Below are 54,568 nucleotides of genomic sequence, written 5' to 3'. Positions count from 1 at the left end.
CCTCGACGGCGGCCGCGCCCTCCAGTACGTGCGCTCCCGGCATGTCGACGGGGCGAGCGACCTGGGCCGGATGAAGCGGCAGCAGCGGTTCCTGGCCTCGCTGATCGAGCGGGCCGCGTCGTCGGGGGTGCTGCTGAACCCGATCAGGTTCCGGGACGTGACCCGGGCGGTGCTCGGCTCGGTCCGCGCCGACACCGGCTTCGGCACGGACGAACTGCTGGACCTCGGGCGCGCGATGCGGAACTTCTCGCCCTCCTCCTCCGAGTTCACCACCGTCCCCATCGGGCAGCTGGCCTACCCCGTGAAGGGCATCGGCTCGACGCTGAAGTGGGACCAGGCCAAGTCGGACCAGTTGTTCCAGTCCCTGCGCGACGACCGGCAGCTGACCCCGCCGGCGGCGCCGAAGCGGCCGGCGGGACCGGCCCCGGTGGGCGTGGAGGTGGCACCGGAGCGGATCCGGGTGCAGGTGGAGAACGGCACCGGCACGGCGGGGCTGGCCCGGCGGATGGACGCGGCGCTGACGGCGACCGGGTTCGCGGCGAACCACCGGCCGGTGACCGCGGCACGGCACGACCTGAAGCGGACGGTGATCTCGTTCGACCCGCGCTGGGACCGGTCGGCCCGGTCGCTGGCGGCGGCGCTGCCGGGGAGCGAACTGCGGGCCGTGCCGGGTCAGGGGCCGACGATGCGGGTGTCGGTCGGGACGGACTTCAAGGGAGCCGTGCGCAAGGTCCGTTTCGACGACCCGGCACCGCAGGGGGCGGCGTCCGTGATGCGGGGGAACGACACCGTGTGCTGAGGCGGGGTGTGTTCCGGGTGCGGGCGGTTCAGTTCTTGCCGACCGCCCCGGCCCAGTCCCACTTCACGCCCATGTCGGAGTACATCTTCGAGTACCCGACGAAGCAGTTGAACTGCTCGACCTTGCCGTCGTGCAGGTACCAGAAGTCGGCGGTCGGCGCGGCGACCCTGTTGCCGTTGCCCTTGACGACGCCGGCCGGTGTCTGGAGCTGCCCGTCGAACGTGCCGTCGATCGACAGCTCGATGCTGACCACGTCACCGTTCACGGTGATGCGCTTGAGGTCACGGTGCACGTCGGAGAAGAGGCTCTTCATGTAGGGCAGCACGGTGCCGAGCGCGTCCCCCCGGTAGGCCTGGCCGGCGACCATGTCGTTGAAGACACCGTCCTTGGCGAAGCTGTTGACGAACGTCGGGACGTCGATGTGGTCGCCCTCCGCCACGTAGTAGTCGCGCAGGACGACCGCGAGGTTGCGCCGCTCGTGCCGGGTCAGGTGGCGGTCCGTCAGCGGGAGCTCCGCCAGCTGCCGCGGGGTGAGGTCCGGCACCGCCGTGCCGCCGCGGGTGGCCGAGGCGGTGTGGACGGGGCTCGCGGCCTGGGTCGGTGCGGCGGCGATGGCGAGGCTGCCCAGGCCGGCGACCGCGGCCGTCGCGATGATCGTCTTCCACTTGAGCGAGGTCATGACGTCTTCCTTCGGCTCGATGCGTTGGTCAAACGTTAAATCAAACGTTCGCTTGACCTTATGGACGAACCCGGAAGCATGTCAAGCGAACGTTTGAATTACTTGTCACCCCCGACGGCGACCGCTTGACGATGTACTCAAACGGCCGCTTAACTACATACTGTGACCAGGGTGGACAAGAGGGATCTGCGCCGAGAGGCCGGCCGGCGCACGCGGGACAACCTCCTGTCGGCCGCGCTGGAGATGCTCGCGCGGCGCGGCACGGAGGGGGTGACCCTCCGCGAGATCACGGAGTCCGCCGGAGCCAACGTCGCCGCCGTCAGTTACCACTTCGGGTCGCTCAAGGCGCTGTGCGACCTGGCGATAGAGCAGGCACTGGAGCAGTACCTGGACGCGCAGATCCTCGAACTCGACGCCTTGGACACCACCTCGACGCTCCAGGAGGTGGCGACGGCGTTCGCCCGGCCGATGGTGCGCGCCCTGGCGGCCGGCGGACAGGACCTGACCGTGATGCGGACCGTGGCCCGTGTCGGCATCGATCCGCCCGCGGGGTGGGAGCGGCTGGCCGGCAAGTTCGACCACTGCCGCCGGATCGCCGTGCGGGCGCTGACGGCCGGCCTCCCCGGCGTCGACGAGCAGGAACTGATCTTCCGTACGCGGTGCGCGGCCGGCCTGCTGAACTGGCTCGCGCTGGCCCCGATCGGCACCGAGCTGGCCGCCCTGTCCGTGGAACAGATCGAACGGCAGCTGATCCCCGTGGTGGCCGGGGCGTTCCGGGGGGACACCACCGCCGGCCACTGACCGCAGCGACCGAGCGGGCCGGGACCCGGCCCTCGCAGTCCTCCGCGGCTCAGTCCTCGAAACCCTCCGCGGCCCGGCGTTCGCGCAGTTCCCGGATCTCCCGTCGCCGGGCCAGCCGGTGCGTCCGCCTGATCTGGGCCTCCTGGTAGCGCCGCCGGTCCTTCTCGGTCTCCGGTACCACCTGCGGCACCCGGCGCGGCTTGCCGTCGGCGTCCACCGCCGCGAAGACCAGGTACGCGGAGCCGACCTGGGTGGCGGGCGCCGACTCGTTCCAGCGCTCGGCGAGGACCCGTACCCCCACCTCCATGGATGTCCGGCCGGTCCAGTTGACCTGCGCCTTGACATGAACCAGGTCACCGACACGGACCGGCTCCAGGAAGACCATCTCGTCCATGGACGCGGTGACGGCGGGACCGCCCGAGTGCCGGCCGGCGACCGCGCCCGCCGCGTCGTCGACGAGCTTCATGATCACACCGCCGTGCACCGTGCCCAGGAGGTTGGTGTCGTTGTGGGTCATGATGTGGCTCAGGGTGGTCCGGGAAGCGGATGTCGGCTTGCCGGGTATGTCGAGCTCCGCCTCGGGGGCCTGGTCTGTCATGGCCCCACCCTATGCCGAAGGGACATTCGCGGAATTTGTGTCGGGTTCGCAACAGCGATGACCTGATTTTCCGACGACCCTTGTCACCGGTACTGGCGCTGCCTGCACACTGGGGCCCATGAACGAATGGCCCGAGGGATGGTCGAACGACAGCCGCGGAAACCGGTACGGCCGCGGCAGCGCCGGCGCGCAGCCTGAGGGCGCCCGCGTGATGCGCCAGGTACGGCGCCAGGAGCCGTCGGCACCGCCGTACGGCAACCCGCAGCAGGGCGGCGGCTACGGCCAGGTCCCGCAGCAGCCCTCGTACGGCGGCGACGGGTACGACGACGGCGGCAGCGGGTACGACGGCTACAACACCGGCCAGGTGTACGGCGGCGGCCCCGGGGGCGGGGGACCCGGCGGCCAGTACGACCGTGCCTCGCGGCCGGCACCGAACTGGCGCAAGCGGATCAAGTGGACGGCGATCGTCGTCCTCAGCGTGGTGATCGTCACATCCGTCGCGACCTACTTCTGGGCCGACTCCAAGCTGCACCGCGACGTCGACCTGTCGAAGGTGATCGACCGTCCCGCGGCCGGCGACGGCACCAACTACCTGATCGTCGGCTCCGACAGCCGGCAGGGCCTGTCCGCCGCGCAGAAGAAGGAGCTCCACACCGGCTCCGCCGAGGGCAAGCGCACGGACTCGATGATGATCCTGCACGTCGGCGACAACGGCGACACCCTGATCTCGCTGCCCCGCGACTCGGACGTGGAGATCCCGTCGTACCAGGGGTCGACGTCCGGCAAGGTCTACAAGGGCACCGGCCGGCACACCAAGCTGAACGCGGCGTACGCCGAGGACGGCCCGACCCTGCTGGTCCGCACGGTCGAGTACAACACCGGCCTGCACATCGACCACTACGTGGAGATCGGCTTCGCCGGCTTCGCGAACATCGTGGACGCGGTCGGCGGGGTCACCATCGACATCGACAAGGGCTTCAAGGACAAGTACTCGGGCGCGGACTTCAAGGCCGGCAAGCAGACCCTGAACGGCGAGGAGGCCCTCGCCTTCGTCCGCACCCGGCACGCCTTCGCCGCGTCCGACCTCCAGCGCACCAAGAACCAGCAGAAGTTCCTGGCGGCGCTGGCCCACCAGGTCGCCACCCCGGGGACGATCCTGAACCCCTTCAAGCTCTACCCCACCCTCGGCGCGGGCCTGGACTCCCTCACCGTCGACAAGGACATGGGGCTGTGGGACCTGGGCTCGATGTTCTTCGCGATGAAGGACGTCAACGGCGGCAACGGCGTCTCGATGAACATGCCGATCTCCGGCTCCACGGGCGGCAACCTCGTCTGGGACAAGGCGAAGGTGAAGACGCTGGTCAACGAACTCAACAACGACCAGACGGTCACCGTCTCAGGCAACTAGGCACGGACCTGTACGGATCAGGGGCACCCCGCGGGGTGCCCCTGACGCCGTTCAGCCCTCAGCGCCGTGTCACATCGCGACACCGGACATCGAGCGGCACATCTCGGCGCAGCGGCGACACTGCTCCGCGCAGCGCTTCATCTGCGGGTCGTCCGGCATGGTCATACACGCCTCTGCGCACATGTCGCACGCCTTGGCGCACATCATGCACATCTCCGCGGACAGGGGTGAGCGCCGCATCATCATGTCGGCGCACATCCGGGTCATCTCGGAGCAGTCCATCAGCGCGCGCATGATCCGCATGTGGGCCTGGCCGCCCTCCATGGACATGCAGGAGCTCATGGCCTCCTCGCACATCGTGTGAGTGGCCATGCACATGTTGACGCACTCCTGCATCTGCTTGGACATGGCCGTCATGGGTCCGGTCTGGGTCATGGCTCCTCCAGGGAAGGGAGAGGGGTCCGGGGGGTCCCCGTGTAGTTCCCGTCCTAAGCCCGACCGGGCGGTAGTGCCATCCGACCGTGCCATTGGAGCCGGTCAGTCGATCCGGCAGAGGCAGAACGGATGTCCCGCCGGGTCGGCGTACACCCGGAAGTCCTCGGCGACGGGGTCCTCTTCACGCCTCAGCAGCCGGGCGCCCAGCGCCAGCACCTGCTTCTCGGCCGCGTCCACGTCCTCCCACGTCGGGCCCGCGTCGAAGTCGAGGTGGAACTGCTGGGAGTCGCGGTCGGCCCGCGGCCACTGGGGCGGTGTGTACCCCTCCGCCAGCTGGAAGCCGAGCCGCAGTCCGTCCGGCAGCCTCAGGACGACCCAGTCGTCCTCCTCGGCCACCAGGGTGCCGCCGGCCACGGCCGCGTAGAAGCCGGCCAGCGCGCTCGGGTCGGGACAGTCGATCACTACGTTGCGCAGACGGGCGACGGACGCCATGGGTCCTCCCTCTCTCGGCGGTCTTCCCTCAGCAGGCGCAGAGGCAGAACGGGTGCCCCGCCGGATCGGCGTACACCCGGAAGGTGCGGGTCCGGTCCGTGGCGTCCAGCGGCTTGGCGCCCAGCTCCAGGATCCCCTTCTCGGCCGTGTCCAGGTCGTCCACCAGCAGGTCCAGGTGGAACTGCTGGGAGTCGTCGGGGGTGGGCCACTTCGGCGGTACGAACCCGGGCGCCTTCTGGAACGCCAGCGCCTGCCCGCCGGGCACCTTCAGGTCCACCCAGTCGCCGTCCCCGTCCCCTTCGACGGTGCCGCCCAGCATCCCGGCGTAGAAACCGGCGAGCGCGGCCGGGTCGGGACAGTCCAGGACGACGACACCGAGCTTGGCGAGAGCCATGACTTCCTCCTCGTGGTCCGAGTTACCTGTACAGGCCGGGTAACCAGTAACGGTTACCGCATGCTCCCGCAGTGGAGGTAACGTCGCAAGCGGATTGCGGAGGTGGCGTGCAGCTATGAGCGGGAGATCGCCCGCGCCGGGCGGCCTGGCCCTGGTCGAGGCCCTGGTGAACACGCTCGACCTGGAGTCGGGCGCCGACGCGCTGGACACGCCGGAGGGCCGGGCGCGCCTCGGCATCACGGAGGCCGGCCTCCCGTCCGCCCGCACCCTGCGCGAGTCCCTGCGCGCCACCCTCCTCGCGCACGCCGGCCACCCGCCGCACCGCGAGGTCACCCCGCTGGGCGACCTGCTGGCCGACGCTCCCCTCCAGCTCGCCGTGGATCCCGCCGACGGCTCGGCGACCCTGGCCCCCGTGGACGCGGCCCCCCTTGTCTCCCGCGTGGCCGCGGCCGTCGCCACCGCCCTGGTCGAGGGCACCTGGACGCGCCTCAAGGCCTGCGAGGACGACACCTGCCACTGGGCGTACTACGACCGCAGCCCGGCCGGCCGCGGCCGCTGGTGCTCGATGCAGGTGTGCGGGGCCCGCGCGAAGATGCGCCGTTACCGTGCCAAGGACCGGTAACGCACAGGCCGTTCACCGCTCACGCCTGAGTCGCGTGGTGCAGAATGCAACAAGACACCGGTTCGGCCGACTGAGCCTCGGCCGAACCGGTGTCACCTGGTTCCGGGAAGCGCGTCCAGATCCGTGAAGCGCCCTCGGGTTCAGGCGGTCGGACGCCCCATGGCTCGATACGTCCACCCGACCCGCCGCCAGACCTCGGGATCCAGCGCGTTCCGCCCGTCGAGGATCACCTTCTCCGCGGCCACCTCACCCAGCACCGCCGGATCCAGCTCCCGGAACTCCCGCCACTCCGTCAGGTGCAGCACGACATGCGCCCCCCGCACGGCCTCCACCGCGGTCTCCGCGTAGCCGAGCGTCGGGAACAGCTTCCGCGCGTTCGCCATCCCCTTCGGGTCGTACACCGTGACCTGTCCGCCCTGGAGGTGGATCTGCCCGGCCACGTTCAGCGCGGGCGAGTCCCGTACGTCGTCCGAGTCCGGCTTGAACGTCGCGCCGAGCACCGCGACCCGCTTGCCGAGGAACGACCCGCCGCCCAGCGCCTCCCGGGCCATTTCGACCATCTGCCCGCGGCGCCGCATGTTGATGGAGTCGATCTCGCGCAGGAAGGTGAGCGCCTGGTCGGCGCCGAGCTCACCGGCCCGCGCCATGAACGCCCGGATGTCCTTCGGCAGACAGCCGCCGCCGAACCCGATCCCGGCCCGCAGGAACTTCTTCCCGATCCGGTCGTCGTACCCGATCGCCTCCGCCAGCTTCACCACGTCACCGCCCGCGGCCTCGCACACCTCCGCCATCGCGTTGATGAAGGAGATCTTCGTGGCGAGGAAGGAGTTCGCCGAGGTCTTCACCAGCTCGGCGGTCGGGAAGTCGGTCACGACGAACGGCGTGCCCTCGCCCACCGGCGTCGCGTACACCTCGCGCAGCAGCTTCTCGGCCCGCTCGCTCCGGATCCCGACCACGATCCGGTCCGGGTGCAGGGTGTCCTGGACGGCGAAGCCCTCACGCAGGAACTCCGGGTTCCAGGCCAGCTCGGCATCGGCGCCCGCGGGCGCGTTCTCGGCCAGGTACGCGGCCAGCCGGTCCGCCGAACCGACCGGCACCGTCGACTTGCCGACCACCAGCGCGGGCCCGGTGAGATGCGGGGCCAGCGACGCGATCGCGGAGTCGACGTACGACATGTCGCAGGCGTACTCGCCGTGCTTCTGCGGGGTGTTCACACAGACGAAGTGGACGTCTCCGAAGGCGCCGACCTCGGCCCAGTCGGTGGTGAAGCGCAGCCGCCCGCTGGAACCCTCGAAGCCGGCCACGTGCCGGCGCAGCAGCTCGTCGAGGCCCGGCTCGTACATCGGGGTCTCGCCGCGCTCCAGCATCGCGATCTTCTCGGGCACCACGTCCAGCCCGAGCACCTCGAAGCCCAGCTCGGCCATGGCCGCGGCGTGGGTGGCGCCGAGATAGCCGGTGCCGATCACAGTGATCTTGAGGCTCATGAATGCTCCAGCTCGGGGACGGGGGTGCGGGCTGCGGCCCGAGCATAACCGGGCCGTGTTCCGGGCAACTTTCCCGCTGTCGCCAAGCTCACGTGACCTATCCGTGGGCCGCGTTCTAAACTTTGAGTTACTTAACAGTAATTAGCGTCAGCACCACTGCGTCTGGAGTGAGACACCTTGGCCGGATCGGCTGACTTCGACCTGTACCGCCCGTCCGAGGAGCACGACATGCTCCGTGACGTCGTCCGTGCGCTGGTCGAGGCGAAGATCGCCCCGTACGCCGCCGCGGTGGACGAGGAGGCACGCTTCCCGCAGGAGGCGCTGGACGCCCTGGTCGCCAACGACCTGCACGCCGTGCACGTCCCCGAGGAGTACGGCGGCTCCGGCGCCGACGCGCTGGCCACGGTCATCGTGATCGAGGAGGTGGCCCGCGCCTGCGTGTCCTCCTCCCTCATCCCCGCCGTGAACAAGCTGGGCTCGCTCCCGGTGATCCTGTCCGGCGGCGAGGAGCTGAAGAAGAAGTACCTCACCCCGCTCGCCAAGGGCGACGGGATGTTCTCCTACTGCCTCTCCGAGCCGGACGCGGGCTCCGACGCGGCCGGCATGAAGACGAAGGCGGTCCGCGACGGCGACCACTACGTCCTCAACGGCGTGAAGCGCTGGATCACCAACGCGGGCGTCTCCGACTACTACACGGTGATGGCCGTGACGGACCCCTCGAAGCGCTCGAAGGGCATCTCCGCCTTCGTCGTGGAGAAGGCGGACGAGGGCGTCTCCTTCGGCGCCCCGGAGAAGAAGCTCGGCATCAAGGGCTCGCCGACCCGCGAGGTCTACTTCGACAACGTCCGCATCCCCGCCGACCGCATGATCGGCGACGAGGGCACCGGCTTCGCCACCGCGATGAAGACCCTGGACCACACCCGGATCACCATCGCCGCCCAGGCGCTCGGTGTCGCCCAGGGCGCCCTCGACTACGCCAAGGGCTACGTCCAGGAGCGCAAGCAGTTCGGCAAGCCGATCGCCGACTTCCAGGGCATCCAGTTCATGCTCGCCGACATGGCCATGAAGATCGCCGCGGCCCGCGCCCTCACCTACCAGGCCGCGGCGGCCTCCGAGCGCGGCGACGCCGACCTCACCTTCCAGGGCGCGGCGGCCAAGTGCTTCGCCTCGGACGTCGCCATGGAGGTCACCACGGACGCCGTCCAGCTCCTCGGCGGCTACGGCTACACCCGTGACTACCCGGTCGAGCGCATGATGCGCGATGCGAAGATCACCCAGATCTATGAAGGCACCAACCAGGTCCAGCGCATCGTCATGGCGCGCAACCTGCCGTAACGGCAAGGGTGTTCAGGACCTCTGGAAAGGCGCCCCGCGGGGCGCCTTTCCGTCGTTCCGCCCTGCCGCCGGCCGGTCACTCCGTTTCGGTCGGGCGGGGCTGGTTCGGTTCGCGGCGGTGCTGGGTGGCGCGGGCGGTGAAGTCGGCGCTGCGCAGGGCCCGCTGGACGTTCCCCCAGGTCAGCAGGGACAGCTCGGTCTCGGACCAGCCGCGTTGGAGGAGTTCGGCGATCAGGCGCGGGTAGCAGGAGGTGTCGGCGAGGTCGCGGGGGTGGGCGGCGCCCGAGTCGTAGGTGCCGGACAGGGCGACGCACTCGGGGCCGGCGACCACGCGGACGTGGTCGAGGTGGTCGGCGACGTCCGGGACGGTCGGCCCGGTCTGGTCGGCGGTCAGCGGCACCATGCACAGCCCCCGGTGCTCCCCCAGCAGCACGAGCGTCTCGTCGGAGAGGTTGGCGGGGTGCGGTCGTACCGCCGCGGCCGCGGAGCGGGTGCACAGGACCGGTGTCTTGGAGAGGGCGAGCACCCGGGCGAGGGTGGCCTCCGGGGCGCCGGTCAGGTCGGCGAGCACGCCGAGCCGGTTCATCTCCCGCACCACCTCCTCGCCGAACCTCGTCAGCCCGTCCGCGCCCGCCCAGGCGGCACCGGCGAGCGAGAGCACCCGCAGGCCGAGGGAGTGCAGGACGCGCAGGATGCCGAGGGAGTCGTCGACGGCTGCGGCGGAGGCCGGGCCCAGCACCACGGCGACCCGGCCGCAGTGCCGGGCGTCGATGATCTGGCCGGCGGTGCGCACCATCCGCAGCCCCTCCGGATGTGCCTCGACCACCCGGCGTGCCAGGTCCAGCTGCTCCAGCGTGGCACCCACGGCCCGGTCGCCCGCCGGTACCTGCAACGACCAGAACAGTGCGCCGACGTGCCCTTCGCGCAGCCGCGGGACGTCGGTGTCCACGGCGGTCTCGCCCAGTTCCAGGTCGTACCAGGGCAGCGGCCCGAGCGCCCGCGGCAGGCCGCTGTAGCCGTCCGCGACCGGGTGTTCGGCCAGCAGGGCGTGGGCCCGCTCCAGGAGCTCGCCGCCGGACTCCGCGGGGAAGCCGGACTCCGCGGGGAAGCCGGACTCCGCGGGGACGTCGCGCTCCGCGGGGAAGGGATCGTCCGGGAGCCAGTCGCCCTGACCGACCTCGGTCGTGGCGGGGACGTCGTTCTGGAGGTCGGCCATGGGGGCTCCGTACGTCGTCGTGAGCTACGTCGTGAAGGGGCTGTAGTCCACGGTCGCACGCCCGGCCGGGAGGGTTCCTGGTGGACGGGGCGTTCGGGGGTATCCCGGGTCAGCCCTCCCCGGCGGCCCGGATGACCTCGTCCAGGGTGTCCCGGGACCGCACCAGGTCGGCGATGAGACGGTCGATCCGGTCGCGTTCGGCGGTCAGGTCGTCGACCAGCCTGGGGGTGGCGACGGCCGACGGCCCGCCGTCCCGGTCCCGCATGCAGGGCAGCAGCTCCCTGATCCGGGCGCTGTGCAGCCCGGCCGCGTACAGCTCCTGGATGCGTACGACCCGGTCGACGGCCGTCTCCGGATAGTCCCGGTGCCCGCCGGGCGTCCGCTCGGCCGTCAGCAGCCCCTGCTCCTCGTAGTAGCGCAGCGACCGCTCGCTCACCGCGGTGCGTCCGGCCAGTTCCCCGATCCGCATGCCGGCCCCCCAGGAAGGACTTGATTCTGACACTGATGTCAGGTTCTACGTTACGGCCATGACGCGGACAACGGACCTCCTGGCACCGGCCCGGCTCGGCCGGCTCGAACTCCCCAACCGTCTCGTGATGGCCCCGCTCACCCGCAACCGCGCGGAGGCCGACGGCACCCCGACCGACCTCATGGTCACCTACTACGCCCAGCGTGCCGCGGCCGGTCTGATCGTCGCGGAGGCGGCCACGCCCAACGCCGTCGGGCAGACGTACCCGAACATCACCGCGATCCACAGCGACCGGCACGTGGCGGGCTGGCGGCGGGTCACGGACGCGGTCCGGGCGGCCGGCGGGCGGATGTTCCTCCAGCTCCAGCACGGCGGCCGGGTGAGCCATCCGGCGACCACCGGACTGACCCCGGTGGCACCCTCGCCGGTCCCGCTGCCGGAGACGGTCTTCACTCCTGGGGGACACCGCCCGGCCGTGGTGCCGCGGGAGCTGAGCCGGGCGGGGATCGAGTCGACGATCGCCGACTTCGCGGCCGCCGCCCGCCGGGCGCTCGACGCCGGCTTCGAGGGCGTCGAGGTGCACTCGGCCAACGGCCATCTGCTGCACCAGTTCCTCGCCGGCAACACCAACCGGCGCACGGACGGGTACGGCGGCTCGGTCGCCGGGCGCGTCCGCTTCACGGTGGAGGTGGTGGAGGCGGTGGCCGCCGAGGTCGGAGCGGACCGGGTGGGCGTGCGGATCTCGCCCGGCAACACGGTCAACGGCATCGCGGAGACCGACACCGAGGCCCTGTACCCGGCACTCGCCGAGCGGCTGGACGGCCTCGGGCCGGCGTACCTCCATCTCGTGCACGCCGACCCGGACGCCCCGCTGTTCCAGCGCCTGCGCGCCGGCTGGACCGGCACGCTGATCGCCAACCCGGTCCTGCACGACCTCACCACGGAGGAGGTCACCGAGGCCGCCGGCCGGCTCCGGGCCGCCGGAGCGGACCTGGTCGCCCTGGGCCGTCCGTTCCTCGCCAACCCGGACCTGGTCACCCGGCTACGGCTGGCCGCACCCCTCAACCCGGTGCGCGACCGCTACTTCATGTACGTGGGCGGCCCGCTCGGCTACACGGACTACCCGACCCTGCCGGCCCGGCGACCCCACCGGGCCGCTCCGGATCCCGCGGGCCTGCCCGGGGCCGTCTGAGCGGTCCGGCCGAGGCCGCGCCGGGGGCGGGGGGCAGGGGTCAGCCGTCCAGCGACTCGATCGTGGCGTTCGACGCCGCCCGGGTGGTCCGGAGGTCGCGGGACACGTCTTCCGCCGCGCCGAGCACTCGTACCGCGTTCTGCCAGGTCAGCTTGGCCAGGTCGGGCTTGGACCAGCCTCGGTCGAGGAGTTCCGCGAGGAGGTTGGGGTAGCCCGAGACGTCGTTCAGGCCGTCGGGGGTGAAGGCCGTGCCGTCGTAGTCGCCGCCGATGCCGAGGTGGTCGATGCCGGCGACCTCGCGCATGTGGTCGAGGTGGTCGGCGACCGTGGCGGTGGTGGCGACCGGGCGGGGGTGGCTCTCCTCGAAGGCGCGGTGGATCTTCATCGCCTCCTCGGTGGTGTCGAGGTGGTGGAAGCCGTGGGCGCGCATGTTGTCGTCGGCCGCCGCCGTCCAGTCGACCGCCGCCTGGAGCACGAACTTCGGCACGAACGTCACCATCGCCATGCCGCCGTTGGCGGGCAGGCGTTCGAGGACGTCGTCCGGGATGTTGCGGGGGTGGTCGCAGACGGCCCGGGAGGAGGAGTGGGAGAAGATCACCGGGGCGGTGGTGGTGTCCAGGGCCGCGCGCATGGTCGTGGCCGCGACGTGGGACAGGTCCACCAGCATGCCCAGGCGGTTCATCTCCCGGACGACCTCGCGGCCGAAGGCGGACAGACCGCCGACCTTCGGCTCGTCCGTCGCCGAGTCCGCCCAGTCGTTGTTGTCGTTGTGGGTGAGCGTCATGTAGCGCACACCCAGTTCGAACAGACCGCGCAGGGTGCCCAGCGAGTTGTCGATGGAGTGGCCGCCCTCCGCGCCCATGAGGGAGGCGATACGGCCTTCCGCGCGCGCCGCCTCCATGTCCGCGGCGGTCAGCGCGGCCCGCAGGTCGGACGGGTAGCGGGCGATCAACTGCCGTACGCAGTCGATCTGTTCGAGGGTCGCCGGGACCGCGCCCGGCAGGTCCGAGCGGACGTACACCGACCAGTACTGCGCGCCGACCCCGCCCTCGCGCAGCCGCGGGATGTCGGTGTGCAGATGCGCGTTCTGGTGCGTGGCGATGTCGCGGGCGTCGAGGTCGTAGCGGACCTGCTCGCGCAGTGCGTACGGCAGGTCGTTGTGGCCGTCGACGACCGGGAACTCGCGCAGCAGGGACCGGGCTTCGTCGATAGAGGTCATTGCGTATTGCTTCCCGGAGTCCTACTTGCCGAAGCCGAAGCCGGTCGGACCCTCGACCTTGGACCGCAGGCGCTTGCCCTTCTCGGTGGCCTGGTCGTTGAGGTCCTGCTGGAACTCGCGCATCCGCTGGAGGAGGTCCTCGTCGTGCGTGGCGAGGATCCGGGCGGCCAGCAGGCCCGCGTTGCGGGCGCCGGCGACGGAGACCGTGGCGACCGGGACGCCGGCCGGCATCTGCACGATGGAGAGCAGGGAGTCCATGCCGTCGAGGTACTTCAGCGGGACCGGGACGCCGATGACCGGGAGGGGCGTGACCGAGGCGAGCATGCCCGGCAGGTGGGCCGCTCCCCCGGCGCCGGCGATGATCGCCTTCAGCCCGCGGTCGGCGGCCTGCTCGCCGTAGGTGATCATCTCGCGCGGCATCCGGTGCGCGGAGACGACGTCGACCTCGTACTCGATCTCGAACTCGTCCAGGGCCTTGGCGGCCGCCTCCATGACGGGCCAGTCGGAGTCCGAACCCATCACGATGCCAACAACGGGGCTCATTCGGTGATCGTGCCTCTCAGGTAGCCGGCAGCGTGACGTGCGCGGTCGAGAACGTCGTCCAGGTCGTCGCCGTAGGTGTTGACGTGGCCGACCTTGCGGCCGGGCTTCACGTCCTTGCCGTACATGTGGATCTTCAGTTTGGGGTCGCGGGCCATGCAGTGCAGGTACGCGGAGTACATGTCGGGGTAGTCGCCGCCCAGGACGTTGACCATGACGGTCCACTTGGCGCGCGGGCGCGGGTCGCCCAGGGGCAGGTCCAGGACCGCGCGGACGTGGTTGGCGAACTGCGAGGTGATCGCGCCGTCCTGGGTCCAGTGGCCGGAGTTGTGGGGGCGCATCGCCAGTTCGTTGACGAGGATGCGGCCGTCGCGGGTCTGGAACAGCTCGACGGCCAGGTGACCGACGACGCCGAGTTCCTTGGCGATCCGCAGGGCCATCTCCTCGGCCCGCAGGGCGAGGTCCTCGTCCAGGCCGGGGGCGGGTGCGATCACGGTGTCGCAGACGCCGTTCACCTGCTGGGACTCGACGACCGGGTAGGCGACGGCCTGGCCGTGCGGGGAGCGTACGACGTTGGCGGCGAGCTCGCGGACGTAGTCGACCTTCTCCTCGGCGAGGACCGGCACGCCGGCCCGGAAGGGGTCGGTGGCCTCCTCGGCCGTCTCCACGACCCACACGCCCTTGCCGTCGTAGCCGCCGCGCACGGTCTTCAGGACGACGGGGAAGCCGTCGCCCTCGGCCGCGAACCGGACCACGTCCTCCGCGTCGGTCACGATGCGGTGCCGCGGGCACGGCACACCGATCTCGGTGAGCTTCGCCCGCATCACGCCCTTGTCCTGGGCGTGCACCAGCGCGTCGGGGCCGGGGCGCACGGGGATGCCGTCCGCCTCCAGGGCCCGCAGATGCTCGGTGGGGACGTGCTCGTGATCGAAGGTGATCACGTCGCAGCCGCGCGCGAACTCGCGCAGCGTGTCCAGGTCGCGGTAGTCGCCGATGACGACATCGCTCACCACCTGGGCTGCCGAGTCCTGAGGAGTGTCACTGAGGAGCTTGAACCTGATGCCCAGCGGGATGCCCGCCTCGTGCGTCATACGCGCGAGCTGACCCCCGCCGACCATGCCGACTACCGGGAACGTCACGCCCCCAGGGTATCGGCCGCGCCGAGGTGGCCGGATTCCACACCCTCGACCAGCGCTCTTACCTGTCGCTTCGTTGCCTCTTGCCCCGGTTTTCCGGTCTTCTTTCCAAGCCGTTCCCGACCTGTGTCGCCATCCACAGGCAGGGAACACCCGGGGTCGTTAGCATGGCTGGGTCGCCAATACCTACGGACGGGAGCCCGCACAACCATGGAACGTGGTTCCTCGGGGCTGCAACGGCTCGTACGAGAGGTCGCCAAGTTCGGCGCCGTCGGCGGTGCCGGGATTCTCGTCAACCTCGGTGTCTTCAACCTGGTCCGCCACGTCACCGACCTGCCCGTGGTGCGCGCGAGCGTGATAGCCACCGTCGTCGCCATCGTCTTCAACTACCTGGGGTTCCGCTACTGGACGTACCGGGACCGTGACAAGGGTGGCCGCACCCGGGAACTCAGCCTGTTCCTGCTGTTCAGCGCGGTCGGCCTGGTGATCGAGAACGGTCTGCTGTACCTGGCGACCTACGGCTTCGGCTGGGACAGCCCGCTGCAGAGCAACGTCTTCAAGTTCGTCGGCATCGGTGTGGCGACGCTGTTCCGTTTCTGGTCGTACCGCAGCTGGGTGTTCAAGACGCTGCCGGCCCGGGAGGCGGTCGCGGACGCGGAGGCCATCCTGGAGCGGGCCGCCGACTCGGAGAAGCCGAGGCAGCGGGTCCGCTGACGCGGTGCCCTAGCGGACCGTGGGGTGGTCCCCGCCCGCCGGCTTGTGCTGCGGCGGGGTCCGGGACAGGAACAGGCCGAAGACCGGGGGCTGGGCCTGGAGCAGCTCCAGCCGGCCGCCGTCGGCCTCGGCGAGGTCACGGGCGACGGCCAGCCCGATCCCGGTGGAGTTACGGCCGCTGATGGTCCGCTCGAAGATCCGGTTGCCGAGGTCGGCGGGCACCCCGCTGCCCTCGTCGGTCACCTCGACCACGGCCTGGTTGCCGGTGACCCGGGTGCGCAGCGCGACTGTGCCGCCGCCGTGCATCAGCGAGTTCTCGATCAGCGCGGCCAGCACCTGCGCCACCGCGCCCGGTGTGCCGACGGCCCGCAGGTGCCGTTTGCCGGAGCTGACGATGGCCCGGCCCACACCGCGGTAGGCGGGCCGCCACTCGGCGAGCTGCTGCTGGATGACCTCGTCCAGGTCGAAGGAGACGGCGGAGCCGGTGCGCGGGTCGCGGGAGTTCGTGAGCAGCCGCTCGACGACGTCCGTCAGCCGCTCCACCTGTGTGAGTGCCACGTTCGCCTCCTCCTTCACGATGTCCGGGTCGTCCGTGAGGGTGATCTCCTCCAGGCGCATGGACAGCGCGGTCAGCGGGGTGCGCAGCTGGTGGGAGGCGTCGGCGGCGAGCCGCCGCTCGGCGGTGAGCATCCGCCCGATCCGCTCGGCGGAGGAGTCCAGGACGTCGGCGACCCGGTCCAGCTCGGGGACGCCGTACCGCTTGTGCCGCGGGCGCGGATCACCGGACCCGAGCCGTTCGGCGGTCTCCGCGAGGTCGGTGAGCGGGGAGGCGAGCCGGTTGGCCTGCCGGATGGCGAGCAGCACGGCGGCGATCACGGCGAGCAGCGCCACCGCCCCGATGATCAGCAGCGTACGGCCGACCTCCCGGGTCACCGTGGAGCGCGGCTCCTGGACGGTGACCGTCTCGCCTTCCTCACCGTCGGCGGTGTAGTGGATGACGTCACCCTCGGGCTTCGTCCCGAGCTCGATCACCGGCTTCCCCGGGATCCGGATGACGGCGTACTGCTCCTTGGAGACCTGGCTGCGCAGTATGTCGGCGGTGACGTCCTCGTCCCCGAGGATCCGGCTGTCCACGATGCTGGCGAGCCGCAGCGCCTCGGAGTCGACGCGTTCCTGGGCGCTGTTGCTGATGGTCCGCGACTCGACGATCACGAGGGAGACCCCGAACACGGCGATGACGACGAGCACGACGGCGAGGGTGGACTGGATCAGACGACGACGCACGGCACTCTCCGGGAAACGGCCACATCAGCGCCCCGAAAAGAGCGCTGGACGTATGCGCACACCGCATCAGTCAGCCACGGCGCGACGCGCGTAGCCGACCTAGCTCTTCTCGAAACGGAACCCGACACCACGCACGGTGGCGATGTACCGCGGGTTCGCCGCGTCGTCGCCGAGCTTCTTCCGCAGCCAGGAGATGTGCATGTCGAGCGTCTTGGTCGACGACCACCAGGTCGTGTCCCAGACCTCCCGCATCAACTGGTCCCGCGTGACCACCCGTCCGGCGTCCCGCACCAGCACCCGCAGCAGGTCGAACTCCTTCGCCGTGAGCTGGAGTTCCTCGTCACCCATCCACGCCCGGTGCGACTCGACGTCGATCCGCACGCCGTGCGTGGCCGGCGGCTGCGCGGGCTCCGCGGCCCCGCGCCGGAGCAGCGCCCGTACCCGGGCGAGCAGTTCGGCGAGCCGGAACGGCTTGGTGACGTAGTCGTCGGCACCCGCGTCGAGGCCGACGACGGTGTCCACCTCGTCGGCCCGCGCGGTCAGGATGAGGATCGGCACGGCGTGGCCCTCGGCCCGCAGCCGGCGCGCGACCTCGAGGCCGTCCATGCCGGGCAGCCCGAGGTCCAGCACGACCAGGTCGATGCCGCCCTGCATTCCGGCGTCGAGTGCGGTCGGTCCGTCCTCGCGCACCTCGACCTCGTAACCTTCCCGGCGCAGGGCGCGGGCCAGCGGCTCCGAGATGGACGCGTCGTCCTCGGCGAGCAGTACACGGGTCATGAGGTGATGGTAGTCCGCTCACGCGCAGTACAGGAGTGTGATCGGCACGAGGGATTCTTACCTTGGGGCACAGTGGTACGAACCTGTGGGCGAGGGGTGCGATCGTAGAAGGGACCTTCGAAACCGGTCCTGAGGTTCCCTCGACACCTGTGATCCGTGTCTCAAGTCCTTCCATATCCGGCAGTGTCCTGACGTACAGTGACGTGAACGCCTGTAGTGCACCTGGGGACCTTTGGTGGGCATCTCACCCTGAAGGTCTCTTTTGTGTGCGGGCTGACCTCCGTCAGCCTTGAAAGGAATGACCTCTGGCCGGGCCCCGGACGCGACACGGCGTCGCGGGGCGTGGATCCCGGTGGTCGCCGTCCGCCGCTCCGCGACCCGGAGCGGACTCCCCCCGGGCGTGGGGTGGACGGGCGGACCCGCCGGTGCCGGCCGATCCCCCCACGGGTGCGCAGAGCCCCACCGCGTGCTCCGACCAGCAAGGAACGACCATGGCGTCCAGCCTGACGAAGGACTCGGTCCGACCGGGCACCCCCGGTTCCGAGAAGACCTTCTTCGGCCACCCCCGCGGACTGGCCACCCTCTTCATGACCGAGATGTGGGAGCGCTTCTCCTACTACGGCATGAAGGCTCTGCTCCCGCTGTACCTGGTCGCTCCCGGCGGCCTGCACATGAGCGCGGCCACGGCGACGGCGATCTACTCGGTGTACCTGTCGCTCGTGTACCTGCTCGCCCTGCCGGGCGGCTGGTTCGCCGACCGTGTCCTCGGTCCCCGCAAGACGGTCGCCGTCGCGGGCACGGTCATCATGCTCGGCCACCTGACGCTGGCGCTGCCCAGCTCCGGCACGTTCTTCGCGGGCCTCGGCCTGGTGGCGATCGGCTCCGGTCTGCTGAAGGCCAACATCTCCACGATGGTCGGCCACCTGTACGAGGGGCCGGACGACCCGCGCCGTGACGGTGGCTTCACGCTCTTCTACATCGGCATCAACCTGGGCGCGTTCGCCGCGCCGCTGGTCATCGGGACCGTCGGCGAGAACTACAACTGGCACCTCGGCTTCGCGCTGGCCGCGGTCGGCATGGCGCTGGGTCTCGCCCAGTTCCTGCTCGGCACCCGCCACCTGAGCTCGCGTTCGGACATCGTCCCGACCCCGCTGTCCGCCGCGGAGAAGAAGGCGACGCTGACGAAGGCCGGTTTCTGGGCCGCCGTCGCCGCGGTCTTCTACGTCGTCGTGGGTGTCTCCGGCGTCTACACGCTGAACTGGCTGCTGGTGCCGATCACGGTCGCCGGTCTGCTGATCCCGGTCGTCGTCATCGCCCGCATCAAGCGGGACAAGGACCTGGACCGCGCCGAGCAGGGCAAGATGAGCGCGTACATCTGGTTCTTCGTGGCCGCGGCCGTCTTCTGGATGATCTACGACCAGGGTGGCTCGACCGTCTCCCTGTTCGCCGACGCCTCCGCGAAGAACACGATCTTCGGCTGGAACTTCCCGGTCTCCTGGTACCAGTCCGTCAACCCGGTCATGATCATGGCGTTCGCGCCGGTCTTCGCCTGGGCGTGGCTGGCGATGGCGCGGCGCGGCAAGGAGCCGAGCACGGCCGTGAAGTTCGCCGGTGGTCTGGTGCTGATCGGTGCGTCGTTCTTCCTGTTCCTGGCGCCGCTGTCGATCGCCGACGGCGGTCACAAGGCCGCGGCGATGTGGCTGGTCGGGATCTACTTCGTGCAGACCGTGGGTGAGCTGATGCTGTCCCCGGTGGGTCTGTCCGTGACGACGAAGATGGCTCCGGCGAAGTACGCGTCCCAGATGATGGGTGTGTGGTTCCTCGCGGTGACCGCGGGTGACGCGACGACCGGGCTGCTGTCCATCGCCGGTGTCGACCTGAACAAGACGGGGATCGTGGCGCTTCAGGCGGTGCTCGCCGTGGTCGCCGGTGCGGCCGTGTGGATGTACCGGAAGAAGGTCCGCGAGCTCATGGGCGACGTTCACTGATCGTCTTCTGAGAGAGGGCCACCGGGATTTTGGATTCCGGTGGCCCTCTTGCGTTTTCGGCTAACGGTTTGTGGGGGCTGAGCGCGCAGTTCCCCGCGCCCCTGGGTTTCTCATCGCGTCCTTCGTTTTGGCATGAAGGTGAACACCGCGCCGCCCAGCAGGATCGCCGTTCCCGCCACCAGACCCAGCGCCTTCAGTGCGCCATTGGTGCTGTCGCCGGTCTCGGCCAGGCCGCCGCTGCCCGACGACGACGAGCCGCCGGAGGTCGTCGTGCTGCCCGACGCCCCGCTCGCCTGCTGCGTGGTGTCCAGGGTCAGCGAGACCTCGGTCTTCGTCGGGATGCACGTGGTCGTCGTACCGAGGGCCTTGACCGTCAGGACGCCCGGCGACAGCGTCGACGTCCCGCTCGCCCCCGGCTTGTACGTGCCCGTCAGGTCCGGGATGTCGATGGGGTCGCCGGACTTGATCGCGGAGGAGTTGGTGGGGCCCTCCACATGGACCGTGCCCTTGTCGGCGCCGCCCAGGACCACCTCCATCGACGGCTTCACCGAGTCCGCGGGGATGTCGGCCGGGCTGTCCATCACGGACCCGTTGAACCGCACGGTGAGGTCGAAACCGCCGCCGTCCTTCTTGGCGTTGATCTGCACCGGTGAGGTCGCGTTCTTGTCGCCGATGGGCGTCTTGCAGGCGTAGGGGATCTCGACCTCCTTGCCCGTGAAGTCGGTCTGGCCGCCCGTGCCGTCGGAGGGGGACGCGGAGGCCGACGACGACGCCGACGCGGACGCGGACGCCGAGTCGGAGGGGCTCGCCGAGCCTGAGGGCGAGGCGGAGGCGGACGTGGTGTCCGTGGGGCTCGCCGAACCCGTGGAACCGGTCCCGCTCACCTCGATCGTCGCGGCCTTCGCCACCGTCCCCGTCGGTGTGCACACGGTGTTCGTGCCGTACGCGTTGACCGTGTACGCGTCCGGGGTGAGCGTCACCTCGCCGGGTGACGTCAGTTTCAGGGTGCCCGTCATGTCGGACAGCACCATGTCGCCGCCCTTCGGGATCGCCGGGTTCTTGCGCGGCCCCTGCATCGCGATGTCGGCGCTCTGGGCACCGGCCGCCTTGAGGGTGCCGGACGGCTGGACCGAGTCGGCGGGCAGGTCGATGATGTCCGGGTTCTTGGACGCGGCCTGCACGAACTTCCAGGTGATGTCGACCGTGTCGCCGACCTTCGCGGTGGCGGGCGCGGTGATGTCGACCTTGGTGGTCCCGTCGATCGGGTCGGCGACCCCGGCGGGCGGTACGCAGTGGGTGGCGTACGACACCTCGGCGGCCTGGGCGGTGCCGGCGGCCGCGCCGAGCAGGACGCCCGCCCCGCCGAGGACCAGCGCGGCCGCCGCCGCACCCGCTCTGACCGGTGTCACTCTCCTTCGCATGATCACGTGGGTCCTTTCGTGGTGGGAGTCGTGGGACTCGTCGGGCTGTCGTCGTGCGGTGCGGAGAGCCGGCCGGCCGCGGTGCCCGGATCGTCGTCCGGGGTGAACCACGGCAGGGTCGAGGTCGTAGCGGGCGCGGGGGCGGGCGCGCGGAGGCGGGGGACGCGGAAGGCCGGGCGGCGCGTGCCCCGGTGGCCGCGGGCCGGCCGCACCCGGTCCACCACGGCCATGCCGACACGGAAGACAGCGGCCGGTACGACCACGCAGAGCAGCAGCCAGAACAGGGTCACGCCCCAGGGGCGGCCGACGCCCCAGGGCTGTTCGGCGAGGACCTTGCCGTCGTACTTCAGGGAGACGGTGTAGTCGCCGTGCGCCCCGGCGGAGAGTTCGACGGGCAGTTCGATCTTCGCCTTCCTGCCGGGCGCGAGGCTGCCGCGCCACTGCTGCTCGTCCCACTGGGGGGCGAACACGCCGTGTGCGGTGCCCACTTGGAAGACGGGGTCCTTGAGGGTGGTCGTGCCCGCGTTGCCGATGGTGAAGACGAGGGTGCGGGACGGGGGTGCGCCGAACCAGGTCAGCAGGCCGGAGGAGCCGTCGAGACGGGTGTCGGTGAGCATCGACAGGCGGCCGCCGGTGGTCGCGGCTGGGAGCGGCTGCACGGCGTGCCCGGCGACCTGGAAGACGGCGTCCGCGTCGGCGCCGGCGCCGGTCACGGTGGCCGCGTGGACGACGCAGGGGCAGGGCACCGGCGGTTCGGCGACCGGGAGCCGCTTGCTGAACCGGCCGTCCGCGTCGGTGGTGACGGCCCGTCCGTCGGCGTTGGCGCAGGAGTTGGTGCCGCCGATCACTCCTCGGGCGGGAGTGGCCCGGCCGCAGATCAGCAGCATCAGCAGGGTGCCCGGCCGCCAGCCGGTGCCGCTCACGGTGATCGAACCGCCGGTGCCCGCCTCGGACTTGGAGACCGTGACGGCAGGCCCGTCGGCCGCGGCCGCCGCCGACGGGGTCCCGAGCAGCACCATCACCGCCGCCAGTACCAGGAACGCTCGCGCCCTCACCTCGCCGCTCCCGTCAACTCGTCCGTCGTGGGCAGGGGTTGGGCCGCCGCGCCGACGCGGCGCCCGCGCCGTCGTACGACGGTCACGGCGGCCGCCGCCGTCAGCGCGCCCGCGGTGCCCGCCACCGCGCCCCGGGGCACGAAGCGGGCCCGGGTGCTCGCCGTGGCGTGCGCACCGCCCGCCGCGGTCGCCGTCAGCCGGACGTCGACGGCGTCCAGGGCGGGCCGGCCGGGCCAGGGCTCGCTCAGTCCGGTGCGGGTGCCGGGGGCGAGGCGGACCGGGAGGGTGCGCGGCGCACGGTTCACCAGGACCCGGCCGAGGATGCCGTCGGCGTGCACCGCGATCTTCGGTACGAGCACGGTCGTACCGCGGTTGACCAGCTCGTAGGTGATGCGGTCGCCGTGGACGGCGAGGTGTTCGACGGTCAGGGCGCTCAGGGCGGGGCCGCCGACGCGCAGCCGGATGCGGACGGTGCCGGTGCGGCCGTCGGCGTCCCTCGCGACGAGGGTCCCGGTGCGGTCGCCCGGGGCGGCGCCCACCGGGACGGTCACGGTGAAGGGGACGTCGGCGCGCGTGCGGGCGGGCACGCGGACGCTCGGCTCGGCGAGGGTGACGGGGAGCCCGGTGCCGGTCAGCCGTACCGTCAGGGGGCGCCCGCCGGGGTTGGTCACCGACACGGTGTCCTGGAGGACGGTCCCCGGGGCGCCCTCGGCGTAGAAGGCCGGCCGGCCACCGCCCGAGGGCACGACCGACCAGCCCTCGGCGGCCACCGCGTGCGGGGCGGCGGCGACCAGGACGAGGGCGGCGAACCCGAGCCCCTGGACGACGGACCGGACGGACGTCGCGAACCGGGGCGAACCGGTGGACCGGGCCGGTCCGGTGGCCCTGGGCGAACCGGCGGACCGGGGTGATCCGGTGGGCCGGGGCGGCCGGGCGGGGCCGGCTGACTTCGCGGGCAGCATGGGCGGCTCCAGCGGTCGGACCCGTCGGGTCAGCGGCGTGCGGTCTGGTTCCGCCGGGTCAGCCAGAGGGTGCCGGCCGCGCCCGCGAGCAGCACGGTGCCGCCGAGGGTGCCGAGCGCGACGAAGGAGTCCTCGGGTCCGGTCTTCGGGAGGGTCCCTCCGGAGTCGGTGCCGGTGCCGCCGGACGACGACGAGCCCGAACTCGACGAACCGGATGAACCCGATGAACCCGAACCGGTCGAACCGCCGCCCGACGCCGTCACGTCCAGGGTCAGGGCCGGCCCGGGGCTGTTGGTGGGGTTGCACGTCGTCGTCGTACCGAGCGCCTTGATGGTGAGCGTGCCCGGCGTGAAGGTCACCTTGCCGGACTTCTCCGGCGTGTAGGTGCCGCTCAGGTCATTGATCTTGATGGGCGTGTTGGCGGGGATCGCGGCCTGGTTGGGCGAGCCGGTCACGTTCATGGTCCCGCTGTCGGCGCCGCCCAGCTTGATGGTGGCGCTCGGGCTCATCGCGCCCTTGCCGAGTTCGACGGGGCTGGAGGAGACGCCCTTCTGCCAGGACATCGTGATCTTGTAGCCGCTGCCGCTCTTGACGCCCTTGATGTCGATGGGGGAGACGGCGCTCTTGTCGCCGATCGGCGTCTTGCACGCGTAGTCGACGTCGACGACGGTGGCGTGCGCCGCCGGGGCGGCGAGCAGTACCGCCGAGCCGGCCAGCGCGGCGGCGGACGCGAGCGCGGCGGTTCGCTTGGAGGACGGCACGACGGTCCACCTCATTCCTGACGGCGCATCAGATGGGCCGTCAAGGTACGCCGGGGCTCATGAGGAGGGAAGAGAAAGGGCGTGGCGGAAGTGTGAGCGCCCCGTGCGAGGCGGAAGTGCGAGCGCCCCGTGCCGTGTTACGCGGGCGCCCCGAGTCGTGTTACGCGGGCGCCCCGAGTTCGGCCCAGACGGTCTTGCCGGCCGCTCCCGGCGTCCGGACGACCCCCCAGTCCAGACAGAGCCGCTGCACGATGAACATGCCGTGCCCGCCCGGCCGTCCGGCCCGGTGCGGGGTCCGTGGCGCCGGCTGGCCGTTGCCCCGGTCCGACACCTCCACCCGGATCACCTTGTTGTCGCAGGACAGGAAGAGCTCGTCGGGCCCCTCGGCGTGCAGGCACGCGTTGGTGACCAGCTCGGACACCACGAGCAGCACGTCCTCCGCGGCGGCCCTGCGGTCGGCGGTGGCGGCCGGTAGCCAGCCCCACGCGTACAGCGCCTGACGGGTGAAGTCGCGGGCGAGCGGCACCACCCCGCTCTCCCCTTCCAGGCGCACTCTGCGGACCTGACGACCCCCCGGCGAGGCGGGCGGCATGTCGGACGCCGCCGCCTCGGACATCCCGGAAGCGCCGCTGGGCTCCGGGCCGCGGTCGCCCGGCGGGTAAGGCCGGGTGGTGCTCATCAGCGCTTCACCTCACCGTTTCACCGGTTCACGATTCAAAATTCGCGTTGTTGCAGTTTCGTACGTCTGCGCCTGCCCGATCCGCTCAGACCTGGCCGGGTCGGGCGTCGACAGATCCAGAATCACTCCTGCCCGACCGATCCGAGGGAACACCCCCCTGTTCCGGACGGCGGGTCGGAACTCAGCTTTCGTCGCCGGTCTCGCCGGCCAGAGCCGCCGCCACGGAGTCGTGGACGGTGAACACCGCCTCGGCCCCGGTGATCTCGAACACCCTGGCGACGACGGGCTGCATCGCGGCGAGGTGCACCCCGCCACCGGCGGCCTCGGCGCGCAGCCTCGTGCCGAGCAGCACGTTGAGCCCGGTGGAGTCGCAGAACTCAAGGCGCGAGCAGTCGACCACAAGGCGTGAGAATCCTTTGTCGAGGAGGTCGTCGAGTGGCTCACGCAACAGATCGGCGGTGTGGTGATCGAGCTCACCCGCCGGAGTCACCACGGCGCTGGAGCCCTCTTCCCGTACCTCCACCAGAAGCCGGCCCGACTGTGCGCTGCCGACCGTCCCGTGGTCCATTGCCGTCTCTCTCCCGAGGTCGTGACCGCTTTTGCCCCGTCTGACCGATGTCTGACGATGCTCGCCGTTGTACGCCGAACGGCTTGGCGACGCCCTCGAACATTACGCCTTCTCCACGGACTCCGACACCCGAACAACTGCTCCTAACTGGACAAATGGTAATAGAACGGACTTGCGATGGGCTCGACGGAGCGGGTAGGCCTAGTACGGACACGAAACCGACACGGCCGGCTTTGGAGGCGCCGCACACCGCAGTGCACGCACGGCTTCGGCAGCCTTATGCCGAGAACGATGGAGGACACCATGTCACCCCGGCTCGACGCATCGCATACCCGGACGGCGACGTCGACACCCCCACCGGAACAACTGGATGCCATCGAGGGACTGATCGCGGAACTTCCCGAGATCCCCCCGTACGACGAGGTCGACGCGGTCGACGCGCGAGCCCTGTCCAAGACCCTCTTCGAGCGGCTGGAGTCGCTGGAGGAAGGCACCCACGAGTACTCGTACGTACGCAACACACTCGTCGAACTGAACCTCGCGCTGGTCAAGTTCGCCGCCTCCCGGTTCCGCTCCCGCAGCGAACCCATGGAGGACATCATCCAGGTCGGCACGATCGGCCTGATCAAGGCGATCGACCGCTTCGAACTCTCTCGCGGCGTCGAGTTCCCCACTTTCGCGATGCCTACCATCATCGGCGAGATCAAGCGTTTCTTCCGCGACACGTCGTGGTCGGTACGGGTCCCGCGCCGCCTCCAGGAACTCCGGCTGGACCTCGCCAAGGCGGGTGACGAGCTGGCGCAGAAGCTGGACCGCTCCCCCACGGTCGCGGAACTCGCGGACCGCCTCGGCATCTCGAGGGACGAGGTGGTCGAGGGCATGGCGGCCTCCAACGCGTACACCGCCTCCTCCCTGGACGCACAGCCCGACGAGGACGACTCCGAGGGCGCGCTGGCGGACCGGATCGGTTACGAGGACCACGGCCTGGAGGGCGTCGAGTACATCGAGTCCCTCAAGCCGCTGATCGCCGAACTCCCGTCCAGGGACCGCAGGATCCTCTCGCTGCGCTTCGTGGCGGGCCTGACCCAGTCGGAGATCGGCGAGGAACTCGGCATCTCCCAGATGCACGTGTCCCGGCTGCTGTCCCGGACGCTGGTCCAGCTGCGGAAGGCGCTGACGGTGGAGGAGTAGGGGCGGGGGCCGGCCGTCCGGCTGCCGCAGGTCGGCCGTCGGCCCCAGCACTTTCCGACCCTTCCGGCCCTTAGGCCCTTCCGGTCCTTTAGGTACTTCCGGCGCTTTCAGTACTTTCAGTACTTTCGGCAAAGGTGCCCCGCAGTCCTCGCGCACGCTCCAGACTGGCCGGTACGTCAGGAAGGACGCGGCGCGAAGGGGCGGAGCATGACACCAGGCGACCCTGCTCTCCCGGACGCGCGCCTGACCGAGCTGCTGCGCGCCCCCAGCGCCACCGCGTACCCCGCTCTCCAGGAACTCCGCGCCCGTCACCAGCCCGCGGTCCTCGCGTACGCCCTGCACTGCACGACCGGTGACGCGGCGGCCCGGCGGCTCACCGCCCAGACCCTCACCGGCGCCGCCCGCGACATCGCGCACGGCGCCGAGCCGGTCGTACCCCTGCGCCACCACCTGCTCCTGCTGACCGCGGAGCTCGCGGCCCGGTGGGCGCGTGACGACCGCTCCGCCGCCCTGGACCCCGCCTTCCTGCTGGTCCTGAACTCGTCCGGCGGGGCCGAGCCGCCCGCCCCGCCGCTGCTCACGGCGTTCCGGTCCCTTCCGTCCCGCACCCAGGGCCTGCTCTGGTACGGGGTGCTGGACGAGGAGCCGGAAGCCCGGACCGCGGCCCTGCTCGGCGTGACTCCCGAGGACGTCCGGTACGGCGTCCCGCCCGCGCTGCACTCCCTGGCCCAGGCCTGTCTCCGCGGCCGGCTGGCCGCCTCCGACGACCCGCGCTGCGCGGACTTCCGCCGTCTGATCGAGGAGGCGGTCCGTCCTGAGAACCCCCGCCACAGCGCCGACCTGCACGCGCACATGGCCCACTGCGCACACTGCACGGCGGCTTTCGAGGACCTCGGCGCGCTCCGGGACGCCCCACGCGAGGCGCTGGCGGAGGGGCTGCTGCCCTGGGGCGGGACGGCGTACGTACGTCAGCTCGGCGCGCCGGCGCCGGCCACCGGGCCCCTGCCGGGCCCGCGCACGGGCCGTCGGCCCCCGGCCCGCCGCCGGCTCCTGCTCACCTCGGCCGCCCTGGGCGTGGCCCTCGTACCGCTGCTGCTGCTTCTCCTGGACCGCCCGGCCGCACCCGTCCGGAGCACGGGGCCGACCCCGCCGCCCGCGACCCCGCAGGTGACCGTGACGGCGACGGCGACCGTCTCCCCCACCCCCGCCTCCACCCCCGCGCGCCCGTCCCACAGCCCGTCCCCGACCCGATCCCCGTCCCCCTCGGCGGCTCCGTCCGCCTCGCCCGCTCCCAGGCCGCCGGGCGGCTCCTCCGCGCAGGTCGTGAACGCGGCGACCGGACGCTGCCTGGACGTCCTCGGCGCCGACTTCGACAACGGCACCGACGTCGTCACCGCCGCCTGCTCCGGCGCCGCCTCCCAGCGCTGGCGGGTCGACGCGGACCGCGGGGTCCTGCGGTCCGCCGAGGATCCCGACTTCTGCCTGGACAGCCGGGGGTCGGTCGACAAGGGCGTCGGCATCTGGCAGTGCTCCTCGGTGGACGGCGACCACGGCGACAACCTCCGCTTCACCGTGGACCCGGACGGCGAGATCCGCCCCGCCATCGCCATCGGGACGGCCCTCACCCCGGCCGGCGACGACGCGCTCGCCCTGGCCCCGGACGACAACGAAACGGACCAGCACTGGCGGGCGGGGGCCCGCTGACTCAGCCGACGACCCGCTCGCCCCGCCGCCACACCCCGCTGACCAGCGGAACGCCCGGGCGGTAGGCCAGGTGGACGTGGCTCGGGGCGTCCAGGAGGGTCAGGTCGGCGTAGGCGCCGGGGCTCAGGCGGCCGATGTCGTCCCGGCGCAGGGCCGCCGCGCCGCCGGCCGTGGCCGACCAGACCGCCTCGTCGGGGGTCATGCGCATGTCCCGGACGGCCAGGGCGACGCAGAAGGGCACGGAGGAGGTGAACGACGAACCGGGGTTGCAGTCCGTGGAGAGGGCGACGGTCACGCCCGCGTCGAGGAGCCGGCGGGCGTCCGGCCACTCGGCCCGGGTGGAGAACTCGGCGCCCGGCAGGAGGGTGGCGACCGTGTTGCCGCTCGCCAGCGCGTCGACGTCGGCGTCCGTCAGGTGGGTGCAGTGGTCGGCGCTCGCCGCGTCCAGCTCCACGGCCAGCTGCACGCCCGGACCGTAGGAGAGCTGGTTGGCGTGGATGCGCGGGGTGAGGCCCTTCGCCCGGCCCGCGGTGAGGATCGCGCGGGCCTGGTCGCCGTCGAAGGCGCCCTTCTCGCAGAAGACGTCGATCCAGCGGGCGTACGGCGCGCAGGCGTCCAGCATCTCGCCGGTGACCAGGGAGACGTACGCGGCCGGGTCGTCGGCGTGGTCCGGGGGGACGATGTGGGCGCCCAGGTAGGTGACCTCGTCGGTGTGGGCGGCGGCGATGCGCAGGGCCCTCGCCTCGTCCTCGACCGTCAGGCCGTAGCCCGACTTCGTCTCGAAGGTGGTGGTGCCCTGGCGGAGGGCCTCGGCGAGGTAGTGGGTGAGGTTGCGCTCCAGTTCCCCGTCCGTGGCGGCACGGGTCGCCGCGACCGTCGTCCGGATGCCGCCCGCGGTGTAGGAGCGGCCGGACATACGGGCGTTGAACTCCTGGGTGCGGTCGCCCGCGAAGACCAGGTGCGAGTGGGAGTCCACGAAGCCCGGCAGCACGGTCCGGCCGCCCGCGTCGACCCGGTTGTCAGTGGCGGGTGCTTTGCTGGATTCACCGGCCCACACGACACGGTCGCCGTCGATGACGACGGCCGCGTCCTGGATCAGTCCGAGAGGGGAGTTGTCGCCGAGGGAGGGGTCGTTGGTGACCAGCGTGGCGATGTGGGTGATGGCGGTGCTGCTGCTCATGGTGTCCTCGTGGAGGGTCGTCAGGCGCGGAGGGCTTCGACGGCGTCCGCGAGCGCTGCCGGCACGTCCGGTACGAGCGTGTGCGCGCCGTCGCGTACGACGTGACGGCCCGCGACGACCGTGTGCCGGACGTCCGCCGCGGTCGCGGCGAATACGGCCGTCTCGGCGCCCAGCCGGGGCAGCGGCCCCGCTGTTCTGACCGAGTCCAGCGCGATCGTCGTCAGGTCGGCGAGCATGCCGGTCTCGATGGCGCCGGCGTCGTCCCAGCCGAGGGCGGCATGCCCGTCGGTGGAGGCGGCGCGCAGCAGGGCGGCGGCCGTCCAGTGGCCCCGGGTGCGGGTGCGCAGCCGCTCGTTCAGTTCCATCGCGCGGGCCTCTTCGAGCAGGTCGATGACGGCGTGGCTGTCGGAGCCGAGGGAGAGCGGGGAGCCCGCGCGCTGGAGGGCGACGGCGGGTCCGATGCCGTCGGCCAGGTCCCGTTCGGTCGTCGGGCACATGCAGGTGCCGGTCCCGCTGCCGCCGAGCAGCGCGATGTCCTCGTCGGTGAGGTGCGTGTTGTGGACGCCGGTGGTGCGCGGGCCGAGGACGCCGTGGTCGGCGAGCAGCCGGGTGGGGGTGACGCCGTGGGCGGCCAGGCAGGCGTCGTTCTCCGCGGTCTGCTCGGACAGGTGCACGTGGAGCGGGGCCCGCCGCTCCTCGGCCCAGCGGGCCACCGTCGCCAACTGGTCGGCGGGCACGGCCCGTACGGAGTGGATCGCCGCTCCGATCCGTGCGTGATCCCGTTCCTTGAGAACTGCACAGCGTTCGGCCCAGGTCTCCGCGCTGCCGTCGGAGAAGCGCAGCTGGTGGGTGTTGGGCGGCTCGCCGCCGGGCCGCTTCGAGAGACCCGAGGCGAGATAGGCGGTGTCGAGGAGGGTGATCCGGATCCCGGCGTCGGCGGCGGCCGCGATCAGGGCCTCGCCCATGGCGTTGGGGTCGGCGTAGCGGGTGCCGCCGGGGGCGTGGTGGACGTAGTGGAACTCGCCGACGCAGGCCACGCCCGCCAGCACCATCTCGGCGTACACCGCGCGGGCGAGCGCGTGGTAGGTGTCCGGGGTCAGCCGGTCGGCGAAGGAGTACATGAGCTCGCGCCAGGTCCAGAAGGTCCCGGAGCCGACCTGGACCGTGCCCCGCAGGGCCCGGTGGAAGGCGTGCGAGTGGGCGTTGGCCAGGCCCGGGAGGGTGAGGCCGCGCAGCACCTCGGCGCCGGGCGGCGGCGCGGGCGTCTCCGTCCGCACCGCCGTGATCCGGCCGTCGGCGACCTCCACGGCGACACCTGGCTCGACGTTCGTGTCCAGCCAGGCGTACTCCAACCAGTACGTCGTCCGTGTCGTCACGCGCGGGCCAGCCCTTCCAGTACGTCGGCGAGCGAGCTCACCCCGGCCACGCAGTCGTCCTCGGCCGCGAACTCGGCTGGGGAGTGCGAGACGCCGGTGGGGTTGCGCACGAACAGCATGGCGGTCGGGATGCTCCCCGAGAGGATCCCGGCGTCGTGTCCCGCACCGGTACCCAGGACGGGCACGGTGAGTCCGGTGTCCTTGCCCAGGATGCGGCCGAGTTCGTCGCGCAGGGCGTGGTCGAACTCGACGACCGGGGTGAAGGACTCCCGGACGACGTCGAGGTCGATGCCGTGTGCCCGCGCGTACTCCCGGGCCGCCTGCTCGACGCCGCCCACGACGGTGTCGAGGGTGGCCTGGTCGGCGGCGCGGGAGTCGAGCCAGCCGCGCACCAGGGAGGGGATGGCGTTGACGCCGTTCGGTTCGACGGCGATCTTGCCGAAGGTGGCGACGGCGCCGGCGAGTTCGGCCTCGCGGCGGGCGGCGAGCACGGTCTCGGCGTACGACAGCATGGGATCGCGGCGGTCCACCAGCCGGGTGGTGCCGGCGTGGTTGGCCTCGCCCCGGAAGTCGAACCGCCAGCGTCCGTGCGGCCAGATCGCGCTGGCGATGCCGACCCGGTCACCGGACAGGTCCAGCGCCCGGCCCTGCTCCACGTGCAGTTCGACGAAGGCACCGATGCGCGCGAGCCGCTCGGGGTCGGCGCCGATGGCGTCGGGGTCGTAGCCGGCCGCCTCCATGGCGCGGGGCAGGCTCACCCCGTCCCCGTCGGTCAGCCGGTGCGCCTGCTCGACGGTCAGCTGCCCTGCGGTGAGCCGTGAGCCGACGCAGGCGAGCCCGAACCGGGCGCCCTCCTCGTCACCGAAGTTGACGACGGCCAGGGGGCGGCTGAACTCGACCCCCCGCTCCCGGAGTTCGTCCAGGGCGGCGAAGGAGGACACGACACCGAGGGGACCGTCGAAGGCGCCGCCGTCCGGCACGGAGTCCAGATGCGACCCGGTGACGACGGCGTCACCGGCCTCCGGGTCCCCGAGCCAGGCCCACTGGTTCCCGTTCCGGTCGACCTCGTACGTCAGCCCACGCCCCTCGGCCTGCGCCCGGAACCAGGCCCGGCACTCACCGTCGGCCCCGCTCCAGGCGAACCGCCGGTAGCCGCGGGACTCGGCATGCCGACCGATGGGCGCCAGCTCCCGCCACATCTCATGGAACGAGCTTCCACCCCGCACAGCCCGCACCCCGTCGCCCCGCGCAGAGTGTGCGCCGTCGCCCCCCACAGGCTGTGCGCAGTCGTTCCGCAGGGCGGAACGGGTGGGCACAGCCGGAGCCGCAGACGGCGACGAGAGGCCGGCCCCCACCGAAGAGTTGCCGCTCTCCGTCACGCCGACTCACCTTCACGCATCGGCACCCGCACGCCCCGCTCGTCCGCGACCGACTCCGCGATGTCGTACCCGGCGTCCACGTGCCGGATCACGCCCATCCCCGGGTCGTTCGTCAGCACCCGGCGGATCTTCTCGCCGGCCAGCTTCGTGCCGTCGGCGACCGTCACCTGCCCGGCGTGGATGGAGCGGCCCATGCCGACCCCGCCGCCGTGGTGGATGGAGACCCAGGACGCGCCCGAGGCCACGTTCACCATGGCGTTCAGCAGCGGCCAGTCGGCGATCGCGTCGGAGCCGTCCAGCATGGCCTCGGTCTCCCGGTAGGGGGAGGCCACGGAGCCGGCGTCGAGGTGGTCGCGGCCGATCGCCAGCGGCGCCGCCAGCTCCCCGCTCGCCACCATGTCGTTGAAGCGGTCGCCGGCCTTGTCCCGCTCGCCGTAGCCGAGCCAGCAGATACGCGCGGGCAGGCCCTGGAAGTGGACCCGCTCACCGGCCAGCTTGATCCAGCGGGCGAGGGACTCGTTCTCCGGGAAGAGGTCGAGGATCGCCTTGTCGGTCTTGGCGATGTCGGAGGCCTCACCGGACAGGGCCGCCCACCGGAAGGGGCCCTTGCCCTCGGAGAACAGCGGGCGGATGTAGGCGGGGACGAAGCCGGGGAAGGCGAACGCCCGCTCGTAGCCCGCGAGCTGCGCCTCGCCGCGGATGGAGTTGCCGTAGTCGAAGACCTCGGCGCCGGCGTCCATGAAGCCGACCATGGCCTCGACGTGCTTCGCCATGGACTCACGGGCGCGGCTGGTGAAGCCGGCCGGGTCCTTGGCCGCGGCGTCGGCCATGTCCTCGAAGGCCACGCCCACCGGCAGGTACGACAGCGGGTCGTGGGCGGAGGTCTGGTCGGTGACGATGTCGACGGGGGCGCCCTCGGCGAGCATCCGCGGCAGCAGTTCGGCGGCGTTGCCGAGCAGGCCGATGGAGAGCGGACGGCGGGCGTCGCGGGCCTCGACGGCCAGCTGGAGGGCGTGCTCCAGGTTGTCGGCCTTCACGTCCAGGTAGCGGTGCTCGATGCGGCGTTCGATCGCGCGCGGGTCGCAGTCGATACAGATGGCGACGCCGTCGTTCATGGTGACCGCGAGGGGCTGGGCGCCGCCCATGCCGCCGAGGCCGGCGGTGAGGGTGATCGTGCCGGCGAGGGTGCCGTTGAACTTCTTCGCGGCGACGGCGGCGAAGGTCTCGTAGGTGCCCTGGAGGATGCCCTGGGTGCCGATGTAGATCCAGGAGCCGGCGGTCATCTGGCCGTACATGGTGAGGCCGAGGGCCTCCAGACGGCGGAACTCCTCCCAGTTGGCCCAGTCGCCGACCAGGTTGGAGTTGGCGATGAGGACGCGCGGGGCCCACTCGTGGGTCTGCATCACGCCGACCGGGCGGCCGGACTGGACCAGCATGGTCTCGTCCTGCTTGAGGGTCCGCAGCGTGCGCACCATCGCGTCGAAGGAGCGCCAGTCACGGGCGGCCTTGCCGGTGCCGCCGTAGACGACGAGCTTGTCGGGGTGCTCGGCCACCTCGGGGTCGAGGTTGTTCTGCAGCATCCGCAGGGCGGCTTCCTGCTGCCATCCCAGGGCGCTCAGTTCCGTACCGCGCGGCGCTCGTACGGGGCGGGGTCCTGACATGGTCTGCCTCCTAGCGGATCAGTCCTCGTGTTCCTACGGTTATTCACATCCTGACTTCCTGAATAGAACTAGTCAATACATCGGTCCGCCAGCGGGGCCCGAGCCGGGATGTTTGGCTGGACTTATGGGCCTTAAGGGTGTGGACGACGACATGTCGGGGGACGTCGTGACGGAGACGGAAGCGGACGGGAACGGCGGCGGCAACGGCGGCGAGGGCGACGGCGGGCGGGTGGCGCGGCGGGACGACGCCGTGCGGGCGGCGGTGGAGCAGGGGCTGCTGGGGCCGGACGCGCCGATCGTAGGCCTGCTGGACGTGACCGGCATCCGCGCGTCGGCGACGGCGCTGCGCCGGGCGTTCGCCGCGGTGGCGGCGCCGGGCACACCGGTGCTGCACGCCTTCGCCGTGAAGGCGAACCCGCTGGTGCCGGTGGTGCGGCTGCTGGCCGGGGAGGGCCTGGGCGCCGAGGTGGCCAGCGCGGGCGAGCTGGCGCTGGCGCGGGCGGCCGGGGTCCCGGTGGAGCGGACCGTGTTCGACGCGCCCGCGAAGACCCGGGCGGAGCTGCGCGAGGCGCTGGCGCTGGGCGTCGCGGTGAACGCGGACAGCCCGCAGGAGCTGGCCAGGATCGACGCGCTGCGGGAGGCCGGCGCCGGCGTGCCCCGCTCACCGCTCGGCATCCGGGTCAACCCGCAGCTCGGCCCGGGGACCATCGGGGCCACCTCCACGGCCACCGCGACCTCGAAGTTCGGGGTGGGGCTGCGGGACGAGGGGGGCCGGGAGTGGGTCGTACGGGCGTTCGCGGAGCGGCCGTGGCTGACGCGGCTGCACGCGCACATCGGCTCGCAGGGGATCCCGCTGTCGCTGCTGGCCCGGGGCGTGGCGGAGACGTACGGGCTGGCCGAGGAGATCAACGCGCGCGTCGGGCGGCGGCAGATCGACACCCTCGACATCGGGGGCGGTCTTTCGGTCGCCTTCGCCTCGGAGGCGGCCGAGCCGACGTACGCGCAGTACGCGCGGCTGCTCGCGGAGGTGGTGCCGGGGCTGTTCGACGGGCGGTACGGGCTGGTGACCGAGTTCGGGCGGTCGCTGCTGGCCCGGCACGGGACGGTGCTGGCCCGGGTGGAGTACACCAAGAGCTCCGGCGGGCGGCGGATCGCGGTGACGCACGCGGGGGTCCAGGTGGCGCCGCGGACGGTGTACGTGCCGGCCGCGTGGCCGCTCAGGATCGCCGCCTACGACGGCAAGGGGCGGCCGAAGGAGGGGGCGCCGGTGGTGCAGGACGTGGCGGGGCCGGCCTGTTTCTCCGGCGATCTGCTCGCCGAGGGCCGTGCGCTGCCCCCGCTGGAGCAGGGGGACCTCGCGGCGGCCCTGGACACCGGGGCGTACTACTTCGGCAGCCACTACTCCTACAACTCCCTTGCCAGGCCCGGGATTTACGGTTTCGTGCCGGACGGCGACGGAGGTGTGGCGTTCGCCGTCGTACGGGAGCCGCAGTCGGTCGCGGAGATCGTGGCCGAATCCGGAGGGGCGCACGCCGACGCGCTCACCACCCTGCGCGCCACCGGAAGCCGTTGAGACACCTTGGACACAGGGATCAACTGGTGCGAAAAGCAGCTCAGTTGACCAACACTAGCCTGCCGGGCGCACGTTCCACTGGAAAATGCCAAACGACTCACTCCTCCCGCACACGTTGCGTAGTGTCTGCGTCACTCAACCGGAGTCCCAGGCGGCGGGAGGGGAGCCACGGTGCCCGGAATCGACGAGTGCTTACTGGAAGCGATGCGCCTGCCCGGCGCGCGGGGCGCGGCGTTGGTCGACTGGACCAGCGGGCTGGCCCTGGGCACGGTCGGGGAGGCGCCCGGCGGTGACCACGAGACCACCGCGGCGGAGGCGGCCGAACTGGCCCGGCTGGCCGCCGAGCACGGGGCGTTCAGCACGGAGGACGACACCGAGGTGGGCCCCCCGGTGGAGGACCTGATCGTCAGCAACCGGGACAGCTACCACCTGCTGCGGTTCGTGGTCACGTCCTTCGACGCCACGGTCTTCCTGCATCTGTGGCTGACCCGCGAGGACGGCAATCTGGCCCTCGCCCGGATCCGGCTCGGCGAGATGGCCGAGCGGCTGGTGCTGGGATGACCGTGGTCGAGACACCTCCGCCGCTGCCCGTCCGGGACCGGGCGGCCGCCCACGACCGGACGGCCGGCGCGCTCTCACCGATGCTGATACGTCTCGCCGAGGAGCGGGCCACCGGTGTCCTGGTCCGCGAGCACGGCAGCCTGCACCTGGCCGAGGGCCGCGTGGTGCACGCCGAGAGCCCCCTCGCCCCCGGCCTCGACGTGCTCCTCACGGCCCACGGCACGCTCGACGCGGCGGCCTGGCCCTGGACCGAGGACATGGCCGCCGCCACCCACCGGCTGTTCACCGCCGGGCTGCTGCCCAGGGGCGCCCTGGAGGTGTGCCGGCTCGGCGCGCTGTACGACGCCGGGTACTTCGCGCTCGCCCCCAGCAGCACCCCGGGCCGGTTCCGGTACGGCACGCCGGCCGCAGCGGGCCCGCTGCGGGCCGTGCCGGTCACCGCCCTGGAACGCGAGACCCTGCGCCGCCGCGAGCTGCTGCACCGCGTGTGGCCCGACCCCGCCACCGACAGTGCCGCGCTGATCCGGGCCGACCCGGTCGCGCCACCGCCGGTCACGCCCCGCCAGCGGGCCGTCCTGAACCGGGTGGACGGCGTCCGCACGGCCGCGGAGATCGCCCGGGAACTGGGCCGGCCGGCCTTCCACACGCTGGTCGACGTACGCCGGCTGGCGGCGGCCGGGCTCCTCGTCCCGGGGCGCACCACGGCCACCGCGCCGCCCCTGCTCCCACCGGTGACCGACCCCGACATCGCGCTGCTGAAGAGGCTCAGGGATGCGCTGGAGGCCCTTTGAACGGCACCGCCCCGCCGAGAGGAGACAGCTGATGGCGGCAGAATCCGGCAGCTCCGGCAGAGAGGCCGTCCTCGACGAACTGCGCCGGTTACGCACCCGGATGCCCCAGTTCACCGGCGCCCTGGCGGCCGGCGTCGACGGCCTCGTCGTCGCCCACGACTGTCCCGGCGTCGATCCGGAGGGCCTGGCCGCCCTGACCGCGGCCGAGCTCGGGGTCGCCGTACGGGTCGCCGACGCCACCGGCAAGGGCGAGCTCAGGGAGCTGCTGGTGCGCGGCGAGGACGGCTATGTCGCCACCTACGCCGCCGGCCGCAGCGCCGTGCTCACCCTGCTCGCCGAGGACCGGGTGAACGTGGGCCGGCTGCATCTGGAGGGCCGCCGCGCCGCCGCCCGGATCGGGGAGCTGGTCGACGCCGCGGAGGCCGCCGCCAAGGCCCTGCGACCGGCCCGCGCCACCACCCCACGGACCAGATCCACGCGCACGCCACGAACCAGCACCACCACCGACGCGCGCACCGCAACCGACAGTTGAGAGGAACCAGAAAGTCATGGCCAACACCGAAACCGCGCTGAAAGAGTGCCTGACCTCCATCGAGGGCGCCACCGGCGTCGCGCTCGTCGACTACACCAGCGGGATGGCGCTGGGCACGATGGGCGGCAGCAAGACCTTCGACCTGAACGTGGCCGCCGCCGGCAACACCGACGTGATCCGCGCCAAGATGCGCACCATGGAGCACCTCGGCCTCAAGGGCGAGATCGAGGACATCCTGATCACGCTCTCCAACGCGTACCACCTGATCCGCCTGCTCAAGGGGCGCGGCGGCAACGGCCTCTTCCTCTACCTGGTGCTCGACGCCTCCCGCGCCAACCTGGCGATGGCCCGGCACCAGCTGAAGAGGATCGAGGAGGACCTGGAGGTCTGACCGGGCCTCAGACCAGCGCCGCGGTGCGGCGGCGGGCCCCGCCCGGGGACGCGTCGCCCGCCGCGATGCCGGTACCGCGGTACGCCTTGACGGCCTTGCCCGCCGGACGGCCGCCGCGCTTGTCGAGCCAGTCGACACGCACCCACATCAGCTGGTCACCGGCCCTCTCCCGGCGCCCGAGCCAGGCCGCCTTCAGGCGCAGCCCGGTACCGGCGCCGGCCAGCAGCAGGCCGCCCGCCGCGGGCACCGCGAAGGAGCTGCCGAGAGCGACGGCGAAGGCCAGCAGCAGCCACCAGCGGTGACCCCGGCGCCAGTTGCGCACGGTCACGGCCCGGTCCTGGAGGACGTCGTGCTTGCCGGCCCGGGCGGCGCCGCGCACCAGCGCGGTGTACCGCCTGCGGCGGACGTACGCCACGACGGCGGCGCCGACGAGGAACAGCGCGGCCCCGGCCAGCACGCCGATCCGCCGCCCGGTGACGCCCGGGGGCAGCACGCCGACGCCCGCCGCGAACACCCCCGCCCACCACAGGGGCGCGGCCCCGGCCCGTACGACCACGGCCACCCGCGCCAGTCCCTGTCCGCCGCGGCCTTCCCGTCCCGTACGCCCCATGTCCGCTGCCTCCTCGCCGGTGCCGGTCCGTCCGTAGGGCAGGACGCTAACGACCGAACGTGAGACGAGCCTGAGAGAACCGTCCGACGGCGGTTCACTCCACGAACAGTCCCCGTACCGCCGCCCGCGCGTCGAACTCCTCCAGGCGGGCCTGCGCGCCCGGCAGGTCGTCGCACATGGCCTCCAGGAGCACCCGGCCGAGCAGCATCGGCGCGCACGCCGTGTCGAAGGCGAGCCCGGTGCCGACGGCGGCCGGCAGCAGCAGGTCGGAGACCTTGGCCACGGGCGCGAAGGCGGAGTCGGCGACGGTGACGACGGTCAGCCCGGCCTCCTTGGCGTAGCCGAGGGTGTCCACGACCTCGCGGGGGTGCCGGGGCAGCGCGAAGCACAGCAGGGTGGAGGCACCGGCGAGGACGGCCGCGTCGATGCGGTCGTGGATCATCGTGCCGCCCTCGTTGAGCAGCCGGACGTCCGGGTGGACCTTGGCGGCGAAGTAGGCGAAGCCGTACGCCTGGGAGGCGGCGGCGCGCAGCCCGAGCACCGGCAGCGGCCGGGAGGCGGCCAGCAGCCGCCCCGCCTGCTGCACGGGACGGGGGTCGGCGAGCACCTCGGCGAGGTGCCGGAGGTTCTCGATCTCGGCCTCGACGGCTTCCTGGTACTCGTTGTAGGAGCCGTTGCCGGCCGTCTGCTCGGCGGGCACCACCTCGCGCAGGTGCTTGCGCAGCGCCGGGTAGCCGTCGAAGCCCAGGGCGACCGCGAACCGGGTCACGGAGGGCTGGCTGACCCCGGCCAGTTCGGCCAGCTCCACGCTGGACAGGAAGGGCACGTCGGCGGCGCGCCGCACCATGCTGTGCGCGATGCGCCGCTGGGTCGGCGTGAGCCGGTGCCCCTCGAAGAGCGCCTGCAACCGTGTCGCAGGGCTGTCGGTCACGCTCATGACGTGCTCCCCCTCCAGATGTCCGTGAACCGGTCGAGCAGCCCGGCCGCCGCGGTGACGTCGTCGGTGAGCGGCCGGTCGGCCGGGTCCGCCTCCAGCGCCGCCTCGGCGAGCTCCAGCGCCAGGCCCGCCCCGAGCCCGGGTTCGGGGCTCAGGTCGCGCTGGCGCAGCGCCCGTACGGCGGCGACGAGTTCGCAGCCGACCACCAGACGGTACGCACGGCAGGCGCGCAGCGTTTGACGGGCGGCGAGCGAGGCGAAACTGGCCTGCTCCTCGACGCCTCGGGAGAGTACAGCGTGCCCGAGGGAGGCGGGCGCGGAGAAGGCGCGCAGGTCGCCGAGGGCGGCGCCGGCGGCGTACTCCAGGATCATCACGCCGGAGGAGGCGGGCTCGTGGTCGGCGAGGAAGGGGCGCAGCCGGGTGAAGGCGGGCTCGTTGAGGGTGGACAGGCGGGACGTGGACAGCCGGGCGACCTGGGTGACGGCGAGCCGGAAGTGGTCCAGGGCGAGGGCGAGCTGGGCCTGGTAGAAGCCGCCGTGGTGGTAGGCGGCGAGGTCCTCGGCCGAGATGAGGGGGTTCTCGGCGGCGGCGTTGATCTCGACCGCGAGTACCTGTTCCAGGGCGTCGGCCGCGTCGAGGGCGGGGCCGTGGATCTGGGGCAGGCAGCGGAAGCCGTACGGGTCCTGGATCCGGCCGAGCGGCGGGGTGGGCCGGTCGGCGGCGCCGATCAGTTCCCGCATCCGGCGGGCGACCTCGACGCTGCCCCGGTGCGGGCGGGCCGCGTGCACCGGGGCCGCGTACGCCTCGTGGGAGCCGTCGACGGCGAGCAGGGACAGGGCCGCCACCACCTGGGTGGCCTCGATCAGGCCGCGCAGTTCGTGCAGGGCGAGCGCGGCCTGGCCGAGGGTGAGGGCGTTGCTGCTGATCAGGGCGAGGGCGTCGTTGTTGTCGAGGGGCTGCGGCTCGGGTGGCGTCGCGCCCCGCCAGGGGTGCTCCCCCGCCAGTGCGAGGCCCATCTGCGCGAGCGCCGCGATGTCGCCGGTGCCGACCGAGCCGAACTCGTTGACGACCGGATGCGCGCCGGACTCCAGCGCCTCGCACAGGGCGGTGATGACGCTCGGCCGCAGTCCGGCGCCGCCCGCGAGCAGCTGGTTGGCGCGGACCGCGAGCATCGCGCGCACCTGCCGGGCGGGCAGTTCGTCGCCGATGGCGCCGGCGTGGCTGCGCAGCAGCCGCAGGCCGTGGCCGGCGGCCGCCTCGGTGGGGACGTCCTCGTTCCGGTTGGCGCCGACGCCGGTGGAACGGCCGTAGACGCGGCCGGTCGCGGCGATCCCCCGGGCGGCGTCCCAGGACTCCTCGGCACGGCGCATCGCGTCCGTGCCGGGGACCGGCCGGGCGGTGCCGTCGGCGAGGCGTACGACGTCGTCGACCCCCATGCCGATGCCGTCGAGGACCACCAGACCGGAATGAGCTATTCCGATCGCGTCCACGATATGAGACGACATCACGCCCAAACTCCCCTCAACGCGGACATTGGATCTTGCCCCTCGGTCATCTGTTACGGCGGATTAACGTCAGACCGTTGACAAGCTATTCACACACCAAGAACTCTGCATGACGTTATACAGCCGGGCAAGGGACATCTCATGATCCAGTTCGACGCGGTCCACAAGCGCTTCCCCAACGGCACGACAGCAGTACATGATCTCTCCCTGGAGATGCCGGAGGGCGGGGTGACCGTCCTCGTCGGCTCCTCCGGATGCGGCAAGACCACCACCCTGCGGATGATCAACCGAATGATCGAGCCGACCTCCGGCACGATCAAGGTCAACGGCGAGGACGTCACCCGGCAGGACGCCGCCGAACTCCGCCGGTCCATCGGGTACGTCATCCAGCAGGCCGGCCTCTTCCCGCACCGCACGGTGCTCGACAACATCGCCACCGTCCCGCTGCTCCTCGGCTGGAACCGGAAGAAGGCCCGCGCCCGCGCCGCCGAACTCCTGGAGACGGTCGGCCTCGCCGCCGACGCCGGCAAGCGCTACCCGCACCAGCTCTCCGGCGGCCAGCAGCAGCGCGTCGGCGTCGCCCGCGCACTCGCCGCCGACCCGCCGGTACTGCTGATGGACGAGCCCTTCGGCGCCGTCGACCCGGTGGTGCGCACCCAGCTCCAGGACGAACTGCTGCGGCTCCAGAAGGAGTTGAACAAGACCATCGTCTTCGTCACCCACGACGTCGACGAGGCCGTCCGGCTCGGCGACCGCATCGCGATCTTCCGCACCGGCGGCCACCTGGTCCAGTGCGCCCCGCCCGCCGAACTCCTGGCCCGCCCGGCCGACGACTTCGTGGCCGACTTCCTCGGCGCCGAGCGCGGCCTGAAGCTGCTCTCGTTGAGGACCCTGGCCGGCGTCCCGCAGGGCCCGGCTCCCGAGGGCGGCGCCTGGACCCTCGTACTCGACGCCGGACGCAGGCCGCTGCACTGGGCGTCGGAGTCCACGGACGCCGAACTCCCGGTGCGGGCGCTCAAGGACACCGACTCGCTGCTCTCGGCCCTCGACGAGTCGATCGCCTCCCCGACCGGGCTCGTCGCCCGGGTCGACGCCGACGGCGTCCTCACCGGCGTCTCCTCCCGCGACGACATCCACGTGCACGCGGGCCAGGCCCACACCGAGGCCCGGGTGGTGGCCGCATGACCATCGACTGGTCGTGGATAGGCGACCACACCGACGACCTCACCACCCTCACCCTCTCCCACCTCCAGGCCGCGATGACCGCCGTCTTCCTCGGCCTGGTGATCTCGCTGCCGCTCGCGGTGCTCGCCCACCGGGTCCGTCCGTTGCGCGGCTTCCTGCTCGGCCTGTCCAACGTGCTCTTCACGATCCCCTCGATCGCGATCTTCGTCCTGCTGCTGCCGGTCAGCGGCCTGACCCGGACCACCACCGTCATCGGCCTGACCGTCTACACCCTGGTGGTGCTGCTGCGGAACACGGTCGAGGGCCTGGACTCGGTCCCGGCGAGGACCAAGGAGGCGGCGAAGGCGATGGGCACCCGCCCGCTGCGCACCCTCCTCACCGTCGAGTTCCCGCTGGCCCTGCCGGTGATCTTCGCGGGCGTCCGGATCGCCACCGTCATGTCGATCTCCCTCGTGTCCGTCGCCACCTACATCGGCGACGGCGGCCTCGGCCAGCTCTTCACCGACGGCTTCCAGCGCGACTTCCCGACCCCGGTGATCGTGGGCGTGGTCCTCACGATCCTGCTCGCCGTGGTCGCGGACGCGCTGCTGGTGGCCCTCCAGTACGTCCTCACCCCGTGGCGCAGGAGGCGAGCCTGAGATGTTCGAACTCTTCAAGAACCTCGGCACCTGGCTGACCAGCGGCTCCCAGTGGGCCGGCCAGGACGGCATCGCCCATCGGCTCACCGAGCACCTCCAGTACTCGCTGCTCGCCACCCTGATCGCCGCCGCGATCGGCCTCCCGGTCGGGCTGCTGATCGGGCACACCGGCAAGGGCGCGTTCCTCGCCATCAACCTGGCGTCCTTCGGGCGCGCGCTGCCGACCGTGGGCCTGGTGGTCCTGGTCTTCCTGGCGGGCGGCCTGTCCATGCTGCCGGTGTACGTGGCGCTGGTGGCCCTCGCGGTCCCGGCCATCGTCACCAACACCTACGCCGGGATGACGGCCGTCGACCCGGACGTCCGCGACGCCGCCCGCGGCCAGGGGATGCGCGGCCACCAGGTCCTCCTCCAGGTCGAACTGCCGCTCGCGCTCCCCCTGATCATGACCGGCCTGCGCCTCGCGCTGATCCAGGTCGTCGCCACCGCCACCATCGCCGCGTACGTCTCCTTCGGCGGCCTCGGCCGCTACGTCTTCGACGGACTCGCCCAGCGCGACCTCGTCCAGGTGCTCGGCGGCGCGGTACTGGTCGCGTTCGTCGCCGTCGTCCTCGATCTGCTGCTGAGCACCCTCCAGCGCTTCCTCTTCCTCCCCCACGCTCGAACAGACTCGCGTGGGGGCACCCCCACCCGCACCGCCTAGGGAACCCGAGATGAACCGTCGCACCCTCCTCGGCGGCCTGCTCGCCGCCGGCTCCGTCACCGCCCTCTCCGCCTGCTCCAGCGGCATCACCTCCCTGAACGAGAGCAGCGGCTCGACCGCCGGCGGCGGCTCGAGCAAGGGCGGGATCACCATCGGCACCGCCAACTTCACCGAGAACCAGGTGCTCGGCTACCTCTACGCGGCCGCGCTCAGGAAGGCCGGGGTGCAGGTGAAGGTCCGCCCGAACCTCGGCACCCGGGAGATCGTGATCCCCGCGCTCAAGGCCGGCGACATCGACCTGCTGCCCGAGTACCAGGGCGCCCTCCTCAACTACCTGGCCCCGAAGGACGACTCGTCCGAGCCCGGCACCATGCAGAACGCGCTCACCCTGGCGCTGCCGGCCGGGCTCCAGGTGCTGCCCTACGGCCAGGCCGCCGACTCCGACTGCTTCGTGGTCACCCGGGCGACCGCCCGGAAGTACGGCCTGACCTCCCTCGCCGACCTCGCCAAGCAGAACGGGAAGCTGGTCATCGGGGCCGCGCCCGAGGTGAAGAAGCGCCGGGTGGGCGCGGTCGGGCTTCAGGAGGTGTACGGCGTCGAGTTCAAGGAGTTCAAGTCGCTCGACTCGGACGGCCCGCTGGTCAAGGGCGCGCTGAAGAAGGGCGACGTGGACGTGGCTAACCTCTTCACCACCGACACCGACATCGCGGCCGACGACTGGGTGGTGCTGGCCGACCCGAAGAACCTGATCCCCAGCCAGCACATCGTCCCGCTGATCGCCGACCGCAAGGCCGACGACACGGTCCGCAAGGCGCTCGCCCGGCTCGGCAACGTGCTCACCACCGAGCAGCTCACCCAGCTCAACAGCCAGGTCGACAACGACAAGAAGGACCCCGAGGACGTGGCGGACGCGTACGCGAAGCAGCACGGACTGGCCTGACCCGCGGGCGCCGGACGGGCATCGGGCGGGCATCTGGCGGGTATCGGGCGGGCGATGATCCGGCCAAGGATCGTTAAATCGGTACGGAGAGTAACGTTTCCGCCCCGTACAGTGATGACGGTCCCACCGGCCCCAGCAGCTGAGGAAGCGTCATGGCCTCGAACCCCAGGGCCTTTCCGACGGCCACCGCCGTCGGCGCGCCGGCCGCCGCCCCCGCCTCGACCAGCGCCGCCCTCGACGAACTCCTGGCGGGCAACCGCCGCTACGCCACCGGCCGCGCCCGCCGCGGCCGGGTGCCCGCGCAGCGGCCGTTCGCCGTCGTCCTGGACTGCGTCGACTCCCGGGTCCTGCCCGAGCTGGTCTTCGACCAGGACCTCGGCGCCCTGCTGTGCATAAGGACGGCCGGGCAGGTGCTGGACGAGGCGGTGCTCGCCTCCATCCAGTACGGGGTGACCGAACTGCGCGTGCCGCTGGTCGTGGTGCTCGGCCACGAGGGCTGCGGGGCGGTCGCCGCCACCCTCGGCAGGCTCCGCACCGGCGCGCCGGTGCCCGGCCACCTGGAGCTCCTCGTCGAGGAGATCGCCCCGGCGGCCCGCCGGACCGGGGCACTGCCCGGGGACTGGGCCGCCCACACCGTGCGGGCCCACGCGGTGTGGGTGCGGGACGCGATCAGGGCGGACTCGGCGTTCGCGGGGGCGGCGGTGGTCGCGGCGCGCCTCGACCCGGACAGCGGGCTGGTGACGCTGCTGCCCTGAGGGCGGACCCCCGGTGGGATGCGGGGGCTTGCCCCAGTGCGCGGGGCGGCCCGGCTGCCTACCGTGGGCGCCATGACGGACGCGCATGACACCGATCTGAAGAAGGACCTCGCCGCCACCCTGCACGCACGCAGGGACCTCGGCCCGGAGTACGAGACGGAACTCGTCGACTCCTTCATGGAGAAGATCGACAGTCGTATCGACGGCGCGGTGGAGCGCCGGCTGCGCCGGGGGCTGGCCGAGCAGCAGATGCAGGCGGCCCGCGGAGCGCGGCGCTCCAAGGGCACCGACTCCTGGGGCGAGCGGTTCGGCTTCGGGATCGTCTCGCTGGTGCTGGCGATCCCGCTGTCGGCGATCGGCGGGGCGTTCGCGGGCATGACGGGCCTGATCGCCACCTGGATCGGCATCGTGGGTGTCAACGTCGCCCAGGCCATCCGTCTCAACCCCGACCTGTTCCGCCGCCCCGACCACGACCACGAGGACTGAGCCACGCACCCGCCCCGAAGGGCGGGTCACGGTTCGGGGCCGGGATCCTGGCGGGGATCCGGTCACGGTTCCGGGCCGGGATCCGGTCATGCCTGCCGGGTGGGCAGGGCGACGACCTGGCTCAGGTTGACGTGCCGGGGCCGGCTGGTCACGTAGCCCACCAGGTCGGCGAGGTCGGCCGCGGACAGCGAGCCCATCGCCGCCAGCATGCCGTCGACCTGCGCCCGCCCCTCGTCCGACCCGATGTGATCGGCCAGTTCGGTCTCCGTGAGCCCCGGCTCGATGTTGGTGACCCGCACGTCACGCGGCCCGAACTCGGCGCGTAGCGCCTGCGAGAGCTGGGTGACGGCGGCCTTGGTGGCGCCGTACACCGCGTAGGTGGGGAAGACGAGGTGCGCGCCGATGGACGAGATGTTGACGAGGTCGGCGGTACCGCCCCGCGCGGCCACCGTCACCAGGTCCCCGGTGAAGGCCCGCAGCACGCCGGTCACATTGGTGTCGATCATGCGCTGCCACTCGTCGAGGCGGCCGTCGTCGACCGGGTGGGGCAACATCACGCCGGCGTTGTTGACCACCAGGTCCACGGTGCCGAGGGCCCCGTGCACCGCGTCCGCCGCCGCCTGCACCGACGCGTCGTCGGTGACGTCGGCGACCACGGCGAGGGCTTCGCCGCCGGCCGCCCGGATCTTCGCCGCCACCGTCTCCAGCCGGTCCGCGCGCCGGGCGAGCAGCGCCACCCGGGCGCCCTCCGCGGCGAGCCGCACGGCCACGGCCTCCCCGATCCCGCTGGCGGCCCCGGTGACGACGGCGGTACGGCCGGACAGGTTGTCGTACGACATGAGGTACTCCCTGGTCAGTGCCGCCGGGTCGGTCCCGGTGGCGTGTCTCCACCCTCGCCGGGTCCGGCGGGCCCACCCAGGGGCCGCCTTTTCCTGGGTCTGCCAGTACCAGGTTCGGCGGCGGCCGCTCCCCTACGATCGAACCCATGGACGGGGACCTCGGAGACTTCCTGCGCTCGCGCCGCGCCCGCATCCGGCCCGAGGAGGTGGGGCTGCCCTCGTACGGGCGGCGCCGCGTACCGGGCCTGCGCCGGGAGGAGGTGGCGCAGCTGGCGGGGGTGAGCGTCGACTACTACATCCGGCTGGAGCAGGGGCGGGGTCTGAGGGCGTCCGATGCGGTCCTCGACGCGATCGCGCGGGTCCTTCGGCTCGACGAGACAGAGCACTCCTATCTGCGTACGGTGGCCCGCCCGGGGGCGGCCAAGGCGCCCCGGCGCCCCGCGGTACCGCGCGTCCGCCCCGGGGTGCAGCTGCTGCTGGACGCCATGGAGCGGTCGCCGGCGTTCGTACTGGGCCGCCGGATGGAGGTGCTGGCCTGGAACGCGCTCGCCGACGCGCTGCTCGGGTTCGGCGCGCTGGAACCGGCCGCCCGCAGCATGCCCCGGCTGGTCTTCCTGGACCAGGCGGCGGCCGACTTCTACCCGGAGTGGGCGGCGATCGCCGCGCAGACCGTCGCCAACCTGCGCATCAGCGCCGGCCGGTACCCCGACGACCCGGCCCTGACCGGTCTGGTCGGCGAACTCTCCGTCAAGAGCACGGACTTCCGCAGGCTGTGGGCGGACCACGAGGTCAAGGCGTGCGCATACGGCGTGAAGCGCGTCCGGCACCCGGTGGCGGGCCTGCTCACGCTGCCCTACGAGACGCTGACGGTGCCCGAGGACCCGGACCAGACGCTCGTCGTGTACACCCCCGAGCCGGGCTCGGAGACGGCGGAGCGGCTGGCGCTGCTGGGCAGTTGGGCGACGGCCGGCTGAGGCCGGGAAGGATTGTGCGCGGGGACCGCCGCACCCCCGTCACCGGGGGGCGGGACGACGGCGGTCCCCGCGAAGGACGTTGACCGGGTCAGGGCCGGGTCTCACGTCCGGCGTCCATGGAGGTCCGGGAGCCGCTCCGGAGGTCCTTGGACGTTCGGTGCCGGCCGGGGTGGGGAGCCGCTCCCGCCCTGCCGACATCCACTAATGTGCCGGACCCGTGTTAAGCGTGTGCTGCGTGTACGTGACACGCTCGTACCACTTCCGCGAAGTCCACCACTCGGACGGGAGACAGCAAGTTCCCCGGCGCCACGGGCCGTTCACCGGACGTTCCGCTACTGCTTGCCGCCCTTGGCGAGAAACGCCAGCAGGTCCTGCCGGCTGACCACGCCGGTCGGCTTGCCCTCGACGAGGACGATCGCCGCGTCCGCCGCGCCCAGCACCGTCATCAGGTCCCCGACCGGCTCACCGGAGCCGACCTGCGGCAGCGGGGCGCACATGTGCTTCTCCAGCGGGTCCTCCAGGGAGGCCCGCTTGCTGAACAGCGCGTCGAGCAGCTCCCGTTCGACGACCGAGCCGACGACCTCGGCGGCCATCACGTCCGGGTGCCCGGCGCCCGGCTTGACGACGGGCATCTGCGAGACGCCGTACTCGCGCAGCACCTCGATGGCCTGCCCGACGGTCTCCTCCGGGTGCATGTGGACGAGGGAGGGGATGGCGCCGCCCGCCTTGTCGCTGAGCACGTCACCGACGCGGGCGCTGGGGCCCTCGTCCTCCAGGAAGCCGTAGTCGGCCATCCACTCGTCGTTGAAGATCTTGCTGAGGTAGCCGCGGCCGCTGTCCGGGAGGAGTACGACGACCACGTCGTCCGGGCCGAGCCGCTCGGCCACCCGCAGCGCGGCCACGACCGCCATCCCGCAGGAGCCGCCGACCAGCAGCCCCTCCTCCTTGGCGAGGCGCCGGGTCATCTGGAAGGAGTCCTTGTCGGACACGGCGACGATCTCGTCGGCCACGGTCCGGTCGTAGGCGGTGGGCCAGAAGTCCTCACCGACGCCCTCGACGAGGTACGGCCGCCCGGAGCCGCCGGAGTACACGGAGCCCTCCGGGTCGGCACCGATCACCTGGACACGCCCGTCACTGGCGTCCTTCAGGTAGCGGCCGGTGCCGGAGATGGTCCCGCCGGTGCCGACGCCCGCCACGAAGTGGGTGATGCTCCCCTCCGTCTGCTCCCACAGCTCGGGGCCGGTCGAGTGATAGTGGGAAAGCGGGTTGTTGGGGTTGGAGTACTGGTCCGGCTTCCAGGCACCGGGGGTCTCACGGACCAGCCGGTCGGAGACGTTGTAGTACGAGTCCGGGTGCTCCGGGTCGACGGCGGTCGGGCAGACCACGACCTCGGCGCCGTACGCCCGCAGCACGTTGATCTTGTCGGTGCTCACCTTGTCGGGGCACACGAAGATGCACTTGTACCCCTTCTGCTGGGCCACGATCGCCAGTCCCACGCCGGTGTTCCCGCTGGTCGGCTCGACGATGGTGCCGCCGGGGCGCAGCTCGCCGCTCTTCTCCGCGGCCTCGATCATCCGCAGCGCGATGCGGTCCTTCACGGAACCGCCCGGGTTGAAGTACTCGACCTTGGCGAGGACCGTGGCCCGGATGCCCTGGGTGACGCTGTTGAGTCTCACCAGCGGGGTGTTGCCGACGAGACTGATCATCGAGTCGTGGAATCGCACCGTTGTCTCCGGTTACTTGCAAAAAAGTGGTCTAGGTGGTGTCGCCAGACTACGGGGCACGCCCGAGGTTCACTCCCCGTTGAGATTGGCGGACGGTCCGTACGGGGCAAGGAGTGGATGGACGGCAACGAGGAGGTGGCGGCGACGCATGACGAGTATGTCGAGGGCACGGGTGGCCCGGCGGATCGCGGCCGGTGCGGCGTACGGCGGAGGCGGGATCGGACTGGTCGGCGCGGCCGCGGTCGGGGTGGTGCTGGCCGAGGTGCGGATGGCCAGGACGGCCGTGGGCAACGGCAGCGGCGGCGGCCGGGTGCCGACCGCGGACGGCCGCTACGGCGACGGCTACGGCGGCGCGGGTGAGGCGCCGCTGCGCCTGACGATGCTGGGCGACTCCACGGCGGCGGGGCAGGGGGTGCACCGGGCCGCCCAGACCCCGGGCGCGCTGCTGGCGTCGGGCCTGGCGGCCGTCGCGGAACGCCCGGTCGAACTCACCAACGTGGCCCTTCCCGGTGCCCAGTCCGACGACCTGGACCGCCAGGTGGCGCTGGTCCTCGGCACCGGCGCGGCCGTCCCCGACGTCTGCGTGATCATGATCGGCGCGAACGACGTCACGCGCCGCATGCCGCCCACCCGGTCGGTCCGTCATCTCTCCGCGGCGGTCCGGCGCCTGCGTACGGCGGGGGCCGAGGTGGTGGTCGGCACCTGTCCCGACCTGGGCACGATCGAGCCGGTACGGCAGCCGTTGCGCTGGCTGGCCCGGCGGGCCTCCCGGCAGCTGGCGGCGGCCCAGACGATCGGCACGGTGGAGCAGGGCGGCCGCACGGTGTCGCTCGGCGACCTGCTGGGCCCGGAGTTCGCGGCCAACCCGCGTGAGCTCTTCGGCCCCGACAACTACCACCCCTCCGCGGAGGGCTACGCCACGGCGGCGATGGCCGTGCTGCCCACGGTCTGCGCGGCCCTCGGCCTCTGGCCGGCGGAGGAGGAGCGCCCCGACGTCACCCGCCGCGAGGGCTTCCTCCCGGTCGCCCGCGCCGCGGCGGAGGCGGCGGCCGAGGCCGGCACCGAGGTCACGGCGGCCATGCCGACGGGCCCGCGCGGCCCCTGGGCCCTGCTGAAGCGCCGCCGCCGCCACCGCGTCGAGCCGCCCGCCCCGGAAGAGGCCGGCTCGAACGCGCCCCAGAGGGGCGCGGGGAACTGCGCGACCGGCCACGACGGGCCCGCAGCCACCCACCCGCCCCTCGGCGGCCAAGCAAGCGCTTAGAAAGTGCGGTCAGTGTCACACCCCGACACCGGTGACCGATGACATACGTACCGGTAACTTCCGAAGCGGCCCTGCCAACCACCGTCACTGGAGCCGTGATGCCCGAAGCCGTCATCGTCTCGACCGCCCGTTCCCCGATCGGCCGTGCCGTCAAGGGCTCCCTGAAGGACCTGCGCCCCGACGACCTCACCGCGACGATCATCCAGGCCGCCCTCGCCAAGGTCCCCGAGCTGGACCCGAGGGACATCGACGACCTGATGCTCGGCTGCGGCCTGCCCGGCGGCGAGCAGGGCTACAACCTCGGCCGGATCGTCGCCGTGCAGATGGGCATGGACCACCTGCCCGGCACCACGATCACCCGCTACTGTTCCTCGTCCCTGCAGACCAGCCGCATGGCACTGCACGCCATCAAGGCCGGCGAGGGCGACGTCTTCATCTCGGCCGGCGTCGAGATGGTCTCCCGTTACGCCAAGGGCAGCTCGGACGGCCTCCCGGGCACCACGAACCCGCTCTTCGACGAGGCACAGGCCCGTACCGCGGCCACCGCCGCGTCCGAGGGCTCGACCTGGCACGACCCGCGCGAGGACGGCCTGCTCCCCGACCCGTACATCGCGATGGGCCAGACCGCGGAGAACCTGGCCCGGATCAAGGGCGTGACCCGCCAGGACATGGACGAGTTCGGCGTCCGCTCCCAGAACCTCGCCGAGGAAGCCATCAAGAACGGCTTCTGGGAGCGCGAGATCACCCCGGTCACCCTCCCCGACGGCACGGTGGTCAGCAAGGACGACGGCCCGCGCGCCGGCGTCACCCTGGAGGGCGTCGCCGGCCTGAAGCCGGTCTTCCGCCCCGACGGCCTGGTCACCGCGGGCAACTGCTGCCCGCTGAACGACGGCGCCGCGGCGGTCGTCGTCATGAGCGACACCAAGGCCCGCGAGCTGGGCCTCACCCCGCTCGCCCGGATCGTGTCGACCGGCGTCACCGGCCTCTCCCCCGAGATCATGGGCCTCGGCCCGGTGGAGGCTAGCAAGCAGGCGCTGCGGCGGGCCGGCCTCACCATCGACGACATCGACCTGGTCGAGATCAACGAGGCGTTCGCCGCGCAGGTGATCCCCTCCTACCGCGACCTGGGCATCCCGCTGGAGAAGCTGAACGTGAACGGCGGCGCCATCGCCGTCGGCCACCCCTTCGGCATGACCGGCGCCCGGATCACCGGCACGCTGATCAACTCCCTCCAGTTCCACGACAAGCAGTTCGGCCTGGAGACGATGTGCGTCGGCGGCGGCCAGGGCATGGCGATGGTCATCGAGCGCCTGAGCTGACCCCCGAACCGACCCCTGAGTGACCGTCACGGGACCGTCCGTGACACAACGGCCCGGTGTTCGAGAAACCCCCGAACGCCGGGCCGATTTGTGATCCAATCTCCCCCAGGATGTGACCTATCTCCCTCCGGAGGGACATCACAGCAGGTCAGCGCGGTCGTCCTGGTAAACCCCGGGGCCAATTCCCTGCCCGTTTCGTGACGTTACGCACTGACAGCTGGATAGTCCACCCTTCAAGCTGAGGTAGGAAGTCGGGGGTCGACTTTGAACCGGGAGTACGTCAGTGAGCGCCATGCCGATCGCCTTGCTGCTCACCACGGCCGCCACGGGCGCCGTGGGCGTCGCTGTCCTGCGCACCGTTCTGAAGCTGCGCCGTCAGGTCGCCGAGCTGGGCACCCAGCTTGCCCAGAACCAGGCCGCCGCGATGCGGGCCCTGCTGCCCGCCGCCCGCAGCCACGCGGACGCCGAGGAGATACGCGCGGCGGTGGCGGAGGCGCTGGCCGAGGAGCGGGAGCGGGAGCTGGCCGAGGCGCGTGCCTTCTGGGCCGCGCAGGAGGCGCGTGACGTGTCCGACACGCCGTCGCTGCTGGGCCTGGCGGACAACGAGCTGTTCCTGCCCCGGCAGGCCGACTTCGCGGGTCTCGAGCCGGTCGCCGAGCCGGCGGCGGAGACCGACGAGTTCACCGGGGACTCCCCGGAACTGGCCGCGGCGCGGCGCCGGCACCCGTCCCACCCGGACTTCGTGCCGGTGCAGTCGCCGATGGTGAACGACCACGAGCGTACGGTCGCGACGCTGGAGCAGCTGGCCGAGTCGCAGGTGGAGCTGTCCGACGTCCGCCCCGGCCCGCTGGGCACACTGGACGTCTACGTCTTCGCCGACGGCACGACCCTGTGCATGACGCCGGGGCACCGGGAGACGGCCGAGCGGCTGGCCGCGGCCCTGGGCGCCGGTGAGACGCCGTACCTGCTGGGCGGATCGGGGATCTCGGGCGCGTACACACTGACGTTCGCGTGCGGGGAAGAGAACGTGTACATCCTGGCGGACCGCGTCATAGCGTCACTGTGAGCTTCTGAGGTCCTGGGGTTCTGGGGTGCGTGTTCGGGTGCGGCGCCGTCGTGGCTGGTCGCGCAGTTCCCCGCGCCCCTTTCAGGGGCGTCGGTGTGAGCGCCCCTTCAGGGGCGCGGGGAACTGCGCGAGCAACCCCCACGCACCCGCACCCGACGACGCTCGGTCTCAGACCCCCGCTCTCTTCTGGGCCTCCTCGACCATGCGGACCGCGTCGCCGACCTCGGCGTCGCTCTCCAGCACCACCGCCAAGTCATTGCCGGCCACCGTGATTTGGTCGGCCACAGCGAACATCCCCGCGTCCGGCATCTCCCGGACCGTGCCGCCCGGCTCCTCGACGGTCTGCGCCCAGCCGGACAGCTGCCTGGCCAGCGCCAGCGCCTCCGCGGCCGCCCCTCTCTGCAGCCGACTCTGCGGCGCCGCCCGCAACTTGTCGGCGAAATGCTCCACGGCACGGGTAAGAGGCGTCGTATCAACCACGCCGCGAGCGTAACGCCTCCCGTCGGCTCTTCGGCCAGGACGCGTCCCGACTGTTGCCAACGCGCCGACACTCAGGCACGGTGACGTGAAGGACCGGCTACAACCCCCTTTGCGCACCGGAGGCGCCGATGTCCCAAGTCTTCTCCGAGGAGACCCATCGCAACATGCTCGCCCGCATCCCCCACTGCACCGGTCGTGAAGTGTCCGACTGGCTGCGCACCGTCGAGGAAGGCCCGTCCCTCTTCCGCTTCGAGGAAAAGGTCAGCTGGCTCCGCCACGAACACAACCTCGCGTACGGCCACGCGAAGGCGTTGATCCACGAGTACGACCTGAGGAGGGCGGCGCGCAAACTTCTCTAGGCGCGCAAGGACATACGCCGAAGGGCCCCGGGGCGGTGACCCCGGGGCCCTTCTCGGCTCACTCGGGAGAGCCTGCCGTCCCGCTAGTCGTTACTGCTGAAGATCGCGACCAGCCGGAGCATCTCGACGTAGATCCACACCAGCGTCATGGTGAGGCCGAACGCGGCCAGCCAGGCCTCGTTCTTCGGGGCGCCGTACGCGATGCCGTCCTCGATCTGCTTGAAGTCGAGGGTCAGGAAGAACGCGCCGAGCAGGATCGCGATGATGCCGACGATCGCACCGAGCGGGCCGAAGCTGCGCAGTCCGCCGTTCTCGGCGACGCCGAACGCGACCAGCAGCAGGTTGACCGCCATGACCAGCACGAAGGCGATGGCGATGGCCATGCCGATACGGGCGTAGCGGGCGGTGACGCGGATCCAGCCGGCCCGGTAGACCAGCAGGGTGGCGGCCGAGACCGCCATGGTGCCGAGCACCGCCTGGAACGGCGCGCCGCTCCACTGGCTGTTGTACATCTCGCTGATGACACCGAGGAAGACGCCCTCGAAGGCGGCGTAGCCGAGGATCAGCGCGGGCACCGGGGTGCGCTTGAAGCTCTGGATCAGGGCCAGGACCATCGCGACGATCGCGGAGCCGAAGGCCAGGCCGAAGCTGGTGCTGGAGACGGGCAGCAGCGCCCAGGCGAGGACCGCGCCGACGGCGACCGTGCCGAGCGTCATGGCCGAGCGCAGGACGACGTCGTCCATCGTCATGCGGCCGGTGGTGGCCGGGGCCTGCGGCGGGGCGCCCTGCTGGACGTCCTGCTGCGCGTAGGGGTTGTTCGCGTACGGGTTCTGCGCGTACGGGTTGCCCTGTGCGTACCCGGCCTGCGGCGCGGTGTTGAAGCCCGCGTAGCCGTTGTCGCGGCTGAACCCCCGTCGCGAGAAGACCGGGTTGCTGCTCCTCATTTCACTCCTCCATGGCCACCGTGCGTGGCCTTGGCGTCAAGAGTAATGGATTGGCAAAAGTCTGCCATGCTACCTGGGGAGGATCTTTCCCCCGGCATGCTGCGCAACACGCTACGCGGAGCCCTCATTCCCGGCCACGGAGGGCTTCATTCCATGACGAAGCCGGTACCCGGCCGGAACCGGCCAGGGACCCTTCAGGCGTCGAAGGGGAAGCCGGTGTACGCCTCCGCGAGGTCGGTCTCGGCCGCCCGGGAGGAGGCGATCCGGCCGAGCCGGGCCAGCTGGAGCCGGGCGTCGAAGGGCGTGTCGCCGGGACCGGGGTGGAGCAGGGTGGTCATGTCGTAGGAGAACCGCTCGGCCTGCCAGACCCGGCGCAGGCAGGTCGCCGAGTAGGCGTCGAGCAGCTCGGGCGAGCCCGTCTCCCGTTCGTGCGCCAGGGCCCGCGCGAAGGTCACGACGTCGCCCACGGCCAGGTTCAG

General features: G+C 71.9%; 57 protein-coding genes (2 of these 57 cut by a window edge). 26 read left to right on the top strand and 31 right to left on the bottom strand.

Features of this window, described 5'->3' with window-relative positions:
• Positions 1 to 799 carry the 3' portion of an LCP family protein gene (locus MB828_RS40600; protein ID WP_343236235.1) on the top strand. Its footprint begins 581 nt before the window's first position, so 799 of the gene's 1,380 nt are visible here — the last part of the coding sequence; its start codon lies off the left edge, out of view; the stop codon is at positions 797 to 799.
• A gap of 28 nt (positions 800 to 827) precedes the next feature.
• Here MB828_RS40600 and MB828_RS40595 read toward each other — a convergent pair whose 3' ends face one another.
• Entirely contained in the window at positions 828 to 1,478 is a 651-nt protein-coding gene (locus tag MB828_RS40595; protein WP_301652520.1) for a nuclear transport factor 2 family protein, read from the bottom strand.
• A 171-nt stretch (positions 1,479 to 1,649) separates the two neighbouring features.
• On the opposite strand from MB828_RS40595, the gene MB828_RS40590 reads away from it, so the two are divergent.
• Positions 1,650 to 2,279 (top strand): TetR/AcrR family transcriptional regulator, encoded by a 630-nt coding sequence (locus tag MB828_RS40590; protein ID WP_301652519.1) that lies wholly within the window; start codon positions 1,650 to 1,652, stop codon positions 2,277 to 2,279.
• A gap of 49 nt (positions 2,280 to 2,328) precedes the next feature.
• On the opposite strand, the gene MB828_RS40585 is transcribed toward MB828_RS40590, so the two are convergent.
• Positions 2,329 to 2,877, bottom strand: a complete 549-nt coding sequence (locus MB828_RS40585) for an acyl-CoA thioesterase (RefSeq protein WP_301652518.1) — start codon at positions 2,875 to 2,877, stop codon at positions 2,329 to 2,331.
• Positions 2,878 to 2,995: 118 nt separating this feature from the next.
• Here MB828_RS40585 and MB828_RS40580 point away from each other — a divergent pair, with 118 nt between their 5' ends.
• Entirely contained in the window at positions 2,996 to 4,285 is a 1,290-nt protein-coding gene (locus MB828_RS40580; protein WP_301652517.1) for an LCP family protein, read from the top strand.
• 69 nt (positions 4,286 to 4,354) lie between these two features.
• On the opposite strand, the gene MB828_RS40575 is transcribed toward MB828_RS40580, so the two are convergent.
• The 3 genes from MB828_RS40575 to MB828_RS40565 form a co-directional block, all read right to left on the bottom strand.
• Positions 4,355 to 4,720, bottom strand: a complete 366-nt coding sequence (locus MB828_RS40575; RefSeq protein ID WP_133027830.1) for a four-helix bundle copper-binding protein — start codon at positions 4,718 to 4,720, stop codon at positions 4,355 to 4,357.
• Between the two features lie 102 nt (positions 4,721 to 4,822).
• The gene (locus MB828_RS40570; RefSeq protein WP_046730302.1) at positions 4,823 to 5,212 is read right to left on the bottom strand and encodes a VOC family protein; all 390 of its coding nucleotides are present in this window, start codon (positions 5,210 to 5,212) and stop codon (positions 4,823 to 4,825) included.
• 28 nt (positions 5,213 to 5,240) lie between these two features.
• On the bottom strand, positions 5,241 to 5,606 hold the full coding sequence (locus tag MB828_RS40565) for a VOC family protein (protein ID WP_301652516.1): 366 nt from the start codon (positions 5,604 to 5,606) through the stop codon (positions 5,241 to 5,243).
• Between the two features lie 115 nt (positions 5,607 to 5,721).
• Between MB828_RS40565 and MB828_RS40560 the strand changes: the two genes are divergently transcribed.
• A complete protein-coding gene (locus MB828_RS40560; RefSeq protein WP_301652515.1) occupies positions 5,722 to 6,228 on the top strand; it encodes a CGNR zinc finger domain-containing protein in 507 nt (168 codons plus the stop codon).
• A gap of 140 nt (positions 6,229 to 6,368) precedes the next feature.
• Here the strand turns inward: MB828_RS40560 and MB828_RS40555 are convergent, their stop codons facing one another.
• Positions 6,369 to 7,712, bottom strand: coding sequence for a UDP-glucose dehydrogenase family protein (locus MB828_RS40555; RefSeq protein WP_301652514.1), 1,344 nt, complete (start codon positions 7,710 to 7,712; stop codon positions 6,369 to 6,371).
• 177 nt (positions 7,713 to 7,889) lie between these two features.
• On the opposite strand from MB828_RS40555, the gene MB828_RS40550 reads away from it, so the two are divergent.
• Positions 7,890 to 9,047 carry an acyl-CoA dehydrogenase gene (locus MB828_RS40550; protein WP_301652513.1) on the top strand — a complete coding sequence of 386 codons (1,158 nt, stop codon included), beginning with the start codon at positions 7,890 to 7,892 and terminating at the stop codon, positions 9,045 to 9,047.
• A 76-nt stretch (positions 9,048 to 9,123) separates the two neighbouring features.
• Here MB828_RS40550 and MB828_RS40545 read toward each other — a convergent pair whose 3' ends face one another.
• Positions 9,124 to 10,263 (bottom strand): dipeptidase, encoded by a 1,140-nt coding sequence (locus tag MB828_RS40545; RefSeq protein ID WP_301652512.1) that lies wholly within the window; start codon positions 10,261 to 10,263, stop codon positions 9,124 to 9,126.
• Between the two features lie 109 nt (positions 10,264 to 10,372).
• Positions 10,373 to 10,732, bottom strand: coding sequence for a MerR family transcriptional regulator (locus MB828_RS40540; RefSeq protein ID WP_301652511.1), 360 nt, complete (start codon positions 10,730 to 10,732; stop codon positions 10,373 to 10,375).
• Between the two features lie 58 nt (positions 10,733 to 10,790).
• On the opposite strand from MB828_RS40540, the gene MB828_RS40535 reads away from it, so the two are divergent.
• Positions 10,791 to 11,924, top strand: coding sequence for an alkene reductase (locus MB828_RS40535; RefSeq protein ID WP_301652510.1), 1,134 nt, complete (start codon positions 10,791 to 10,793; stop codon positions 11,922 to 11,924).
• Between the two features lie 40 nt (positions 11,925 to 11,964).
• Here MB828_RS40535 and MB828_RS40530 read toward each other — a convergent pair whose 3' ends face one another.
• The 3 genes from MB828_RS40530 to MB828_RS40520 are packed head-to-tail and all read right to left on the bottom strand — an operon-like array spanning position 11,965 to position 14,822.
• Entirely contained in the window at positions 11,965 to 13,143 is a 1,179-nt protein-coding gene (locus MB828_RS40530; protein WP_301652509.1) for a dipeptidase, read from the bottom strand.
• Positions 13,144 to 13,164: 21 nt separating this feature from the next.
• A complete protein-coding gene (purE, locus tag MB828_RS40525; RefSeq protein ID WP_301652559.1) occupies positions 13,165 to 13,662 on the bottom strand; it encodes a 5-(carboxyamino)imidazole ribonucleotide mutase in 498 nt (165 codons plus the stop codon).
• 20 nt (positions 13,663 to 13,682) lie between these two features.
• A complete protein-coding gene (locus MB828_RS40520; RefSeq protein WP_301652508.1) occupies positions 13,683 to 14,822 on the bottom strand; it encodes a 5-(carboxyamino)imidazole ribonucleotide synthase in 1,140 nt (379 codons plus the stop codon).
• Between the two features lie 207 nt (positions 14,823 to 15,029).
• Here MB828_RS40520 and MB828_RS40515 point away from each other — a divergent pair, with 207 nt between their 5' ends.
• Positions 15,030 to 15,533, top strand: coding sequence for a GtrA family protein (locus tag MB828_RS40515; RefSeq protein WP_133027841.1), 504 nt, complete (start codon positions 15,030 to 15,032; stop codon positions 15,531 to 15,533).
• Positions 15,534 to 15,542: 9 nt separating this feature from the next.
• Here the strand turns inward: MB828_RS40515 and MB828_RS40510 are convergent, their stop codons facing one another.
• Both MB828_RS40510 and MB828_RS40505 read right to left on the bottom strand, forming a co-directional pair.
• A complete protein-coding gene (locus MB828_RS40510) occupies positions 15,543 to 16,817 on the bottom strand; it encodes an ATP-binding protein (RefSeq protein WP_133027842.1) in 1,275 nt (424 codons plus the stop codon).
• A 99-nt stretch (positions 16,818 to 16,916) separates the two neighbouring features.
• Positions 16,917 to 17,594, bottom strand: a complete 678-nt coding sequence (locus tag MB828_RS40505; protein ID WP_007382513.1) for a response regulator transcription factor — start codon at positions 17,592 to 17,594, stop codon at positions 16,917 to 16,919.
• A gap of 491 nt (positions 17,595 to 18,085) precedes the next feature.
• Between MB828_RS40505 and MB828_RS40500 the strand changes: the two genes are divergently transcribed.
• Positions 18,086 to 19,582, top strand: a complete 1,497-nt coding sequence (locus MB828_RS40500) for an oligopeptide:H+ symporter (protein ID WP_301652507.1) — start codon at positions 18,086 to 18,088, stop codon at positions 19,580 to 19,582.
• A gap of 110 nt (positions 19,583 to 19,692) precedes the next feature.
• On the opposite strand, the gene MB828_RS40495 is transcribed toward MB828_RS40500, so the two are convergent.
• The 6 genes from MB828_RS40495 to MB828_RS40470 all read right to left on the bottom strand — a co-directional run bounded on the left by MB828_RS40495 (position 19,693) and on the right by MB828_RS40470 (position 25,028).
• Positions 19,693 to 21,003, bottom strand: coding sequence for a hypothetical protein (locus MB828_RS40495; protein ID WP_301652506.1), 1,311 nt, complete (start codon positions 21,001 to 21,003; stop codon positions 19,693 to 19,695).
• A 2-nt stretch (positions 21,004 to 21,005) separates the two neighbouring features.
• Positions 21,006 to 22,022: a neocarzinostatin apoprotein domain-containing protein gene (locus MB828_RS40490; RefSeq protein ID WP_301652558.1), complete on the bottom strand. Its 1,017-nt coding sequence runs from the start codon at positions 22,020 to 22,022 to the stop codon at positions 21,006 to 21,008.
• A 32-nt stretch (positions 22,023 to 22,054) separates the two neighbouring features.
• On the bottom strand, positions 22,055 to 23,020 hold the full coding sequence (locus MB828_RS40485; protein WP_301652505.1) for a hypothetical protein: 966 nt from the start codon (positions 23,018 to 23,020) through the stop codon (positions 22,055 to 22,057).
• 29 nt (positions 23,021 to 23,049) lie between these two features.
• Entirely contained in the window at positions 23,050 to 23,781 is a 732-nt protein-coding gene (locus MB828_RS40480; protein ID WP_207920931.1) for an LPXTG cell wall anchor domain-containing protein, read from the bottom strand.
• Between the two features lie 160 nt (positions 23,782 to 23,941).
• Entirely contained in the window at positions 23,942 to 24,460 is a 519-nt protein-coding gene (locus tag MB828_RS40475) for an ATP-binding protein (RefSeq protein WP_301652504.1), read from the bottom strand.
• Positions 24,461 to 24,641: 181 nt separating this feature from the next.
• On the bottom strand, positions 24,642 to 25,028 hold the full coding sequence (locus MB828_RS40470) for an STAS domain-containing protein (RefSeq protein ID WP_133027847.1): 387 nt from the start codon (positions 25,026 to 25,028) through the stop codon (positions 24,642 to 24,644).
• Positions 25,029 to 25,331: 303 nt separating this feature from the next.
• Here MB828_RS40470 and MB828_RS40465 point away from each other — a divergent pair, with 303 nt between their 5' ends.
• Both MB828_RS40465 and MB828_RS40460 read left to right on the top strand, forming a co-directional pair.
• Positions 25,332 to 26,219: an RNA polymerase sigma factor SigF gene (locus MB828_RS40465; RefSeq protein WP_207920932.1), complete on the top strand. Its 888-nt coding sequence runs from the start codon at positions 25,332 to 25,334 to the stop codon at positions 26,217 to 26,219.
• 207 nt (positions 26,220 to 26,426) lie between these two features.
• On the top strand, positions 26,427 to 27,923 hold the full coding sequence (locus MB828_RS40460; RefSeq protein WP_301652503.1) for an RICIN domain-containing protein: 1,497 nt from the start codon (positions 26,427 to 26,429) through the stop codon (positions 27,921 to 27,923).
• Position 27,924: 1 nt separating this feature from the next.
• On the opposite strand, the gene hutI is transcribed toward MB828_RS40460, so the two are convergent.
• From hutI to hutU, 4 genes are all read right to left on the bottom strand, one after another.
• Complete coding sequence (gene hutI, locus MB828_RS40455; protein WP_301652502.1) at positions 27,925 to 29,103, bottom strand: imidazolonepropionase; 1,179 nt, start codon at positions 29,101 to 29,103, stop codon at positions 27,925 to 27,927.
• A 20-nt stretch (positions 29,104 to 29,123) separates the two neighbouring features.
• Positions 29,124 to 30,479 (bottom strand): formimidoylglutamate deiminase, encoded by a 1,356-nt coding sequence (locus MB828_RS40450; protein WP_301652501.1) that lies wholly within the window; start codon positions 30,477 to 30,479, stop codon positions 29,124 to 29,126.
• Entirely contained in the window at positions 30,476 to 31,678 is a 1,203-nt protein-coding gene (locus MB828_RS40445) for an allantoate amidohydrolase (protein WP_301652557.1), read from the bottom strand. Before MB828_RS40445 ends, MB828_RS40450 begins: the two co-directional genes overlap by 4 nt.
• 176 nt (positions 31,679 to 31,854) lie before the next feature.
• Positions 31,855 to 33,519, bottom strand: coding sequence for a urocanate hydratase (gene hutU / locus MB828_RS40440; RefSeq protein WP_301652500.1), 1,665 nt, complete (start codon positions 33,517 to 33,519; stop codon positions 31,855 to 31,857).
• Between the two features lie 151 nt (positions 33,520 to 33,670).
• Between hutU and MB828_RS40435 the strand changes: the two genes are divergently transcribed.
• The 5 genes from MB828_RS40435 (at position 33,671) to MB828_RS40415 (ending at position 37,367) form a co-directional block, all read left to right on the top strand.
• Positions 33,671 to 35,092 carry a diaminopimelate decarboxylase gene (locus tag MB828_RS40435; RefSeq protein ID WP_301652499.1) on the top strand — a complete coding sequence of 474 codons (1,422 nt, stop codon included), beginning with the start codon at positions 33,671 to 33,673 and terminating at the stop codon, positions 35,090 to 35,092.
• Between the two features lie 171 nt (positions 35,093 to 35,263).
• Complete coding sequence (locus tag MB828_RS40430; RefSeq protein ID WP_133027855.1) at positions 35,264 to 35,653, top strand: hypothetical protein; 390 nt, start codon at positions 35,264 to 35,266, stop codon at positions 35,651 to 35,653.
• Positions 35,650 to 36,444 (top strand): transcriptional regulator, encoded by a 795-nt coding sequence (locus tag MB828_RS40425; protein WP_301652498.1) that lies wholly within the window; start codon positions 35,650 to 35,652, stop codon positions 36,442 to 36,444. Before MB828_RS40430 ends, MB828_RS40425 begins: the two co-directional genes overlap by 4 nt.
• A gap of 31 nt (positions 36,445 to 36,475) precedes the next feature.
• On the top strand, positions 36,476 to 36,976 hold the full coding sequence (locus MB828_RS40420; RefSeq protein WP_301652497.1) for a roadblock/LC7 domain-containing protein: 501 nt from the start codon (positions 36,476 to 36,478) through the stop codon (positions 36,974 to 36,976).
• 16 nt (positions 36,977 to 36,992) lie between these two features.
• A complete protein-coding gene (locus tag MB828_RS40415) occupies positions 36,993 to 37,367 on the top strand; it encodes a hypothetical protein (protein ID WP_046731669.1) in 375 nt (124 codons plus the stop codon).
• 7 nt (positions 37,368 to 37,374) lie between these two features.
• On the opposite strand, the gene MB828_RS40410 is transcribed toward MB828_RS40415, so the two are convergent.
• From MB828_RS40410 to MB828_RS40400, 3 genes are all read right to left on the bottom strand, one after another.
• On the bottom strand, positions 37,375 to 37,977 hold the full coding sequence (locus MB828_RS40410) for a hypothetical protein (RefSeq protein WP_133027858.1): 603 nt from the start codon (positions 37,975 to 37,977) through the stop codon (positions 37,375 to 37,377).
• Positions 37,978 to 38,071: 94 nt separating this feature from the next.
• Positions 38,072 to 38,914 carry a MurR/RpiR family transcriptional regulator gene (locus MB828_RS40405; protein WP_133027859.1) on the bottom strand — a complete coding sequence of 281 codons (843 nt, stop codon included), beginning with the start codon at positions 38,912 to 38,914 and terminating at the stop codon, positions 38,072 to 38,074.
• Positions 38,911 to 40,419 (bottom strand): aromatic amino acid ammonia-lyase, encoded by a 1,509-nt coding sequence (locus tag MB828_RS40400; protein ID WP_133027860.1) that lies wholly within the window; start codon positions 40,417 to 40,419, stop codon positions 38,911 to 38,913. The genes MB828_RS40405 and MB828_RS40400 overlap by 4 nt, the downstream gene beginning before the upstream one ends.
• Positions 40,420 to 40,560: 141 nt before the next feature.
• Here MB828_RS40400 and MB828_RS40395 point away from each other — a divergent pair, with 141 nt between their 5' ends.
• The 6 genes from MB828_RS40395 (at position 40,561) to MB828_RS40370 (ending at position 45,123) form a co-directional block, all read left to right on the top strand.
• A complete protein-coding gene (locus MB828_RS40395) occupies positions 40,561 to 41,604 on the top strand; it encodes an ABC transporter ATP-binding protein (protein WP_301652496.1) in 1,044 nt (347 codons plus the stop codon).
• Positions 41,601 to 42,242, top strand: coding sequence for an ABC transporter permease (locus tag MB828_RS40390; protein ID WP_301652495.1), 642 nt, complete (start codon positions 41,601 to 41,603; stop codon positions 42,240 to 42,242). The genes MB828_RS40395 and MB828_RS40390 overlap by 4 nt, the downstream gene beginning before the upstream one ends.
• Position 42,243: 1 nt before the next feature.
• A complete protein-coding gene (locus MB828_RS40385; protein WP_301652494.1) occupies positions 42,244 to 42,942 on the top strand; it encodes an ABC transporter permease in 699 nt (232 codons plus the stop codon).
• A 10-nt stretch (positions 42,943 to 42,952) separates the two neighbouring features.
• On the top strand, positions 42,953 to 43,882 hold the full coding sequence (locus MB828_RS40380) for an ABC transporter substrate-binding protein (protein ID WP_301652493.1): 930 nt from the start codon (positions 42,953 to 42,955) through the stop codon (positions 43,880 to 43,882).
• A gap of 152 nt (positions 43,883 to 44,034) precedes the next feature.
• Positions 44,035 to 44,637, top strand: coding sequence for a carbonic anhydrase (locus MB828_RS40375; protein ID WP_301652492.1), 603 nt, complete (start codon positions 44,035 to 44,037; stop codon positions 44,635 to 44,637).
• Between the two features lie 72 nt (positions 44,638 to 44,709).
• On the top strand, positions 44,710 to 45,123 hold the full coding sequence (locus MB828_RS40370; protein WP_133027866.1) for a hypothetical protein: 414 nt from the start codon (positions 44,710 to 44,712) through the stop codon (positions 45,121 to 45,123).
• An 86-nt stretch (positions 45,124 to 45,209) separates the two neighbouring features.
• Here MB828_RS40370 and MB828_RS40365 read toward each other — a convergent pair whose 3' ends face one another.
• On the bottom strand, positions 45,210 to 45,962 hold the full coding sequence (locus MB828_RS40365) for an SDR family oxidoreductase (RefSeq protein WP_301652491.1): 753 nt from the start codon (positions 45,960 to 45,962) through the stop codon (positions 45,210 to 45,212).
• A 146-nt stretch (positions 45,963 to 46,108) separates the two neighbouring features.
• Here MB828_RS40365 and MB828_RS40360 point away from each other — a divergent pair, with 146 nt between their 5' ends.
• Complete coding sequence (locus tag MB828_RS40360; protein WP_301652490.1) at positions 46,109 to 46,936, top strand: helix-turn-helix transcriptional regulator; 828 nt, start codon at positions 46,109 to 46,111, stop codon at positions 46,934 to 46,936.
• Between the two features lie 332 nt (positions 46,937 to 47,268).
• Here MB828_RS40360 and MB828_RS40355 read toward each other — a convergent pair whose 3' ends face one another.
• Positions 47,269 to 48,660 (bottom strand): cystathionine beta-synthase, encoded by a 1,392-nt coding sequence (locus tag MB828_RS40355; protein ID WP_301652489.1) that lies wholly within the window; start codon positions 48,658 to 48,660, stop codon positions 47,269 to 47,271.
• A 148-nt stretch (positions 48,661 to 48,808) separates the two neighbouring features.
• On the opposite strand from MB828_RS40355, the gene MB828_RS40350 reads away from it, so the two are divergent.
• The 3 genes from MB828_RS40350 to MB828_RS40340 all read left to right on the top strand — a co-directional run bounded on the left by MB828_RS40350 (position 48,809) and on the right by MB828_RS40340 (position 52,306).
• Complete coding sequence (locus MB828_RS40350) at positions 48,809 to 49,921, top strand: SGNH/GDSL hydrolase family protein (protein ID WP_301652488.1); 1,113 nt, start codon at positions 48,809 to 48,811, stop codon at positions 49,919 to 49,921.
• A gap of 98 nt (positions 49,922 to 50,019) precedes the next feature.
• On the top strand, positions 50,020 to 51,240 hold the full coding sequence (locus MB828_RS40345) for an acetyl-CoA C-acetyltransferase (protein WP_133027878.1): 1,221 nt from the start codon (positions 50,020 to 50,022) through the stop codon (positions 51,238 to 51,240).
• Positions 51,241 to 51,523: 283 nt separating this feature from the next.
• Positions 51,524 to 52,306, top strand: a complete 783-nt coding sequence (locus MB828_RS40340; RefSeq protein ID WP_133027879.1) for a hypothetical protein — start codon at positions 51,524 to 51,526, stop codon at positions 52,304 to 52,306.
• Positions 52,307 to 52,474: 168 nt separating this feature from the next.
• On the opposite strand, the gene MB828_RS40335 is transcribed toward MB828_RS40340, so the two are convergent.
• Entirely contained in the window at positions 52,475 to 52,786 is a 312-nt protein-coding gene (locus MB828_RS40335) for a hypothetical protein (RefSeq protein ID WP_301652487.1), read from the bottom strand.
• A gap of 128 nt (positions 52,787 to 52,914) precedes the next feature.
• Here MB828_RS40335 and MB828_RS40330 point away from each other — a divergent pair, with 128 nt between their 5' ends.
• On the top strand, positions 52,915 to 53,145 hold the full coding sequence (locus MB828_RS40330; RefSeq protein ID WP_046731686.1) for a DUF4287 domain-containing protein: 231 nt from the start codon (positions 52,915 to 52,917) through the stop codon (positions 53,143 to 53,145).
• A gap of 83 nt (positions 53,146 to 53,228) precedes the next feature.
• Here MB828_RS40330 and MB828_RS40325 read toward each other — a convergent pair whose 3' ends face one another.
• Positions 53,229 to 54,089, bottom strand: coding sequence for a Bax inhibitor-1/YccA family protein (locus MB828_RS40325; protein ID WP_133027881.1), 861 nt, complete (start codon positions 54,087 to 54,089; stop codon positions 53,229 to 53,231).
• Between the two features lie 194 nt (positions 54,090 to 54,283).
• Positions 54,284 to 54,568: the final stretch of a 4-hydroxybenzoate 3-monooxygenase gene (locus MB828_RS40320; RefSeq protein ID WP_301652486.1), read on the bottom strand. The gene runs 894 nt beyond the window's last position; only the last 285 of its 1,179 coding nucleotides appear in the window; its start codon lies off the right edge, out of view; the stop codon is at positions 54,284 to 54,286.

Source organism: Streptomyces arenae (assembly GCF_022343545.1).
GTDB lineage: Bacteria > Actinomycetota > Actinomycetes > Streptomycetales > Streptomycetaceae > Streptomyces > Streptomyces humi.
The sequence above is the reverse complement of the archived record's forward strand: the minus strand, read 5'-3'. Positions and strand labels throughout refer to the sequence as shown.

Bases quoted from the DNA above. Each gene is read 5' to 3' on its own strand.
- MB828_RS40595 (WP_301652520.1), bottom strand. From the start codon at position 1,478: ATGACCTCGCTCAAGTGGAAGACGATCATCGCGACGGCCGCGGTCGCC.
- MB828_RS40585 (WP_301652518.1), bottom strand. From the start codon at position 2,877: ATGACAGACCAGGCCCCCGAGGCGGAGCTCGACATACCCGGCAAGCCG.
- MB828_RS40580 (WP_301652517.1), top strand. From the start codon at position 2,996: ATGAACGAATGGCCCGAGGGATGGTCGAACGACAGCCGCGGAAACCGG.
- MB828_RS40575 (WP_133027830.1), bottom strand. From the start codon at position 4,720: ATGACCCAGACCGGACCCATGACGGCCATGTCCAAGCAGATGCAGGAG.
- MB828_RS40570 (WP_046730302.1), bottom strand. From the start codon at position 5,212: ATGGCGTCCGTCGCCCGTCTGCGCAACGTAGTGATCGACTGTCCCGAC.
- MB828_RS40565 (WP_301652516.1), bottom strand. From the start codon at position 5,606: ATGGCTCTCGCCAAGCTCGGTGTCGTCGTCCTGGACTGTCCCGACCCG.
- MB828_RS40560 (WP_301652515.1), top strand. From the start codon at position 5,722: ATGAGCGGGAGATCGCCCGCGCCGGGCGGCCTGGCCCTGGTCGAGGCC.
- MB828_RS40555 (WP_301652514.1), bottom strand. From the start codon at position 7,712: ATGAGCCTCAAGATCACTGTGATCGGCACCGGCTATCTCGGCGCCACC.
- MB828_RS40545 (WP_301652512.1), bottom strand. From the start codon at position 10,263: ATGGCCGACCTCCAGAACGACGTCCCCGCCACGACCGAGGTCGGTCAG.
- MB828_RS40540 (WP_301652511.1), bottom strand. From the start codon at position 10,732: ATGCGGATCGGGGAACTGGCCGGACGCACCGCGGTGAGCGAGCGGTCG.
- MB828_RS40535 (WP_301652510.1), top strand. From the start codon at position 10,791: ATGACGCGGACAACGGACCTCCTGGCACCGGCCCGGCTCGGCCGGCTC.
- MB828_RS40530 (WP_301652509.1), bottom strand. From the start codon at position 13,143: ATGACCTCTATCGACGAAGCCCGGTCCCTGCTGCGCGAGTTCCCGGTC.
- purE (WP_301652559.1), bottom strand. From the start codon at position 13,662: ATGGGTTCGGACTCCGACTGGCCCGTCATGGAGGCGGCCGCCAAGGCC.
- MB828_RS40515 (WP_133027841.1), top strand. From the start codon at position 15,030: ATGGAACGTGGTTCCTCGGGGCTGCAACGGCTCGTACGAGAGGTCGCC.
- MB828_RS40505 (WP_007382513.1), bottom strand. From the start codon at position 17,594: ATGACCCGTGTACTGCTCGCCGAGGACGACGCGTCCATCTCGGAGCCG.
- MB828_RS40500 (WP_301652507.1), top strand. From the start codon at position 18,086: ATGGCGTCCAGCCTGACGAAGGACTCGGTCCGACCGGGCACCCCCGGT.
- MB828_RS40495 (WP_301652506.1), bottom strand. From the start codon at position 21,003: ATGCGAAGGAGAGTGACACCGGTCAGAGCGGGTGCGGCGGCGGCCGCG.
- MB828_RS40490 (WP_301652558.1), bottom strand. From the start codon at position 22,022: ATGGTGCTGCTCGGGACCCCGTCGGCGGCGGCCGCGGCCGACGGGCCT.
- MB828_RS40485 (WP_301652505.1), bottom strand. From the start codon at position 23,020: ATGCTGCCCGCGAAGTCAGCCGGCCCCGCCCGGCCGCCCCGGCCCACC.
- MB828_RS40475 (WP_301652504.1), bottom strand. From the start codon at position 24,460: ATGAGCACCACCCGGCCTTACCCGCCGGGCGACCGCGGCCCGGAGCCC.
- MB828_RS40470 (WP_133027847.1), bottom strand. From the start codon at position 25,028: ATGGACCACGGGACGGTCGGCAGCGCACAGTCGGGCCGGCTTCTGGTG.
- MB828_RS40465 (WP_207920932.1), top strand. From the start codon at position 25,332: ATGTCACCCCGGCTCGACGCATCGCATACCCGGACGGCGACGTCGACA.
- MB828_RS40460 (WP_301652503.1), top strand. From the start codon at position 26,427: ATGACACCAGGCGACCCTGCTCTCCCGGACGCGCGCCTGACCGAGCTG.
- hutI (WP_301652502.1), bottom strand. From the start codon at position 29,103: ATGAGCAGCAGCACCGCCATCACCCACATCGCCACGCTGGTCACCAAC.
- MB828_RS40445 (WP_301652557.1), bottom strand. From the start codon at position 31,678: ATGTGGCGGGAGCTGGCGCCCATCGGTCGGCATGCCGAGTCCCGCGGC.
- hutU (WP_301652500.1), bottom strand. From the start codon at position 33,519: ATGTCAGGACCCCGCCCCGTACGAGCGCCGCGCGGTACGGAACTGAGC.
- MB828_RS40435 (WP_301652499.1), top strand. From the start codon at position 33,671: ATGTCGGGGGACGTCGTGACGGAGACGGAAGCGGACGGGAACGGCGGC.
- MB828_RS40425 (WP_301652498.1), top strand. From the start codon at position 35,650: ATGACCGTGGTCGAGACACCTCCGCCGCTGCCCGTCCGGGACCGGGCG.
- MB828_RS40420 (WP_301652497.1), top strand. From the start codon at position 36,476: ATGGCGGCAGAATCCGGCAGCTCCGGCAGAGAGGCCGTCCTCGACGAA.
- MB828_RS40415 (WP_046731669.1), top strand. From the start codon at position 36,993: ATGGCCAACACCGAAACCGCGCTGAAAGAGTGCCTGACCTCCATCGAG.
- MB828_RS40410 (WP_133027858.1), bottom strand. From the start codon at position 37,977: ATGGGGCGTACGGGACGGGAAGGCCGCGGCGGACAGGGACTGGCGCGG.
- MB828_RS40405 (WP_133027859.1), bottom strand. From the start codon at position 38,914: ATGAGCGTGACCGACAGCCCTGCGACACGGTTGCAGGCGCTCTTCGAG.
- MB828_RS40400 (WP_133027860.1), bottom strand. From the start codon at position 40,419: ATGTCGTCTCATATCGTGGACGCGATCGGAATAGCTCATTCCGGTCTG.
- MB828_RS40395 (WP_301652496.1), top strand. From the start codon at position 40,561: ATGATCCAGTTCGACGCGGTCCACAAGCGCTTCCCCAACGGCACGACA.
- MB828_RS40390 (WP_301652495.1), top strand. From the start codon at position 41,601: ATGACCATCGACTGGTCGTGGATAGGCGACCACACCGACGACCTCACC.
- MB828_RS40385 (WP_301652494.1), top strand. From the start codon at position 42,244: ATGTTCGAACTCTTCAAGAACCTCGGCACCTGGCTGACCAGCGGCTCC.
- MB828_RS40380 (WP_301652493.1), top strand. From the start codon at position 42,953: ATGAACCGTCGCACCCTCCTCGGCGGCCTGCTCGCCGCCGGCTCCGTC.
- MB828_RS40375 (WP_301652492.1), top strand. From the start codon at position 44,035: ATGGCCTCGAACCCCAGGGCCTTTCCGACGGCCACCGCCGTCGGCGCG.
- MB828_RS40370 (WP_133027866.1), top strand. From the start codon at position 44,710: ATGACGGACGCGCATGACACCGATCTGAAGAAGGACCTCGCCGCCACC.
- MB828_RS40365 (WP_301652491.1), bottom strand. From the start codon at position 45,962: ATGTCGTACGACAACCTGTCCGGCCGTACCGCCGTCGTCACCGGGGCC.
- MB828_RS40360 (WP_301652490.1), top strand. From the start codon at position 46,109: ATGGACGGGGACCTCGGAGACTTCCTGCGCTCGCGCCGCGCCCGCATC.
- MB828_RS40350 (WP_301652488.1), top strand. From the start codon at position 48,809: ATGACGAGTATGTCGAGGGCACGGGTGGCCCGGCGGATCGCGGCCGGT.
- MB828_RS40345 (WP_133027878.1), top strand. From the start codon at position 50,020: ATGCCCGAAGCCGTCATCGTCTCGACCGCCCGTTCCCCGATCGGCCGT.
- MB828_RS40330 (WP_046731686.1), top strand. From the start codon at position 52,915: ATGTCCCAAGTCTTCTCCGAGGAGACCCATCGCAACATGCTCGCCCGC.
- MB828_RS40325 (WP_133027881.1), bottom strand. From the start codon at position 54,089: ATGAGGAGCAGCAACCCGGTCTTCTCGCGACGGGGGTTCAGCCGCGAC.